The sequence below is a fragment of the Pseudomonas sp. AB39(2026) genome, assembly GCF_059831485.1.
Genome location: NZ_CP195212.1, coordinates 854,153 through 911,823 on the forward strand (window position 1 = coordinate 854,153; position 57,671 = coordinate 911,823).

The following is a 57,671-nucleotide window of genomic DNA, read 5'->3' on the forward strand; positions in this document are numbered from 1 at the left end:
GCTGTTCGACCATGTGGAGGCCATGGCGTATGCCCAGGCCCACGGCCTGGCGGCGGTAATGGTGGTGTTCTCCTTCGCGGTGCTGTGGCTGCTGTACCGCAAACGCACTGAACCTTTGGGAGGCTGCTGAATGAGCCCGCCCATCGAGCTGCGCGCCGGCCTGGTTCGGCCTGGGTTCAGCCTGGACGTGAACTTGAGCCTGCCAGGGGCAGGCGTCATCGCCATCAGTGGGCCGTCCGGCTCGGGGAAGACAACCCTGCTGCGCTGGCTGGCCGGCCTGGAACCGGCGGACACCGGGTTTATCCGGGTGAACGGTGCTACTTGGGAGGACACTGCAAGCCGCACCTGCACGCCTACGCACCGCCGCCCGATCGGTTATGTGTTTCAGGAACCCAGCCTGTTTCCCCACCTGACGGTGGCTGGCAACCTGGCCTATGGGTGGCGCCGCCTGTTGCCAAGGCAGCGCACCCTTAGCCAGGCAGCGCTGTGCCGTACGCTGGGTATCGACCACCTGCTAGCCCGGCGGCCGGACGGGTTGTCGGGGGGTGAGCGCCAACGGGTCGGCATTGCACGGGCGTTGCTGCGTGAACCCCGGCTGTTGCTAATGGATGAACCCTTGGCAGCGCTGGACACCGAGCGCAAGGCCGAAATACTGCCATACCTGGAGCGCTTGCGCGAAGACCTGGCCATTCCCGTGATCTACGTCAGCCATGCGGCAGAGGAAATCACCCGCCTCGCCGATCACCTGGTGTTGCTGGACCAAGGACGCGTGACCGCCAGCGGCCCGCTGAACGACCTGCTGACGCAACTGGACCTGCCTGTGGCCCGCGGCCTGGATGCCGGGGTGGTGATGGAGGGCCAGGTGACCGGGTACGACACGCAGTGGAAGCTGCTGCACCTGAGCGTTGGCAAAGGCGGCGTCACCCTTCGCGTTCCCCACCATGAACGCCCAGTGGGCAGCCGCCTGCGGGTGCGGGTGCTGGCACGGGATGTAAGCCTGAGCCTGGACGCCCACAGCCACAGCAGCATTCTTAACCGGTTGCCGGTGGTGGTAGGTGAACAAGCCGGCGGTGAAGGCCTGGTGGATACGATTGTAGCTTTGGACTGTAAGGGCATGCCCCTGCTGGCGCGGCTGTCGCGCTACTCGGTGGCCCACCTTGGGTTGCAGCCGGGCATGCACGTATGGGCACAGATCAAGGGTGTGGCGGTGTTGGGCTAATCCCTCTGCCAAGCCCTGTCTACCTGTCATTTCAACAGCTGTTGCCCCTACACGGGTTTCTTTAGGCTTGAGGTTCAACACGCATCGTATTGGTGCCATGTCAGCCTCTGAAGGAAGCGACCATGAGCAGACTGGAAATCAACCTTAGCCTGGACGACTTGGACGGTGATAAATCGCCTGAGGTCTTCATTAGTTTTGTGGATTACAAAGAGCGTGTGGCCACCACGCTATCTAACACGTCTTCGTGATGCCCTTGTTAGGCGGTTACGCTGCCAACCGGGCCGCTTTTACTAAGGTCGCTGGAAACGTTCTGCTTTTCTGCTAGGTTGTACGATGTCCGCTAACTTGGCGGACATCATAACAACAAGGAAAGCACTGAATGAATGCATCACGATTACTGATAGGTCTGGCGTGCTTGTACGCAGGGGCAGTGGCGGCTGCCGCACCTGAGCAGGAGGTGGCTGAGGCGGTAGACAAGCTCACCCAGGCGATGTGGCATAAGGATATTCCCCAGTTGCAAGCCTTGACGGCGGATAACCTTAGCTATGGCCACTCCAGCGGCAAGGTACAGGACAAAGCCGCGTTTATCGCCGACATCGAAACCGGGCGTAGTGGCTTCAACTGGCTCAAGATGGTCAACCAAACCGTCACCCTGTCCGGTGACACGGCGCTCGTACGCAACCACTTTTCCGCTGAAGCCGTAAATAGCGGCAAGGTGGTCCCTACGGAAATTGAAAACTTCCAGGTATGGCAAAACCAGCATGGCACATGGCTGTTGATCGGTCGCCAGGCGTTCCGGTTTTGAGTGTACCGGCAACAGCCGCAACGGTTTGCAGTTAACAGCCGGGGCGAACCATTGCCTGGGCCGGGCGCTCTGACCTAGCACTGCGGCATCTGCCGCCTTGCTGGAGCGCTTCCCATATGACTACTGCTACCCAGAGCCCGCCACACACCCTTCGGCGCGTCATCACCACCCCTTTGCTGTTACTGTTTATCTTGGGCGATGTACTGGGGGCCGGGGTATACGCCTTGGCGGGCACCATTGCCGGGCGTGTGGGCGGGGCGATCTGGGCGCCGCTGCTGATTGCCCTTTTTTTCGCCTTGCTCACGGCAGCCTCCTATGCCGAGTTGGTTACCAAATACCCTCGGGCGGGAGGCGCTGCGGTATTTGCAGAGCGAGCGTTTGGCAAGCCGTTGCTGTCCTTTCTGGTCGGGTTTTCCATGTTGGCCGCTGGGGTAACCAGTGCTGCCGGGCTGGCCAAGGCCTTTGCCGGTGATTACCTGGGCGTGTTCGTTCACTGGCCCTCCAGCTGGGCAGCGGCGGGCTTTCTGGTGATTGTGGCGCTGCTCAATGCCCAAGGCATCAAGGAGTCGCTGCGCGCCAACCTGGTGATGACCCTGGTGGAGTTGAGCGGCCTGGTGATGGTGGTAGCCGCCGCAGTCTGGTTCACAGTGGGCGGGCAGGCCGTGCCAGCCCGCTTGCTGGAAGTGGACGCCCAGGCACCTGCCGCTGCGATCCTGGGGGCCTCCCTGTTGGCCTTCTATTCGTTTGTAGGGTTCGAAACGTCTGCCAACCTGGCCGAAGAGGTGCAGGACGTACGGCGCGTGTACCCACGGGCGTTGTTCAGCGCTTTGTTGATTGCTGGGGCCATGTACCTGCTAGTAGGGGCTGGCGCCGCACTGGTACTGCCGGTAGACCAGCTCAAAGCGTCCAGCGCACCCCTAATGGATGTGATCAGCGCCTCTGGCCTAGGCATTCCTTCACACTGGTTTGCGGTCATTGCCCTGATCGCCGTGGCCAATGGCGCGCTGCTGACGATGATCATGGCCAGCCGACTGGCCTATGGCATGGCCCGCGAAGGCTTGTTGCCTGAGGTGCTCGGGCGCGTTCTGCCCAAACGGCGGACACCGGGTTGGGCCATCCTGGCGACCACCCTGGTCGCTATCGCCCTAACGTTTACTAGCACCCTGGAAATACTGGCCGAAACCGTGGTGCTGCTATTGCTGTTCGTGTTCCTGAGCACCAACGTGGCAGTACTGGTGCTCAAGCGGGACACGGTGGCCGAGGACCATTTCCGGGTGCATTGGGTATTTCCAGCCCTGGCCGTGGTGTCCTGTGTGCTGTTACTGGCTCAACAAGGGCCGGCGACCTGGCTGCGCGCCGGCGTGATGCTGGTGGTGGGCCTGGTATTGTACGGAGTGACGCGCCAGCGCCGCAGCTGAGGCTACTCTCAGGCTCAGATATCGACCCTGCCCCGCCCTGCCTTGATCGCGCTCCGCTTGGTCTTACCCTCCAGCCGCCGCACTTTCGAGGCTTTGGTGGGCCGGGTGGGCCGGCGGGCCTTTTGCACCACAACCGCCGCCAGAATCAGGTCGCGCAACCGCGCCAAGGCATCCTCGCGGTTCTGCTCCTGCGTGCGGTACTGCTGCGCCTTAATGATCACCACTCCGTCGCTGGTGATGCGGCTGTCCCTGAGCGCCATCAACCGCTCCTTATGAAAATCGGGCAGCGACGACGCCTGAATGTCAAAGCGCAAGTGGACGGCACTCGACACTTTGTTCACGTTTTGCCCGCCTGCACCCTGGGCCCGGATGGCCGTAAGCGTGATGTCGCTGTCGGGCAGTTGCACAGTGTTTGAAATGTCCAGCATGGGCGACCTTTGGCTTTCGTAAATACCCAGTACCTTGCCCCGGTTCAGGGGTCGCTACAAGCCTGTTGTCCCACCAGCTCTGCGTCCATGGGCTCAATCGCCCGTTTCGTAGCGACAGACGGTGCAACCGCTTGTCGGGGAAAATTCATGGGGTGAATAGGGATTTTCATGACCACCACCACGTGTGGGCCTTATGCCACCGGGGTTTCGCGTGAAGCAAATTCCAATATTTAAAGCGCAGTACCTTGATTTTTAAACCAATTAGCGCGCCAGTAAAGCAAAAAGCTCAAGCGACACGGTGCTTTCACTGCTATACCTCTAACGGATCCCAAATCAAAACGGGCAGTAGGTTCGGGCATCCCCCCTCTCGCAGCCAGGACACTCCGCCCCACGGTGAAGCAAAAGCAAGGAGCGCAATGGCCGTTTCGGACAACATCGTCGTCGCTGACAAATCCACCGCCCAGCTGTCCGCCCGTACCTGGGGAGACCTTGAACTGCAGCAACCAGGGGTGGTGCAAATGCCCGTAGCACCTGCCCAGGTGGCATCCGTCACACGCGTGGGGCAGAACGCGGTCGTTACCCTGAAAACCGGTGAACAGGTCACGGTCGGTAATTTCTTCCAGGCCACGGCCGAAGGCGTGCGCAGTGACATGGTGTTCCAGGGCGAGGATGGTGTGCTCTGGCAAGCCCAGTACAGCGCCGAGGCTTTCAATGGTTTCAGTTTTACTGAATTGTCGTCGGTGGACACCCTGCTGGCCGGCGCTGGCGTGGTCGGTAGCGCAACGCCGGAATGGGCTATCGCCGGCCTGGGTGCGCTAGGCGCTGGCGGCGCAGCGGCGGCCGCCAATGGTGGGCTTACCGGTGGTGGCGGTGGCGGCGGTGGTGCTGCCGCCCCTGCACCCGCCGATACCTCGGCGCCAGCGGCTCCTACCGGCCTAAGCCTGAGCAGCGACGGCCTGACTCTCACTGGTTTAGGCGAGGGCGGCGCCAGCGTGCGCGTATTCAGCGCTACAGGCAACCTGCTGGGCACGAGTACGGTAGGAGCCGACGGGCGCTTTGCCGTGGTGCTCAATACCGCCCAGCTCAATGGTGAAATTCTAGCCGTTGCGCAAACCGACGCGGCAGGTAACGTCTCCCCTTCAGCCAGCTTCACGGCCAGTGATATCACCCCTCCGGCCCTACCCGCCAACCTGGCCGTGGATGCCACAGCGGGTGTACTCAGTGGGACGGCCGAAGCTGGCGCGACCGTAAGGGTGAGAGACGCCAACGGCACGGTACTGGGCTCGGCCATTGCGGGAGCTGACGGCACCTTCAGCGTGACGCTTACCCCGGTCCCTGGTGCAGGCGTTACCCTGAGCGTCAATGCCACGGATGCTGCCGGCAACACCTCAGCCGATGCTACCGTAGGCCTTCCAGCGCTTCCGGACGGCCCTGACGTCACCGCACCTGCGGCAGCCACGGACGTTGCCATCAGTGGCGACGGCACTGTGCTCAGCGGCCGCGGAGAAGCCGGCGCCACGGCTACCCTGTATGACGCGGCGGGCAATGTGCTGATAACCGGCACCGTTGCCGCGGACGGGACCTTCGAGCTGCCCGTGGTCCCTGGCGTGATCAGTGGCCAGGTGCTCCAACTCACCCTCACCGACGCGGCAGGCAATGTGTCGCCCAACCTGCCTGTGCAGGCCCCGGACCTGAGCCAGCCTCCCGCCCCCACCGACCTGGTGATCAGCAGCGATGGCCTTACCCTGACCGGCGTTGCCCGTGGCGGTGTACGGATACTGGTGCGCAACAACTTGGGCCGGGTGATCGCGTCGGCCCGTGCCGGGCTGGACGGCACCTTTACTGCGGTGCTGGATACGGCCTATACCAATGGCGAAGCCTTTGACGTCACCGCCACAGCAGGCAACGGTAATAGCTCGATTCAGGCACTGGTGACCGCGCCTGACAGCACACCGCCCTTGGCCGTGACTGACCTAGTGGTCAGCAGCAACGGGCTTGCACTGTCTGGCCAAGGCGAAGCAGGCGCCACGGTGACGGTGGTCAATGCCACCAACGGCATACTGGCCACCGGCACCGTGGCCAGCAATGGCACCTTCGTCCTGGCCCTGACCCCGGCGGCCAGTGTGAACGCCCTGTTGACCGTGCGCCAGGCCGACGCGGCTGGCAACCTGTCTCCCGATGCCAGTGCGGTAGTGCCGGTCTCTGCACCGGCAGCTCCCACGGCCTTGGTCGTCAGCACCGATGGCATTACGGTTACAGGGACTGCGACGGCAGGCGCTACGGTGGACGTACGTGCCGGTGACGGGAGCTTGCTGGGATCAGCTACGGTTACCGCTGACGGCACCTTTAGCGTTGTGCTGGCCACGGCTCAGCAGAACGGCCAGTTGCTGGATATCACCGTGGTCGATGGCTCGACAGGCGTATCGGTGACCGCGCTGGTCACAGCGCCCGACCTCACCCCGCCGGGCGTTGCCACCGACGTGGCGATCAACCCCAATGGCGCCTTGCTCAGTGGCCGTGGGGAAGTGGGCGCCACGGTGACCGTGCGCGATGCGAGCGGCGCACTACTGGGGACTGCGACCGTAAACGCGGTGGGCAGCTTTGCCGTACCGCTCAACCCGGTGCAGCTCAATGGCCAGGGCCTGCAAGTCAGCCTCAGCGACGCCACCGGCAATGGCTCTGCCGCCGCAGCCATAACGGCGCCAGACCTTAACGGCCCACTGCTGCCCGAGGCCCTCACCCTGGACCTGAGCGGCACCGTGCTCAGCGGCCGTGGTGAGGTGGCGGCGACGGTCAGCGTGCGGGCCGCAGACGGTACGCTGCTGGGCACCGCTGTGGTGGGGGCCGATGGACGCTTCGAGGTCAACCTGCCAGCTGCGCAACTGAACGGCCAAGCCTTGCAGGTCAGCGCGGTAGACGCGGCAGGCAATGCTTCGGCTGCCGTGCCCTTCACCGCTGCAGACCTGCAACCACCGGCTCCGGTGACCAATGTACTGATCGACTCGCTGGGGCTGACCGTTACGGGCAACGGCGAGCCCGGCGCCACGGTACGTGTACTCGACGCCACCTCCACTACCATTGGGACCGCCACCGTGGGTGCCGATGGTACGTTCAGTGTGCCCTTGGCTACCCCTCAGTTGAGTGCTCAGAGCCTGTGGCTACTGGCCACGGACACCGCTGGCAACATCAGTACCGCCCTCACCGTGACAGCACCGGACCAGACACCCCCTGCCGACCTGGCCGACCTTACCCTGTCAGCCAACGGCCGGTTGCTGAGCGGCACCGGCGAGCCGGGTGCAACGGTGACGGCCGCCAATGGAGCCGGCGCAGTCGTGGGCACCGGCACCGTGGGCAGCAATGGCCGCTTCGAGCTCACGCTCACAACAGCTCAGGTGAATGGGGAAACCCTGCAAGTGGTGCAAGCAGACGCGGCGGGCAATACGTCCCAGCCTGGCGCTGTGCAGGCGCCAGACATTCTGGCCCCTGCAGCGCCTACCGCGCTCAGCTTCGCAGCGAACGGCAGCAGCCTGAGCGGCCAGAGCGAGGCCTTCGCCAACGTGCGCCTGCGCAGCCTGGACGGCACCGTGCTAAGCACCACCACCGCCGGCGCCGATGGCAGTTTTACCCTGGCTCTCTCCCAACCCCAGTTCAATGGCCAGGCCCTGCAAGTGGACGCAGAGGATGCTGCCGGTAATCGGTCAACGCTGCTAAGCCTGACAGCCCCGGATGGGACAGCGCCTGCACGCGTAGACGACCTGCAGCTCAGTGGCAACGGCGCGGTGCTGACCGGCACGGGTGAAGTGGGTGCCAACGTGACTGTCCGGGACAGCGCAGGGGCTGTACTGGGCACGGCCCAAGTGGACACCACCGGGCATTTCAGTGCCCCGCTCACCCCGCCTCAGTTGAACGGCCAGGCGCTGACCGTGGAACAGGCCGACGCCAGTGGCAATACCTCGGCAACACAGCCACTCACCGCAGCCGACCTTACGGCACCACTGGCCCCCACAGGCCTGACCGTGGACGTGACCGGGCAGGTCCTACGTGGCACGGCCGAAGCGGCCAGTTCACTGGAAATCCAGGACGCGAGCGGCACCGTGCTGGGCACGGCGACGGCGGCAGCCGATGGCACCTTCGTGTTCAACCTGCCTGCCCCGTTGCTCAATGGCCAGGCTTTGCAAGTGATCGCGACCGACCTGGCCGGCAACCGTTCACAGCCCAGTGGTACCACGGCACCGGACACCACACCGCCCGCAACCGTCAACACCCTGGCTATCAGCCCCGATGGCAGCACCTTGTCCGGCACGGCCGAAGCCGGTGCCACCGTCACAGTGTCCACCGCCGCTAACGCCGTGCTAGGCACGGCAACCGTAGGCCCGGATGGGGTGTTCAACCTGACCCTCGTACCCGCCGCCGTCAGCACCGATGTGCTAAGCGTGGTGGCCACCGACGTACTGGGCAACGCGTCCGCTCCTGCCACCCTCAATGGCCCCAACGGGACCGAAGTACCCACACCTGGCAACCTGGCGCTGACGGGGGACGGCTTTACCGTTACGGGCACCGGGGCGCCTGGCACTACCGTGTCGGTCGTCGACAACGCCGGCAGCAGCCTGGGGACGGCCCTTGTCGGCAGCGATGGGAGTTTCCGCGTGCTGATGCGCGCCGCCCAGCTCAATGGCCAGTTGTTGCATGTGAGCGCGACCGACGCCAGCGGCACTACCTCGGTGGCCACAACCCTCACCGCCGCCGATGTCGCGGCACCCGACGCACCTTCGGCCATCGCCAGTGCCAGTAGCGGCACGCTGGTGACCGGGCGCGGTGAAGTGGGCGCTACGGTGACAGTACGCGATGCGGCCAATACCATACTGGGCACGGCGCTGGTGGCCAGCAACGGCGCCTTTGCCGTCACGGTGGTGCCGGCCCAGCTCAACGGGCAAGTGCTGACCGTGGTGCAAACAGACGGGGCCGGTAACACATCCCAGGCCAGCACCTTGGTCACCCCCGACCTGCAAGGCCCTACGGCTCCCACGGGGCTGGCAGTCAATACCTTCGGCACGGTGGTCAGCGGGCTGGGCGAGGCCGGGGCCCTGGCCAGCGTGCGGGACGCTGCAGGCACAGTGCTGGCCTCCGGCACGGTGAACCAGAGCGGTGTGTTCCAGATCACCCTGCCCCTGGCCCAGAACACCGGTGCGGCGTTGAGCGTGGAACTTACCGACGCCAGCGGCAATACCTCACCCGCCGCCGCCGTGGGTACACCCGACAACACTGCCCCCACCGCTGTAAGCGGGCTGTCTATCGCAGCGGATGGTACGGCCTTGTCCGGTTTGGGCGAGCCCGGTGCGGTGGTGCGGGTGCAGACGGTCAACGGCACGCTGCTGGGCACTGGCACGGTCGATGCCAACGGCGGCTTCAACCTGAGCCTTACGCCACCCCCTATCAATGGCGAAACCTTGGACATCATTCAGACCGATGCCAGCGGCAACGCCTCGGTCGCGACCAACTTCGCCGCCCCTGACATCAGCCCACCCGCGGCCCTTAGTGGCGTGGTGCTCAATGCCGACGGCCTGACCCTGACCGGGCACGGTGAGCCCGGCGCTACCGTCTTTGTGCGCGATGTGAGCGGCACCGTACTGGGGTCGGGCCTGGTGGCCGCCACAGGCGCGTTCAGCCTTGCCTTAGGCAGCCCTCAGCTCAACGCCCAGGCGCTGACCGTGAACCAGGAAGACCCACCCGGTAACGAAGGGCCGGCTGTCAGCCTGATCGCGCCAGACACCACGCCACCCGACAGCCCAGTGGCCCTGGCGCTCACTCCCAACGGCCTGCAGCTCAGCGGCCTTGCCGAAGCCGGGGCGCAAGTCACCGTGTTCGATGGTCAAGGCACGGCCCTGGGCGTGGGCACAGCTGCTCCCAATGGCCTGTTCGCCATTGCACTGAGCGCGCCCCAGCTCAACGGGCAAACCTTGTCGGTCATTGCCGCCGACCGGGCGGGTAACCTATCGCCGGTGGCGACGCTGGTAGCCACTGACATTACGCCGCCCTTGCCTGTGAGCAGCCTGGCCGTGTCGGCCGACGGGCTTACGTTGACCGGGCTGGGTGAAGCCGGCTCGCAGGTCACGGCGACCGCCGCGGATGGCGCGGTGTTGGGCACCGGCACGGTGAATGCCGATGGCCGCTTCAGCCTGGCACTGGCCCCGGCGGTTGCAGGCGGTGACAACCTGGTGGTTGTCGCTACCGATGGGGTGGGGAACGCCGCACCGGCCGCTGTCGTGATTGCACCGGGGCAACTGGCACCTAGCATCGCCAGTAACCTCCTGCTTACCGCCGATGGCCTGAATGTCAACGGCACGGCCGACGCGGGCAGCCTGGTCAGGGTCTACAGCGCCACAGGCCAATTGCTGGGCACGGCACTGGCAGGCAGTGATGGCACCTTCAGCGCACCGCTCACCGCCGCTCAGCTGAACGGCGAGGCGTTATCGGTCATCGCCACGTCTACGGATGGCATCAACGCGGAGCCTGCGGCCCTGGTGGCGCCGGACGTGACACCGCCCGCACAGGTCACCACCTTCAACCTGGCCCGGGACGGCGTTAGCCTGATTGGCTTTGGTGAACCCGGCGCCACTGTGAGAGTACTGGCCCAAGGCGGGTTGACTCTGGGTACGGCCACCGTCAACAGCGACGGCACCTTCGCTTTGACCCTGGCGCCACCCCAAGTGGCCGGGCAAACCCTGTCACTGAGCCAGACCGACGGGGCCGGCAATGAGTCTGTGTCCACGGCCGTGCTGGCCCCAGACCTGACCGCCCCTGACGCCGCCAGCGGCCTGGCCTTGAGCGGCGATGGCCTGTTGCTGTCCGGCAGTGGGGAGGCCGGTGCTCAGGTGAGCGTCGTGGACGCTACCGGTGCGCAAATCGGCAGCGGTACCGTACGCCTGGACGGCACGTTCCAACTGACACTCACCTCGCCCCAAGCCAACGGCCAGCTGTTGTCCGTCACGCTGACCGATGCCGGTGGCAATGCCTCGCTGCCAGCGACCGTACTGGCCGCAGACACCACAGCCCCGGACGCTGTCACCGCCCTGAACATCGGCGCGGACGGCGCCAGCATCACCGGGCGCGGCGAGGCCGGTGCCAGGGTCATCGTCAGCGACGCCGATGGCATGGTGCTGGGCACTGCGGTGGTAGGCAGCACGGGCGCCTTCAGCCTGGTGTTGGGCACCCCCCTGCTTAATGCCCAGGTGCTAACCTTTACCCAGGCCGATGCCGTGGGCAATGTGTCTGCACCGGCCACTTTGACGGCCGTGGACCTTACCGCGCCGGACGTATTGGCCAATGTGGTGATCAATGCTGCCGGCGCCGTAGTCAGTGGCAATGGCGAAGCCGGCGCGACGGTGACCGTGCGCGACGCGGCAGGTACGCTGCTGGGCAGCACGGTAGTGCTGGCCAACGGCAGCTTCAGCGTGGGGCTTAACCCGCCTCAGGTGAATTTCGAACGGCTGACGGTGCAACAGGCGGACCCACCTGGGAACATCAGCCAGCCTGTGCAGATCGATGCGCCGGACTTGACCCCACCGGGCCTGGCCACCGGCCTGGTGCTCAATACCCTTGGTGACCTGCTGACTGGCGTCGGCGAACCCTCAGCGCGCGTGCGCGTCACCCTGGCCGACGGCACACTGCTGGGCGAAGGGGATGTGAGCAGCACTGGCCTGTTCTCAGTCACCCTGTCGACCCCTGCCTTGAATGGCGAAACGCTGCAGGTGCGCCTGGCTGATGGCCAAGGCAACCTGTCGCCCGTTGCCGCGCTCACTGCACCGGATATCACGCCCCCTGCCGCAGTGGCCGGCTTGGCTCTGGACGCGGCCGGGTCCGTGCTCAGCGGCACGGGTGAAGCAGGCACGTCGCTGGTGGTCACCAATGCCAATGGCGATACCCTGGCGCTGGGCACGGTAGCCCGCGATGGCACCTTTGCCCTGGCCCTGGTGACACCGCAGCTCAATGGGCAAGTGCTGACCGTGATCGCCCAGGATGCCACCGGCAACCCCTCTGTGGCGACCCGCCTGACCGCGCTTGACCTCACACCGCCCGCTGCCCCCGTTGTAACAACCTTGAGTGCGGACGGCCTGACCCTGGCCGGCACCGGTGAGGCCAACGCCGCGCTGGTGGTCACCTCGGCGAGCGGCACGGTGCTCGGCACCACCACTGTGAACGCAGACGGCACCTGGACGGCCGCCTTGAGTAACGCCCAGCTCAACGGACAAGTGCTCACAGTTGTGCAAACCGATGCCAGTGGCAATGCGTCCATTGGCCTGTTGTACCAGGCGGCGGATGTCACCGCCGCGCCCGTCAGCAACCTGGTGCTCAGCGCGGATGGCCTGGTGCTCACCGGCACCGCCGAAGCGGGCGCCTCGGTGAGCGTAACCGGCCCCACCGGCCTGGCTTTGGGCACCGCCGCAGCTGGCCCGGACGGGCAGTTCACCCTGGCGCTCAACAGCGCCCAGGTAAACGGCCAGACCCTTAGCGTGATTCAGGTCGACCTTGCCGGTAACACCTCATTGGCAGCCCCGGTCACCGCAGCGGACATCACAGGGCCCGCCCTGCCCATAGTGGTTCGGCTGGAAAACAGCGGCGCTCAGCTGATTGGGACCGCCGAAGCAGGGGGCCGGGTTGAGGTACGGGCGGCCGATGGCACACTGCTGGGCAGCGGCCCCGTGGACGCGAGCGGTGCCTTCAGCATCGCCTTGAACCCGGCCCAGGCCAATGGCGAGACCCTCAGCCTGGTGGCTCAGGATGCCACAGGTAACGCCTCGGCCTCCCTGGCTTACACGGTGGCTGACATCACAGCGCCAGGCGCCGTGACGGCTTTGGCCATCAGCAACGATTACACCCTCCTGGGCGGGCGCGGTGAGCCAGGGGCGCTGGTAACCGTGACCCGTGGCGGGCAGGTACTGGGCAGCGCCACGGTTGATGCCAGTGGTGCCTTTGTGGTGAGCTTGCCGGGCACCCTCGCTGCCAGCGATACCCTGAGCGTGACCCAAACTGACGCCGCAGGTAACCTGTCTGCGGCCGAAACGTTCTCCGTGCCTACCGTACCACCGCCTCCACCTCCTACCGCGCTGGCACTCACCGCTGATGGCCTGACCTTGACGGGTAATGCCACAGCCGGCAGCCAGGTGCGGGCCTACAGCAGCGCAGGGGCCGTGCTGGGCAGCACCACGGCAGCGTCCGATGGCAGCTTCAGCCTGACGTTGAACACCCCACAAACCAACGGCCAAGTCCTGGAGGTGACCGCCACCACCTCAGCCGGTGGCCAGTCTCTACCTACACCACTGACGGCGGCCGACACCTCCCCACCGGCGGCCTTAACCGATGTGGTGATCAACGGCACCGGCACGCTGGTAACCGCACGTGGCGAAGCCGGCGCAACGGTGACAGTGCGTGGTGCAGATAACACCGTGTTGGGCTCCGGGCTGGTGGATGCCACTGGTGTGGTGAGCGTAGTGCTAAGCCCGGCGCAGGCCAACGGCCAGGCCCTGACTGCTACCCAGGCCGATACAGCCCTTAATACCTCGCCAACGGTGGGCATCACTGCGCCGGATATCACGCCGCCCGCCGCCCCGGCATCACTGGCGCTTAACGGCACAGGGCAGGTGCTTACCGGTACGGGTGAGGCCGGGGCCACGGCCACTGTGCTCTCCAGCGGCGGTACTGTACTAGGGACCGCGCTGGTGGCAGGCAACGGCACGTTCAGCGTCACCCTCAGCGCCGTGCAGCTGAACGGCCAGGCCTTGGGCGTGACCCTTACGGATGCGGCTGGAAACGTGTCCGCCGCTACGCCACTGGGGGCTGTTGACACCACTCCACCGGCACCACTCATCAACCTGCTGTTGAGCAGCAGCGGCCAGCAGGTCACGGGCACCGGCGAAGCCGGGGCCACCGTGAGTGTGACCAGTGCCACAGGCGTTGTATTGGGCACAGCGGTCGTGGGCGCCACGGGTGCCTTTGTGGTCCAACTGAGCACCGCCCAACTCAACGGCCAGATACTGACCGTGCGCCAGGCAGACTCGGCGGGCAATAGCACCAGCGCTGCCCTCACCGCCTCGGATGTCACGCCGCCACTGGCGCCTGCTGCCCTGGCCGTGGCAGGAGATGGCAGTGCCGTGACCGGTAGCGGTGAGGCCGGCGCCACAGCCGGCGTCTACGGTGCCACAGGCACCTTGCTGGGCAGCGCGACGGTGGGCAGCAACGGGCTGTTCTCGGTCACACTCAACCCGCCCCAAGCCGACGGTCAGGCGCTGACCGTGCGCCTCACTGATGCCGCTGGCAACGTGTCCTCTCAAGTGGCGCTTACCGCGCCCGACATCACGCCACCGGGCGCGCCGGCTACCGGCGTGGTAGGCGCTGCCGGCACGGTGGTTACAGGCACCGGTGTGGCCGGTGCCCGTGTGTTCGTGCGCAACGCATTAGGCGTATTGCTGGGCAGCGCCACGGTCGCTGCCAATGGCACCTACTCCGTGGCGCTTACCCCCGCCCAGATAAACAGCCAGGCCCTGAGCATCACCCAGGCCGATGCGGCGGGTAACCTGTCTACGGCCATCACCGCCACCGCGCCGGACCTTACGCCACCGGCCGCGGCCGCCGCACTGGTGGTAGCGGCAGACGGCACCAGCGTGAGCGGTACGGGTGAGGCAGGTACCACCGTAACCTTGCGCAGTGCAGCAGGGGTAACCCTCGGCACGGCGACGGTAGCGGCCAATGGCACCTTTACCGTGACCTTGAGCAGTGCGCAGATCAATGGCGAAGTGCTGAGCGTGACCCTACGCGACAGCAACGGTAACTTGTCTGCCACCAGCACAGTGACTGCGCCGGATGTGGACGTGGACCGCCCGGTGGTCGCTACCGACAACCTCACCACGGCCACCGTCAACTTGGCGCAGGCCGTGACTACCCGCAGTTACGCGGACAGCTTCAGCACGGCGTTGGCTGGGTTCAACAAGGTCTATGCCTTTACCGTTGACGCCGGCACTACGGCCGACCCGTTGCTTACCCTGGCCACGGGCAGCGCCGTAGCCCTGTACAATGGAGCCACCTATACGCTGCAGGTGCAGGACGCTGCCGGCAACTGGGTGAGCCTGGGCACGGCCAATAGCGGCGCCTTGCTGAACGTGCAGGTGATTGCCGGGCAAGCGGTGCTGGTGGACATCGGCAAGTTGCTGAGCGGCAACTACCGTGTGGTCGTCGCCAGCGGAGGCATCGGTGTACTGTCCAATGTGGCCAGCACCCTTCAGCTGGACGTCACCGCACTGAACCAGTTCGTGGGAACAGCCGGCGCGGTGCTCAATGGCAACGTGGTGACGGACGTGGGCACCAACGGCAGCGCCGATGTGACCGGGCCGGACAACGGCGCCGTGGTGCAGGTGCTGCGCAATGGCGCGTTCGTGAGCGCGTTGACCGGCACCACCGTACAAGGCACTTACGGCACCCTGACCATTGACGGCCAGGGCAACTACCGCTACACCGCCAACGGCAGCGCCAACAGCGTCGGCAAGGTGGATGTGTTCACCTACCAGTTGGTGCACCCCAATGGCCTGAGCAGCACCGCCAACCTGTATGTGCGTATCGACAGCCCACAGGCCACAGAGGTGTGGAACAGCGGCAACCTGGCCGCGCCCGCCACCGTGGTGGATGCCACCTTCGATGTGGCCAGCACGGCCATCAGCCTTACCAACCGGGTGACTACCAACACGTCCGCATTGGGCACGGTAAACGTACTGTTGGGCGGCGGCAGTGGCGCCTTTGCCTTCAGCGTGGCGGCCAATACCGTCAGCGACCTGACCGTCTCGCTCACCTCCTCCAGCTTGCTGTCGCTGCTGGGGTCGCTCACGCTCGGGCTGTACAAGCTCAACACCGCCAATGGGCAATACGTGCTGGTACGTAGCTGGGGTGGCAGCGCGCTGGTCAGCCTGGGCGGCGGCGCCTACGGCGTGGTAGTGGACGACCAGACCCAGGGCACCTACCAGGTGCGGCTGTCCACGGGTGGGGTGGGCGTAGCGACCTCCATCAACGTGGGCTTGACCAACGTGGCCACCTATACCAACCAGTTTGTGGTGGGCAGTTACACACCGGTGGCAGGCAACCTGCTTACCGACACGGCCGGGGGTGGCGTGGATGTGCTGGGTTCCCCCTACACGCTCCTCAGCGTGCTGGCCGCTGGCAACTTTGTAGTGCCGGGCTACAACGGCACCTCTATCACGGGGACGTATGGCACCTTGTTGGTCAAGGCCGATGGCAGCTACACCTACACCCTGGCCCCTGGGCAGACGGACGCTGTGGTCGGCCGTCAGGACGTGTTCACCTACGAGCTGACACACCCCAACGGTACGGTCGATACCGCCACCCTCACTGTTAACCTCAACCCCGCCGGCGCGGCCATCAGTGCGGCGATGCTTATGGCCGATACCGTGACGGCACCGGTGGACGGTACCACCCTGCTGGTAAACAGCAGCCACGGCGACACGCTGCACGGCTCCAGTGGCAACGACACCCTGGACGGCTCACACGGTGGCGCGCTGACCCTGCTCGGCGGCGCTGGCAATGACACGTTGATCATCGTGGACCAACAGTTCAACGCTGTGGATGGCGGCCCCGGCACCGACACATTGATGTGGGCGGGCGGCGCGGCCAACATTGACTTGGGCAACCTGGCAGCACGGGTACACAACATCGAGGTGATCGACCTCAATACTACGGCGCCGGTAAACCTCACCCTCAGCTTGGCCGACCTGGTGAGCGTGGTGTCCAGCGACACTCAAACCCTGTTGATCAAGGGCACGGCACAAGACAGCGTGCACATTACCGGCCACTGGGGTGCCGAAGGCGCGCACCAGGCGGCGGGCATCGAGTACATCCAGTACACCCCTCAAGAGGACCCCAGCCATCACTTGTGGGTACAGAGCGGTATCCAGATCGTTTGACACGGACAGCGGCGCCAGTGCGCAACCACAGTAAGGGATAGCGGTGATTCGAGGGTTCGAGACAACGGTAAGCGGGCGGGCCGCCCTGGCATTGGCCCTATTCGGGATTCACTTGGTGGCGCAAGGGGCGCCAGAACACATTGACCCGCAGTGGCTGCGGGCCAGCCCTCACCCCAGTACTCAGGCACAGGCCCCGCGCCGTGCCGCACCGACTTTGCGTGCCGCGCTCCCCGAGCAAGGGTTCACCTTGGGGGAGGCCATACGCCAGGCCGTGGAATGGCACCCCAGCATTGCTCAGGCGGTGGGCGTGCTGTACCAGCAAGGGGAAGGCATCAACGCCGCTGAAGCGGGCTATTACCCGCAAGTCAGCGGTGGCCTCAAGGCGGGGGTGGACAGCGGCTACAACGGTGAGCGTGGCAGCCAGTCCCTCAGCCTGTCGCTCAAACAGATGCTGTACGACTTCGGCAAGGTGGACCATGCCGTGAGCGCTGCGAAGGCCAAAGCCGCCCAGGCCCAGGCACAGCTGCTGCTGACCATCGACCAAGTGGCCCGTGACACGGCCTTTGCCTACATCGAAAGCCAGCGTTACCGGGCCCTGATGGCCATTGCCGAGGCCCAGTTGCAAGGGCTGAGCAAGATCGTGGACCTGGCCCAGCAGCGCAGCGACATGGGCGCCAGTACCCGGTCGGACGTGGTGCAGGCTGAGTCCCGCGTAGACGGTGGCAGGGCCACCTTGCAGGAATACCGCGCCGCCTATGCCCGCTGGCAGGCAACCCTGGCCAACCTGCTGGGCCGTGCGACCACCCCAGAGGGTACGGACCAAGCGCCCCCCGAGCTGCGCCAGGCCTGCCAGGCCAGCGACACCGGCAGCGATGCCTTGCCCGCAGTGCTGTCGGCCTTTGCCCAGCGCGATCAGGCCCAGGCAGAACTCGCCCAGGCCCGGGCACAAGCCTTCCCGACCATTTCCCTGGAACCCTCGGTTAACCACTACCTGGACAACAGCTACAACGAAAACAACCCCTACCTGGACCGCACCCAGGCCGGCCTCTACCTGAACGTGGAGGTGCCCATCTACCAGGGTGGTGCCACCAGCGCCCGCAGCCGTGCCGCTGGCTATGCTCTCACGGCGGCGGACGCTGCCGAGGATGCCGCCCGGCTTCAGGCGCGGCAGGGGCTGGCCGAAGCGCGGGTGCAAACCCTAGGCCTGAACAACCGGCTAGAAGCCCTGCACCGGCGCCAGGGCAACATCACCGAGGCGCGCGAGCTGTACGGCCACCAGTACCTAGAGTTGGGCACACGGCCATTACTGGACCTGCTCAACGCCGAGCAGGAAATCCACCAAGCCAGCTTCGACCTCACCAATACCCAAGCGGACCTGCAGCGGCTGAACATCGACTGCCTGTACAACAGCGGCGCCCTGCGCCGGGTGTTTGCCCTTGAGGGCCGTAACCTGCAGGGCGTGGAGGTGCTGCCATGACTCAAACCACTCACGTGCCTGCCCCAACAGCCACGCCTGATTTCACCCCCTGGAGGGAGGCTGTTCTGGCGGTGGCGCGGCATTACCGGCTGGACGTTTCACCCGAAAGCATCCGCCTGGCCGCCACCCCCGGGAACGAGCCGGTCGAACAGGTGGTACGGCACATGGCCCGGCAGGCGGGCCTTACAGCGAAATTCAGCGGGGCCGACGCCAGGGTGCTCAGCCGCTGGCGCTTGCCCCTGGTGATCGAACTCAACGACGGCCAGGTGGGCGTGGCCCAAGGCCTGGGGGCCGAAGGTGAGCTGGGGATCGTATTCAGTGGTGACCAAGGCCTGCAAAGCCGCCTGCCGCTGGCAGACCTGACCGGCCAGGTGCGGCGCATCCTGGTACTGCGCCCTGCCCGGCCCTTGGCCGATGCCCGTACCGACGACTACATCGCCCCTTACGACGAACATTGGTTCCGGCGCATCGTGTTGCGGGACCTGCGGCCCTATGGCCATGTGATGCTGGCCTCGCTGGTGGCCAACGTTTTAGGCATGGCCGGGGTGCTGTTTTCCATGCAGGTGTACGACCGCGTGGTGCCCGCCGAGTCGCTGCCTACCCTGTACGTGCTGTTTGGCGGGGTACTGTTGGCCATGACCTTCGACTTTCTGATGCGGCTGATGCGCCTGCGCATCACGGACCTTTTGGGCAAGCGCGCGGACCTGCGCGTCTCGGACCTGGTGTACGGCCATGCCCTGCGCCTGCGTAACTCGGTTCGGCCTCGGTCTACGGGCTCGTTCATTTCACAACTGCGCGAGCTGGAGCAGATCCGCGACCTCATTACCTCCAGCACCGCCACAGCCCTGGCGGACGTGCCCTTCTTCTTTTTGTTCGCGGTGGTGTTCTACCTGATCGGCGGGGCGCTGGTGGCCATTCCCCTGTTTGCGCTGCTGGCCATGGTGATTCCCGGCGTGCTTTGCCAGCGCCGCCTGGCCCGGCTGGCCAATGCCAACCTGCGCGAGTCCTCCTTGCGCAACGCCATGCTGGTCGAAAGCATCCAAGGCCTGGACGACCTGAAGGGCCTGCAAGCCGAGCAACGCTTCCAGCAACAGTGGAACCGCTACAACGCCGCCTCTGCCCAGAGCAGCCTGCAACTGCGCACCCTCACCAATACCCTGGTGACCTGGACCCAGAACGTGCAAAACGCGGTCTATGCGGTAGTGATTGTGGTGGGCGCCCCCCTGGTGATCGGTGGCGACCTTACCACCGGCAGCTTGGTGGCCCTGTCCATGCTGGCCTCGCGCATGATGGCGCCCATGGCCCAGCTCACCAGCGTGCTCACCCGCTGGCAGCAGGCCAAGGTGGCGCTGCAGGGGCTGGACAAACTGATGCGCCTGCCCCTGGACCACCCCGACGGCAGCAGCCGCGTGCACCTGCCCACCATCCGGGGCGACTATGTGCTGGAACAAGCCACCTTCCGCTACAGCCAGGAAGCCCCGCCTGCCCTGACCGTCGCCAACCTGCGCATTCGCCCCGGCGAGCGCATCGCGGTGCTGGGCCGCAATGGCGCGGGCAAGTCCACTCTGCTGCAAGCCTTGGCCGGCAGCATGGACCTGGCCACCGGCAAGGTCACCCTGGATGGCATTGCGCTGAACCATATCGACCCGGCGGACCTGCGCCGGGACGTCGGCCTGCTGTTGCAACAGGCCCGGCTGTTCCACGGCACCTTACGGGACAACCTGACCCTGGGTGCGGGCCTGGCTAGTGATCAGGAACTGATCGCCGCCCTGGCCGCCACGGGCGCGTTGGACTTCGTGCGGCAACTGCCCAAAGGCCTGGACCACCTGCTGCACGAAGGCGGCCTTGGCCTCTCCGGCGGGCAGCGCCAAAGCCTGCTGCTGGCCCGCCTGCTGATACGCCAGCCGCAGGTACTGCTACTGGACGAACCTACGGCCGCGCTGGACGACGTGACCGAGCGGCTGTTGCTGGATGACCTGGGCAAGTGGAGCCGAGGCCGCACGCTGATCGTGGCCACCCACCGTGTGAGCGTGCTGCAACTGGTGGAACGGGTAATCGTAGTGGACAACGGCCGCATCGTGATCGACGACGCCCGGGATGCCGCTCTGGCCCGGTTGCGCCAGCCCGGAGGGCCACAGGCATGAAGCACCTACCCCATAGTGTGACCGACACGCCCTCCTACCTGGACGGGGCCGATGATACGCAGGTGGTACGGGCCAGCCGCGTGGTGTGGCTGACGGCCCTGGCACTGGCTGCCTTCATTGCCTGGGCGGCCACCTTCGAAGTGGTGGAAGTGTCCAACGGGACCGGCAAGGTGGTACCCAGCTCACGTGAGCAGTTGATCCAGTCTTTGGAGGGGGGCATTCTGGCCTCCCTTAACGTGGCCGAAGGCGATGTGGTCCAGCAAGGGGCTGTGCTGGCCCAGTTGGACCCGACCAAAACCGAATCCACGGTGGGTGAAAGCGAGGCCCGCTTTCGAGCGGCTACTGCCAGTGTTGCGCGGTTGCGAGCCGAAGCCAGTGACCAGCCCTTGAGTTTTCCCCCCGCACTGGAAAGCTCACCCGAGCTGATCCGCAGTGAAACCCAGCTCTATAACAGCCGACGCCGTGGGCTTGAGGCTACCTTGAAAGGCATCAACGCCTCCCTGGCGCTGGTGCGCAGCGAACTGGAGATCACCGAAAACCTGGCGCGCATTGGCGCCTCCAGCAAGGTAGAGGTGATTCGCCTCAACCGCCAACGCTCGGAACTGGAACTCAAGGCCGCCGAAGCCCGTTCCGAGTACGTGGTGCGGGCACGGGAAGAACTGGCCAAGGCCAGTGCCGAAGCCGACAGCACGGCCCAGGTGATCCGTGGCCGCGCTGACTCACTGTCACGGCTTACCCTGCGCTCCCCCGTTCGAGGCGTGGTCAAGGACATTGAAGTTACGACGCTGGGCGGTGTGGTGCCACCCAATGGGCAACTGATGCAGATCGTCCCCATGGACGACCGCCTCCTGATCGAAACCCGCATCGCCCCACGGGACATCGCCTTTATCCACCCCGGCCAGGCCGCCAAGGTAAAGATCACGGCCTATGACTACGCCATCTACGGCAGCCTGGACGGCACTGTGGTCAACATTTCCCCCGACACGATCCAGGATGAAGCCAAACCGGAAGTGTTCTATTACCGGGTGTATATCCGCACGGCTTCGGATGCGTTGCGGAACAAGGCCGGGACGAGCTTTCCCATCGTGCCAGGGATGATCGCGACCGTGGACATTCGCACCGGGGCGAAAACGGTGATGGCGTATTTGTTGAAACCGTTGAACAAGGCGGGGGAAGCGTTGCGGGAACGTTAGGGTTGTTTGAGATGAATGGCGGGAAGGTGTTCGGCCGAGTATGGCCGACACTAACGCTCTTCGACGTCGGTCATTTCCAGTGGGGTGCCGATCTATTCGGTGCGGAAGTAGTACAGCCGGTTTTCGGTATCACCTTCGGCCGTGTCGACATGGGCCAATGGTGCATAGCTGTCTGGCTCGTACAGGTACAGCCTGCTGTACCTTGGTTCCTCCTGATACTTTCCAGTTTGCCTTGCACATACGTCTGCACTTCAGTTAAGCAGTTCTCACCTTCGTAGGCCATCGTCATCGTCTGTAGCCGGCTGTGGCCGCTGGTTTTGTCGATCAGGTTGCCCCTGAGTTCGTAGGTGTAGCTCATCCCGCCACGCAGTTTGTTCATGGTGCGACTGAGTTCGCCGGCCGGGTCGCGGTGGTAGCGGCGGTGGAAGGGGTTGTAGGCATGCTCCCCGTAGCGAGCAGGTCAAATCTCCGAGGTGTGGCGCATTGCGAGGCCTTACGCTCTTTGCAGCGCAACGAAATCAGCTGGAGGGCCCGCCCCAGATGCCGCGTACTTCCCGATGCAGGCCGTCGCTCTTGAGACTAATTCGCTAAAAATCGTCCCAAGGTGCATATTTATATTCTTCGTCAATCAAAGTAAATTCGAGGCCTGTCATTTTCCTTTTCTCAAATTCGGAACGAAACACGTCTGTACATGCCATTTGCTTTGTTTCTTCACAGAAAAAAAGATGCTGATCTACTCCAGGGCGTATGGAGAAAAAATCTATTCGATCATATACAGGGACGTCATCTTTTATTTCCGAATCGGATCGCAATAGCCCACTATGCATCAACTCATATCTCGAAAATTTCCGATCTAGAATTGACAGTCTTTTAGTAGCCAGAAAAAAACTATAGCTCTTTTCTGGGCGTTCTTGCCCGTTGAGCTCCACAGTCACCGGAATAGTAAAAATACCACAGCCCAAATCATTGCATAAGCTTACAAAATCGCTTGATGCTAAAAACTGTTCAAAAATTACATCAACACTCAATCTATCAAGATAAGCTCTTATGTTATATGAGCTATAAAAGTCTTTCAATGAAGGAGTCTTTGAGACCCAATCTATTTCGGGAAGATCCGGAACCCATTCTGCGTCAAAAAATAACGGAAAGCTGTCACCATCACCTGAGCTATCGATCATATAAAACTGATTCATTTTAACCTACAATAGTCCACCGCTTAATTTTTCGTTCTCTAAAGCTTTATCATTCAGCCTGACTCTGCCCAATCTCGGATCGCTTCTATCACTAGAACGAGTTGGGAACTCGTCGTACTAGAAGGTTGCCAGTGCCTGCCACCCTACCCCAATAAATTACATTAGCGCAGCTTACATTCCAGTTGCAGATTTCTATTACAAGCTGCAGATGGATAGAGTAAGAAATTATATTAAAAATCCAATCTTGCGTCATAATTTACTTCTTCGATTTTTATAAATCTTATGCCTTTCAATCCCTTTTCTTCCACAGCTATTCTCTCTAAATTATTCGAAAAATCCAGTCACTCACAAATGTCATCATCTCCATCTATACAAACCCTACAGCTATCAAAACTTATATGCTCAAAAGCCATATAAAAACTCCAACCATCTGATTGTTGTGTAAAACTAAAACCACCTTCCACTTCCAAAAGCTCAACTTTTGAATACAATGTGCCAGAAATATTTCTTACTGAAAAATCTTTTATTCTCGAACTAGAAAGTATTATAACTATAGTATTATAGTCTTCACCCCACTTGCCCCATTTTTTCACTTCCAATGCAGGCTGCTGCCTAGTATGCAGAGCAACAGTGGTATTACCAAAAGGATCAAACGCAACCAGGCCAACCATTAGCACTTCATCCAGACCTTGTGGAAAAAGCTTGACTAGGAATTCTTTATTAAAAACAATATCAAGTAAATTCATTTTAACCCCCAGTTAAAGTTATAGTGGCCATGAGCATCTCTAACATTACCTGTCATAGGTTTATCAATTGGCCTTACATTGAAATGCGGATCTGCCCCTCTTAAAGGCACAGCTTTGGAGTGACCAGCACTATGCTCTTGAATAATAATTGTTTTGCCCCAGCATCACGCTTCGCCTGTCTAAAAGCGTCTCTTCTACTCACGGCCTCATAACTTGTTTTTTTGTTAGGCCCACAAGTCGACAACCCCAGCGGATCCATCCACCCCACCGGACTCGGCGCATACTGATACAAATTCTCCCCGCCCAACAACCCAATCGGGTCCTGGGTGGTAAACCGCCCTACCTCTGGGTCGTAGTACCGGATCGTATTGTAGTGCAGCCCCGTCTCGTCGTCGAAGTACTGCCCCTAGAAGCGCAGGTTCTGTTCCACCTCGTTTACGACCATGGCCTCGATAGCGCCCCAGGCTCGGTACTTGGCCTGCCACACGATCTGCCGTTCGGCGTCGGTCATTTCCAGCGGGGTGCCGATCTGGTCGGTGTGGAAGTAGTACACCTGGTTTTCGGTATGCCCTTCGGCGTGCCGACACGGGCCAGCGGCGCATAGCTGTCTAGCTTGCAGTCCCCGACTCACCGCCTATCAGCATTCACAAAACTTATCTTGATAGGGGCTAAAGCGAATCAAAACTTTCCCAAGGATCGTATTTATAGCTTTTGTCGATTTCAGAAAAACAAATCCCTTTTAAATTTTCCGCTGCTAGTTTAAATTCGAGGCTACAAAAAACCTCCAACGTTTCTTCGCATCTGAATAAATGACTATCTATTTCATTTGAAACCACTAAAAAATCAATTCTATCTATGTTGACTGAGCCGAGATAAATCTGATTTTCGATTTCTTCTCCTGTATCTATACTTTTAGAAATCTCGTATATTGATGAAGACTTATCGATTGCAGAAAAATGTTCTCCTACCAAAAATATAAAAAAGTCACCTTTCCTAACCATGTCGCCTGCTTGGACAATTAGCGGAATGGCTCTATATTTAATGCCTACCTTCTCACAAATATCTAAAAATTTCCGTGAGACACATATAGGCCCGCTTTGGCAAAAATCAAAGTCTAAAGAATTTATATTAAATTCAGGATCCGAGATTTTAAGCACGTACTCTTTTTTAATTTCAATCGCTGAAGGGTCGGGTTCAAACGGGCCCCATTCGAATTCATCCTGGTTGAAAAGACCTATTAGATTTTCCTGGTGTCCATTGCTACCTGAGTAGGATGACACCACGTAATATTTTTTTTCTATGTCGGTCATAGCAGAAGTCCGGTAACTGGATCTACAGAAAATTTATTATTTACAAGCCCTTCTCTAGCAAGATTTTGAATCTTTCCAATACCAAGAACTAGTTGCGTATCAGAAATTTTACCAAGATTGTAGAGATTATTTAGATTCGAAATCTTCGAATCAATTACCCCACTATACTGACTATGAGCTGACCAATGACCCGGCAAGTTTATAACCTTAGTCGCATTTTTATTGCCTGGTAGGAAAATCCCATTGGATGCACCATCTCCATCAAACCCCATAGATCGCAGTTTTGTAAACATTTTTGCATATTGCGGATTTTTCATGATTTGCTCGGGAATGAGGTGATGGTTTGCCATTCCATCACCCGTTTTGGCGCCCATATTTCTACCAAGCTTATCGGAACACCACCCCAGCGGATCCACCCACCCCACCGGGCTCGGCGCATACTGGTACAGGTTCTCCCCACCCAACAACCCAATCGGGTCCTGCGTGGTAAACCGCCCCACCTCCGGATCGTAGTACCGGAACGTATTGTAGTGCAGCCCCGTCTCGTCGTCGAAGTACTGGCCCTGGAAGCGCAGGTTCTGTTCCACCTCGTTCACGACCATGGCGTCGATAGCACCCCAGGCTCGGTACTTGGCCTGCCATACGATCTGCCCTTCGGCGTCGGTCATTTCCAGCGGGGTGCCGATCTGGTCGGTGTGGAAGTAGTACACCCGGTTTTCGGTATCACCTTCGGCCGTGTCGACACGGGCCAGCGGTGCATAGCTGTCCGGCTCGTACAGGTACAGCCTGCTGTGCCCTGGCCCCTCCTCACGCAGTAGCCTCAGGCCTTGCCAGAGGAAGTGTTTGTGTTCGGCGTGGCCGTCCTTTTCGACACTTTTAGCTATCCGGCGACCAAGGCTGTCGTAGCGGTAGGTGCCGGTACTTTCCAGTTTGCCTTGCACATAGGTCTGTACTTCAACGAGCCGGTTCTCACAGTCGTAGGCGAGCATCTGCAGATGGCTGTGGCCGCTGGTTTTCTCAATCAGGTTGCCCCAGGGGTCGTAGGTATACGTCTGGTCGCGCCAGGTGCTGAGGCGGTTGTCGCGTACATGGTCGAACTGGCGGGTGTTGAAGTTCAGGCGGTTGGCGGCCGGGTCGTAGCGGAATTCTTCGCTGTCGATTAATTGGCCAGTGCCGCTGCTGTGCAGTCGGCCGTTGGCTTCGTAGGTGTAGCTGATCTCCCCGCGCAGTTTGTCCACGGTGCGGCTGAGTTCACCGGCCGGGTCGTAGTGGTAGCGCCGGTGGATGGGGTTGTAGGCGTGTTCTACGTAAAGAAAAGGCTGCACCGCCGGGGTGTGGATTTTCGACAGCTTTTCGCTGGGCAGGGTTGTGGCGTACTGCCAGGCTTTGCGGCCTCTGGCGTCGTAGCCGAAACAGCTGGTGAGCCGGCCCTGGGTGCGGTGGATTTCCCGGTGCAGGTCGTCGCGCTCCAGGTCGCTGATGACCTGACCGTCGAGGTTCAACTGGTGCAGGTGGCCGCTGCCGTAGTACAGGTGGTTCAGGTGCTGGCCGGTGGGCAAGGTGAGCGTGGTGAGGTTGTCGAGGGGGTCGTACTCGTAGGTAAGCGTGCCCTGCCCGGTCGTTTCGCTGACCAGGCGACCGAGTATGTCGTAGGCGAACTCGATTGTTTCGTTACCAATACCCCGTTTTCTGCCCGTGTAGGTGGACTCGCGGTGTATCGAAAGCAGCCGGTCGCCTTTGTCGTAGTCGTACGTCTGTCGCCCGTCCTCGTTCACCTTGGCCAACAAGCGGCCAATGGTGTCGCGCTCGAAGGTGGTTACCCTTTCCGGCCGTTCGCCCCGTTCCCCAAAGCCGATCTCTTCCACCTGGGTCAGGTGGCCGCCTGCGTCGTAGGCAAAGCGCCGCGTGAGCTGGTCGATGCGCTGTTCCTCGATCAGGCGGTCGGCTGCGTCGTAGGCAAAGCGGTAGGTGGCGTTGTTCTCGTTGCTCAGGCCTATCAGCCGCTGGACCTTGTCGTAGGCATAGCTGACGGTATGGCCGCTGGCGTCCTGGCGGCGGGTGGGCAGGCCGCGGCTGTTGCGCTGCAGGCGCGTGGTCTGGCCCTTGCCGTCGGTGTGGGTCAGTACCTGGCCCAAGGCATTGTAGGTAAAGGATTCACTGCTGCCGTCCGGGTGCTGCAGGCTCAGTACCTCGCCCTCGGGCTTGCGCTCAAGGGTGGTGGTCTGTCCCAGGGCATCGGTGATGGCGACCAAATGGTGGCGGTCGTCGTAGCGGTAATAGGTGCTCTTGCCCGAGCAGTCCTGGAAGCGTTCCACTTGGGCCAGGGTGTTCCACCACAGGTATTTGCGCTTGAGGGTGGGGTCGATGATGGTGTGCGGTACGCCGTCGTCGCCGTTGAGGTACTCGGTCATCTGCCCCAGGGCGTCGGTCTCGTCCAGCAGGTTGCCCAGGGCGTCGTAGTGGGCCTTGACGGTACTGCCGTCGGGGTAGTCCACCTGGGTCACCAGCGTGGTGAGGTGGTGGTAGCGGTAGCGGGTGGTGCGGCCCAGGGGGTCGGTTTCGCTGACCAGGCGGGCGAACTCGTCGTACACGAAGCTGAGCCGGTTGCCATCTGGCAAGGCCAGGCCGGTCATGTTGCCGCTGTCGTCCAAGTCGATGGCGTAGCGGTCGCCGTTGTAGTCCTGGCTGGCGATCACCCGGTGCTCGCGGTTGTACTGCACCTGCAGTTCGCGGCCCAGCACGTCGGTGACCCAGGTGGTGCGTTTTTCCAGGTCGTAACGAAACTGGAAATGCTCGCCATCGCTGGTGCGGTGTTCCACCACGCGGGGCTGGTCGCCCAGGGTGTCCCAGCGGTACTCGCAGGCCAGGCCCAGGGCGTTGCTTTGGCGGGTCATCAGGCCATCGGTGTAGCTGAACTGGCGCACCGAATCGCCGTTGCGGTTGATCACCTCGGCCAGTTGGCCCTGGCTGTCGTAGCGGTAGCGCACCAGGGTTTCCACCGCCTGGTTGTTGACGATGCGCTTGACCGTGCTCAGCCGCCCGTTGAATTCGTCGTAGTGCAGGTGCACGCGCAGGCCGCCGGTGCTGCAGATGTCGGTCAGCGTGCCGTCCGGGGTGCGGGTGAAATGCAGGAAATGGCCCAGGGCGTTTTCGATGCGGTCCAGGGGTACGCGGGTGTTGTTGGCGGGCACTTCGCCGAAGTAGAAGAACACGTTGTCCAGGGTCTGCAGCAGGTAGTGGCCGCCCTGGGTGCACACCAGGTACACCTGCTCGTGGGGGTTGTAGATACGCTGGCCGGGGGCGATGTCCATGAACGGCACCGTGCGGCCCTGGTTGTCGGTGAGGTACACGAACTCGCCATAACGGCGCAGGGTCTGCTCCCACGGCAATATCCAGCCTTTGCCCAGCACGCTGTTCACGTCCAGGTTGCTGGCATAGAAGCGGGTCCATTCCAGGGGCATGAAGCCTGGCAGGCTGAAGTCCACTTCGTCGGGGATCAGCTTGCGCCCGGTGGTGGTGTCGACGGGGTGGCCAATCAGGCCCCCCACGGCGCGGCGGATCACGGGCTCGGCCACGTAGCGGCTGGCCACCTCGCCGCCGATAAAGCCTGCGGTGAACTTGAGGGCGCACGGCAGCATGGCTTTCATGCCCGCCTGGGTGCCCATCTTCAGTAACTGGGCAATACCGCCCGCGGCGCCGGCGATGGCCATCAGCACGCCGACAGTATCGCGCAGCCAGGAAGGCACCTCGTCGCTGACCGGCAGGTAGCGGTACTGCCCACCGCCGATAAAGACGTTGCCCGAGCCGGTGTTGATGACGGCGCCGCAGGCGAGCTTGTCGCCCTTGCGTGCCGCAGGCAGGCCATTGATAAAGACGTTGGTGGAGCCTTCGGCCACCTTGATCGGGCCGGGGTGCTTCTCGCAGGCACCGATGCTCTGGTCCACGTGGGCGGCCTTGCGGCCGTTGATGAACACGTTGGGTGAGCCGGTGATTAGGGTGCCGGAGGGAGAGAGAAAGCCGCTGCCAAAGGCTTCGCCGGCGTAGGTCAGCAAACTGCTCTCTACCCCAGCAGCCAGCCCGGCCAGGAGCCCTGCCGCAAACCCGCAACTGAGAACGGTGACCGCTACCGATACTGCGGCTACCAGCCCTATACCAAAGACGGCGCCCAGCACAAAGCCGCCCATTGCGCCGGAGTGGGCGATCTGGTCGCCAAGCCGTGCTGCCTCGAACATGGGCGTTACTCCTGTTCGGGGGTGGCGGAAGAGACGAGCAAGCGGCGCTGGAAGCTGGCCAGCCGACTGCCGTTCAAACCGGGAACGAACAGGCCGAAGGATAGGGTTTTGAAACGTTGTGACAGCCTGATTCGGCCGCCCTGCTGTGCGTATTCCATGTAAAAGAAACTCCTTGTATCGAACATCAGCCAAAGGCCGGGCAGGCCAGCAGGCTATCGATGAGGGTCACCTCTGTGTGAGGCTCAGTTGGCTCCAGCCAACTGGGCAGCCGCACACTAAACACCTGCCCCCAAATGCCTCAAACGAAGCGGCATAACTGGACGAGGGAACAGATGCCTTCTTGAAAAGGGCGTGAAGGCGGGGAAGGAAACACGCTTGAACGACGGGCTGTCAACCCAGGTGTTTTTCGAAGAATGGCTTACAAACGCGCCACAATGGCAGTACTGGATCCAGGGTAAACCCTGAAAGCCAGTGCTCATCAGGGTGCATAGCCGGGTGACGATATTTCCCACACCTCGTGGGTGCGCAAGATTTTTTTACAATTGGTTGCGTAGCGAGGGAAAGCGTAACGGCCTGAATGCCCGTTCACCACCTGCCTAAGGCCTACCTCAATTACGCGCCAACTGCGCCCCCCGCCCTTCCAGCAACTGCTGGTTCTGGAAGCGCGTCCACTCCCGCCGAATCTCGCTATACGGCATAAAGATGCTCACGCGAGGCTGGTTGGCTAGGTCTGGGCGGTTCAAGGCCTGCAGGTCACCCTGGGTGAGGTAAGCCACATTGATACCCACCGCGTCGCCATCGGCTGCAAACACCGGGCCGCCGGACATACCTTTGCCTGTAGGGGCATTGGTGGTGCCGTACATCACATTGTCGGTGGCGCTCAGGCGCACCATGGCTGGCAGCGCCTGGCCTTCACCCTTGATAGGCACATACAGCGAGTTATAGCCCACGGCTGTAAGAGTTTCCCCAGGTGTGTACTGGCGCCAGGCGGGCGCGTGATCGGCTCTGTGCCGGAAGAACTGCACATCACCCTGCCCTTGATGCACTGCGCCGGCCAGGTAAGGCACGTGTTTGACGGTCACGGCGTACTCATCGTTCCACTGCACGGCAGTGCCCATGAGCAGCAGTGGGATAGGCCCACCTGAATGCACCACAAAGGCTTGGTTGTAGACAGGGTCCTGCAGGAAGGCGGTAGGCATGCCGTTGCAACCGCTGAGCAGTACGCAGGCAAGGAGAAGAGATTTGAAGGGAAACATAGTGGCGAGTGGCTATATAGGAGTGATGGCCGCGAATATGTCAGTAAGCCATTACCTACACCAGTGCCGGTCATCTGGATCCATGCGCAGCAAATGTTTGCCCGCCAATTATCGATCCGCCTATTTATTTAGCACGCTTTATAAATCTCTGAAAACCCCATTGCAGAGCGGTTTAAACCCTATCTATAAGTCTAATAGAGGATCCAATAAAACTATGGATGGTTGAGATTTAATAGAAATCCGCCAAACGGTCGTAAGCCATGGCTTACACGTGGATTTTCCCCATGGAACATGTTTCACCTTAATTGCACGCTGTTAGCTGACAAACCCACGCGTTAACCGGCATGCTGGCACATCCGTAGCCCGCCCCTGCGCGGGGGTCTTTTTTCCTGCCTGTGTCCGCTCATGCAAAAACCCGTTCGGTTGTTCATTGCCTGCCTTGTATTGGTGCTGGTCGCGTGCCTGGCGTGGTGGTTCAGTAACCGTCAGCCATCCGCCCCCATCCAGATCATGCCCAGCCGGGTCCCGGTCAAGGTGATACGTGTTGAGCGCCAGGATGTGCCTGAGCTGTTGTCCGCCATCGGCACCGTTGCGCCGGTGCAAAGCGTGACCCTGCGTGCCCAGGTAGACGGCATCCTCACCCATGTGTGGGTCAAGGAAGGCCAGTTCGTGGAGAAGGGGCAGTTGCTGGCCAGCATTGATGACCGCGCCGTGCGGGCCAGCCTGGACCAGGCCCTGGCCATGGCGGGGCAGACGCGAGCACGGTTGAAAGCGGCAGCTTCAGACCTCAAGCGCTACATCAACCTGGCTGACGACCGCAGCATCACCCGCCAGCAGCTGGACCAGCAGCAGGCACTGTATGACCAATTGCAAGCTACACAGCTCGGGGATGAAGCCGCCGTGGCCGCCGCCCGCGTGCAGTTGTCCTATACCCAGATTCACTCGCCCTTGGCCGGGCGTGTGGGCATTCGCGCGGTGGACGAAGGCAACCTGCTTAGGGTCAGCGATGCCACCGGCTTGTTTACGGTCACCCGGCTGGACCCTATCACTGTGGAATTCGCCCTGCCCCAGGCCGAACTGCCGGTCCTTCACAGCTTGCTGAAAGCGCCAGAGCAAGCGCCGGTGACTGCCTATGCCGGGGGTGATCTCCAGGGTGGGGCGGCACTGGGTCAAGGGCAGCTCAGCTTGATCGACAACCAGGTGTCCAGCACTACCGGCACGGTCAAGGCCAAAGCCCAGTTTCCTAACCCCGACCAGGCCCTGTGGCCTGGCCAATTGGTGAACGTGCGGTTGCAGACACAGGTGCAGCGTGGGGCGCTGGTGGTGCCTAACGGTGTGGTACAGCGCAGCCTGGACGGAACCTACGTGTACCGGTTGCAGGGCACGGCGGTGGAAAGCGTGCCGGTGGCCGTGGTTTATGAAACGGCAGCCCTATCGGTGATTACCGGTGTGGCCGAGGGAGATACGCTGGTCAGCGATGGGCAATCCCGGCTAAGGCCCGGCACTCAGGTTGAAGTGCTGCAACCCAAACCGGCCGCAGGCATCGCGCCATGAACGGTATACGCTCCCCCTCCGCATGGTGCATCGACCACCCCATTGCCACCTTTCTGTTGACCTTTGCACTGGTACTGCTGGGCCTGATCGCCTTCCCTCGCCTGCCTGTGGCACCGCTGCCGGAAGCTGATTTTCCCACCATTCAGGTGATCGCCCAACTGCCGGGTGCCAGCCCGGAGACCATGGCGTCTTCCGTGGCCACGCCGCTGGAAGTCCAGTTCAGCGCCATTCCTGGCCTGAGCCAGATGACTTCCACCAGCGCTCTGGGGTCAACGAACCTGACGTTGATGTTCAGCCTGACCAAGAACATCGATGCAGCAGCCCAAGAAGTACAGGCCGCCATCAATACCGCTGCAGGGCGACTGCCCCAAGACCTGCCCAACCTGCCCACCTGGCGAAAAGTGAACCCAGCGGACAGCCCGGTGCTGATCCTGGGGATCAGCTCGTCGCTGCTGAGCACCCCTGAGCTGAGCGACAAGGTAGAAACCTTGCTGGCACGGCAACTGAGCCAGATCGAAGGCGTGGGCGTGGTGAACATCAGCGGCCAGCAACGCCCGGCCATTCGCGTACAGGCCCAGGCAGACCGCCTGGCGGCTGTGGGCATTACCCTGGGCGACCTGCGCGCCACCATCCAGGCCAGCAGCCTGAACCTGGCCAAAGGTGCGCTTTACGGGCAGAACCGCATTTCTACCCTGGCTGCCAACGACCAGTTATTTACCCCCGAAGACTACGGAGACCTGATTGTCGCCTATCGCCAAGGCGCCCCGGTACACATGCGGGATGTGGCCACGGTCGTGTCGGGCGCTGAAAATGACTACGTGCAGGCATGGTCCGAAGACCAGCCGGGTGTGAACCTGGCGATCACGCGCCAGCCCGGTGCCAACATCGTGGACACAGTCGACCGCGTGCAGGCGGCCCTGCCGGCGCTGGAGGCCTTGCTGCCCGCCTCTATCGACGTAAAAGTACTCAACGATCGTACTGAAACCATTCGGGCCTCCCTGCATGAGGTGGAACTGACGCTGGCCATTGCCGTGCTGCTGGTCATCGCGGTGATGGCGCTGTTCCTACGCCAGCTGTCCGCCACCCTGATCGTGTGCGCTGTGCTAGGCGTGTCGCTGATCGCCAGCTTCGGGTGGATGTACCTCCTAGGGTTCAGCCTGAACAACCTCACCCTGGTGGCCATCGTGATTGCGGTGGGGTTTGTGGTAGACGATGCCATTGTGGTGGTGGAAAACATCCACCGTTACCTGGAACAGGGCCTCGGGCGGCGAGAGGCGGCTATCCGTGGCAGCGGCGAAATCGGCTTTACGGTGGTGTCCATCAGCTTCTCGTTGATCGCCGCGTTTATCCCGCTGCTGTTCATGGGGGGTGTGGTGGGCCGGTTGTTCAAGGAATTCGCCCTTACCGCGACGTCCACTATTCTGCTGTCGGTACTGGTCTCGCTGACCCTGGCGCCGACGTTGGCGGCGCTGTACATGAACGCCCCGGAGCACAAGCCCCACGCCAAGGCCACCTTGTCGGACCGCATGGTGGCGGCGTATGACCGCTTGCTTACCCGGGCGCTGAACCACCAGCGCCTTATGCTGGGCGTGTTCATGGTGTCGCTGGGGCTGGCCGTGGCCGGTTATGTGTTCATTCCCAAAGGCTTCTTCCCGGTGCAGGACACCGGCTTTGTGGGGGGGACCACCGAGGCGGCGGCAGACACGTCCTATGCGGCCATGGTGCAGAAACACCTGGCCCTGGCCAGGATTGTGGCGGCCGACCCGGCCGTTCGCACCTTCTCCCACTTCGTGGGCGCCTCGGGCAGTAACCAGACGGTGGCCAGCGGGCGTTTCTGGATTTCCCTCAAGCCACGGCAAGACCGTGACGTGGACGTGAGCGGTTTCATCGATCGGCTGCGGCCGAAACTGGCCCAGGTGCCTGGGATTGTGATGTACCTCCGGGCTGGGCAGGACATCAACCTTAGCTCCGGCCCCAGCCGTGCCCAGTACCAGTACGTGCTCAAAAGCAACGATGGCGATGCCCTAACCCTTTGGGCCCAACGTTTGACCGACGCCTTGCGCAAGAATGGCAGCTTCCGCGACGTGTCCAACGACCTGCAGTTGGGGGGAAGCACGACCCCCATCGAGATCGACCGGGCCGCCGCCGCGCGCTTCGGCCTCAGCGCCAGCGATGTGGACCAGGCCTTGTACGACGCCTTTGGCCAGCGCCAAGTGAGCGAATTCCAGACCCAGACCAACCAGTACAAGGTGATACTGGAGCTGGACGCTGCCCAGCGCGGCCAGGCTGACAGCCTGAACTACTTCTACCTGCGCTCGCCGTTGACCGACGAGATGATTCCGCTGGCCGCACTGGCCCACGTGGGAACGGCCCGCAGCGGGCCGATTTCCATTGCCCATGACGGCATGTTCCCTGCCGCCAACCTGTCCTTTAACCTGGCCCGGGGCGTAGCGCTTGGGGATGCTGTGGCCCAGTTGGAGAACATCCAGCGGGACCTGGCCATGCCCACCAGCATCACGGGCACGTTCCAGGGGGCTGCCCAGGCGTTCCAAAGCTCCCTGGCCAGCCAGCCTTGGCTCATTCTGGCAGCGCTGGTGGCGGTGTATATCATCCTGGGTGTGCTGTACGAGAGCCTGGTGCACCCACTGACCATCATTTCCACATTGCCGTCTGCAGGGTTGGGCGCGCTCATGCTGCTCTGGGCCACCGGGCAAAGCTTCTCGATCATGGCGTTGATCGGGCTGGTGCTGCTGATCGGGATCGTGAAGAAGAACGGTATCCTGCTGATCGATTTTGCCCTCAATGCGCAGCGCAACGAAGGACTGTCTCCCCGCGAGGCCATCCATCAGGCGTGCCTGGTACGGTTGCGCCCCATCGTGATGACCACCCTCGCCGCACTGCTCGGCGCTGTGCCATTAATGCTGGGCTATGGGGCGGGGGCTGAGTTGCGCCAGCCATTGGGTATTGCCGTGGTGGGCGGGCTGTTATTGAGCCAGGTTCTGACCCTGTTCACGACCCCGATTGTTTACCTGCAACTGGAGCGGGTGTTCCGTAGAAAAGGTAATAGCAAAGGCAGTGTGAGCCTGAAAGCTTCGTAAGTTCCCGGGCAAGCCCGGTCCCACAGGTGTGGACTGCCCCCAAGAAGCGAATGGACTGCACTGCAAAGGTTGGATAGGGCGTCTAACTTCCTGGGGGCAGTCCAGGGAAATGGGGTTACAGGTTCACGTGGCCATTGATGCAGGTGGTGACCTCGCCGCCCAGCCAGATACCTTCAACGCAGCGCTGCACATGCACCCGGCCGGCGCAGCCTAATACCGTGCCTTGGCTGACGATGTACTGCTCATGCGCCAGCCCTTCCCGGTAGAACCACTGCGCAATACCGGCATTCAGGCTGCCGGTTACAGGGTCTTCAGGCATGCCTTCGCCGGGGATAAACGCTCGCACTTCGAATTGAGCCTCCGCACCATCGACTTCCGGGTCCCATGGGCCAATGACCCCGAGCACCAAACCTTCAAGAGCGCTGTAATCGGGCTTCAAACCCAGCACTGTCTGGCGGTCTCGCAACCGCAAGGCCAGCCAGCCGGGCCCGTTGTCGACCCATTGGGCGGCAACCACCTCGTCGGTACGCAGCCCTAACCCACGGCAGGCCTGTTCAAGCTCCGCCGTGCTAGGCGGGCCTGTACGCACTAACGGCGGGCACAGAAAGGCCAGTTGGCTGCCCTGCCGGCGCACCTTGACCAAACCAACGCCGCACTCTTGAACAATGTGGTCGCCTACCGGTTGCCCACCAGCCTCCAGCCACGCATGGCAGGTGCCCAATGTAGGGTGCCCGGCAAAGGGTAATTCCCGTACGGCGGTAAAGATGCGCACCCGGTAATCCGCACCGGGCACGGTGGGTGGCACTACAAAGGTGGTTTCACTCAGGTTTGTCCAGCGCGCAAAGGCCTGCATCTGAGCATCGCTCAGCCCGTCGGCCTCCACCACCACGGCCAGCGGGTTACCCAGCAGCGGCTGGGCGGTGAAGACGTCCACCTGTTTGAAGGGGCGTGAACGAACCGTCATAAGGGCACCTGTGAGTAATGGCCAGGGCTTCCATGTTAGCCCAGAAGAGTTGGTCTAGACTGGTTTATGACTCCTTCTCATACGGATGCTTTGCATGTGCCAGCACTTCCCGCGCCACGCCCTGATGTGCCTGATCCCTCCCTACCTGCTGGACCAGATCGCTCGCCACGGCAGTAAGGAGCAACGCGAGGCCGCCCTGCGCACCCGCGCCAAGGACACCACCTTCCGCTCCCTGCGCATGGCGGCCCAGCCCACCCGCCCACGCGCTCAGCCCGCCACCACGTTGGTGGGCCTACGCCGGTCCATCTACACCGCCAACGGCAGTGAAACCCTGCCCGGCACCCTGGTGCGTGGCGAAGGCCAACCGGCCAGTGGAGACGTGGCCGTGGACGAGGCCTACGACGGCCTGGGCGCTACCTTCAACTTCTTCTCTGAGGTGTTCGATCGCAATTCCATCGACGACGCCGGCCTGGCCCTGGACGCCACCGTGCACTTTGGCCAGGCCTATAACAACGCCTTCTGGAACTCGGCACAGATGGTGTTCGGCGATGGCGACGGCACCCTCTTCAACCGCTTTACCATTGCCCTGGACGTGATCGGCCACGAACTGGCCCATGGGGTCACCGAAGACGAAGCCAAGCTGATGTACTTCAACCAGTCCGGTGCGCTGAACGAAAGCCTGTCCGATGTATTCGGCTCACTGATCAAGCAGTACGCCCTCAAGCAATCCGCCGAAGACGCCAGCTGGCTGATTGGCGAAGGGCTGTTTACCAAAAAGGTCAAAGGCGTGGCCTTGCGCTCCATGAAAGCCCCAGGCACGGCCTTCGATGACAAGGTACTGGGCAAGGACCCACAGCCGGCCCATATGGACGACTTCGTGCACACCTTCGATGACAACGGCGGCGTGCACATCAACTCGGGCATTCCCAACCATGCCTTCTATCAGGTGGCTACCCGTATTGGCGGAAATGCCTGGGAAAAGGCCGGGCGCATCTGGTATGACACGCTGCGCGACCCGCGCCTGCGCCCCAACACCGGCTTCCTGCGCTTTGCCCGTATCAGCTTCGAGGTGGCAGGCCGTTTGTACGGCACCGACAAGGGCAAAGGCCCTCAGCAAGCGGTGAAAGAAGGCTGGGCGGCGGTAGGGATCGACGTATGATTCAACCCTGACTTTCCTGGAGCACCAGCCATGCGTATCTCGTACCGCGAAACCGGCGGAATGGCATTTTTCCCCGGCCTGAACAAGCCCCGCACCGTGGAGGTGGAGGCGCTGCCTGCGGCAGACCAGCAGGAACTGCGGCAACTGGTAGAGGCTTCGCGGTTCTTTGCCCTGCCCCAAAGCCGCGAGCCCGCCAGCAGCCCACGGGGTGCCCAGCATTACACCCTCACGGTCAGCGAGGGTGAGCGCGAGCACACCGTGTGCCTGCCCGCCCCGGTCCAAGCCGGGCCGCTACAGGGGCTGGTGCAGTGCGTGCGGCGGCACGTGGGCGAGTAACCCGCTACCCCGCGCGGTCAGGCCTGGGCCTGGGCCAGCCCGTTGAGGGTATCGGCGATGCTCTTGGTACGCTGCGCGGTGCCTTCGGTGGCTCGGTTCGAGCCTTCGAGGGTGTCGAGCATGCTTCTCAAGGTATCCACCGCGCTGGACTGGTCCTCGATCTGCTGGGCCACCCGTTGTATTTCCTCGGACAGTTGATCGATGTCCACCCCGATCTCGGCGGCGTTCTTGCGGGTGATGCCCGCCAGCTTGCGCACTTCGTCCGCCACCACCGCAAACCCCCGTCCCATGTCCCCTGCCCTGGCGGCCTCAATGGCGGCGTTAAGCGCCAGCAAGTTGGTCTGGCCGGCGATCTGTTGAATCACCTGGACGATGGACTGGATGCGCAGGCTGGACCCTGCCAGGGCCCGGGCGCCCTGCACTGCCTCACCGGCTTGTGCGGCTAGGTTTTCAACGGTAACGCCCGCGTCCCCTGCCACCGCGCTTTGCTGTTCGATGGTGCCTGCCAGGTCATCCATGGAGCGGTGCAGCTCACCTGAATAATGCCGGATCTGTGTGGCCATGGAGGCTTGCAGCTCGCTGGCCTGGGCCAGCACGAGGCCCAGGTCATCCAGCCCGCTGAACACCGGCACAATGGCTTCGTCCAGCCCGCGGGTGTCCAGGGCGCTGGCAAAATCGTTGGCCTTGAAGGCCATGATCTGCTTGACCACCACATGATTCAGGCCGCTCAGCTTCTTGATCTGCCGACGCAGGAAGAACGCTTTGAATTCACCATAGTGGGCAATGAAGTTGTCCACGTATTCGTCCGTGAAGCTGGCGCCCTTACCCCCCTTGAAGAAGAAAATAGCGGTCAGGGTTTGGTTGAGGTTCAAGCCTAGAATTTCCCCAAACGTGGAGAACCCCGCCAAAGGCACGTCTCCAAACACACCCGCCATACCCGGCAGGTCCTTGCCATTGTTCAGGCGCCGCAGGATGCAGTCGTTGAGTAGCCCCGCTACCGGCTGGCCGCCCTTGCCTTGCAGAAAACGCTCGTAATCCGTGCGCGTGGCCTCACGCAGGGGCGTGCGCTTGACCATCACCAATTCTTCGCCAGGCGCCACATCGCAGAACAGTTTGATGATCTGGTGTTGATAGTCGATCTGGGCAATGGACCGTACGAACAGCTCATCCCCCACCCGGATAGCGAACGAGTAATCGGCCAGCTTCTGCTCAAGGGTGGCATGGTTGCATTGGAATGCGTCGCACAGCGCTTGCACCATGCTCTTGATGTTGCCTTTGCTGTCGATCACCTGGTCGATGGTGCGGTCTTCTACCGAGGCGGTGAGCACGCTGAACGTGAGGCCGGCGGGCTGGAAGTTCTGGCTTTTGAACACGCCAAAACGCACCTGTGGCGCGGTTTTAAGGAACACGATCTGGGCGTGGTTCTGGTAGCTGCGCTGGCCATCGTGGATGAAGGTGTGCTTGAAGTCCCCTTTGCCCCCGGCAGAGCCACCCACGAACAAGCAGGGAAAGCGGCCAGACTCGTACAAGGCTTCCATGAAGAAGGATTCGGACGCCGACAGCCCGTCGAACAGCACATAAGCCAGGGTGTCCCGGTGGTCGAGCGGGGTACGTATCGAGGTTCGGTTGATGTTGGCCACCAGCTTGGCAATGCGCTCGCGCATGCCCAGCCGTTTACCGCCATTGCGGATGTCTTCACATTCCAGCGGCACCATCACCACTTCAGCCGACGCAATCACGGACGCGTCGAACAGTTGCAGCACCAGCCGGTCCCAGCGTTCGCCGGTGGCGCAGTACAGCTGGCCGGGGCCTCCGCACAGCTCGCCGGAGGTGGTACACAAGCTGATCGCAGCCTGGGGGTAGCGCGCCCGAACCTGAGCGGCGATGTGGTCGATGTCCAGGTGAGGTGAGACAAAGCCCGTGACCAGCACGGGCGCAATGCGCGTGGCCGCTAATGCACCCCTCAGTTCGTTGGCGGTACAGGTGAGGCTGGTCACGCCATGTGCCTGGGCACGTCCCTTGGCAAAAAAATTGAATGGGTTCATGGCTTGGCTCGATCCAATAAAGGTCATAGCGCCCTAAAATGGCGCATGTTCTTTCGGGTATCGGCCAAGCCCGCCATAGCTAAAGCGGTGCGGCAATCTGACTCGGTATCCCTGGCTATTGCACCTGATCAGGGGTGACCACCACCCAGTTCTTGTCCGCCGTTACCGGCAGGCCCTCGGCTTCCTGCGCCTTAGCATTGTGCTGGATCATCCCGTCGAGCTCCTCCATGTACTTGGTTTTGCGGTTGACCCACAAGTGGATGCCGCCTTTGCTTACGTCCACGCTGTGGAACAGCATGTAGCCGTCGCTGGTAGGCGTGTCACCGGCCACCAGCACGGGCTTTTTCCATTGGTCGATGTAGGTGAGGATCGCCGCTTGCTTGCCCGCCATCCAGGTAGCAGGCGTCCAGAGGTAGGGCGTGAGTTCCAGGTTGAGGTTGGCCTCGGGGGCATAGGCGCCTGCAGTGATCTGCTTGCGGGCCGTGGTCAGCTCACCGGTGGTACGGTTCTTGAGCAGCGTGGTCACGCCAATCACGTTTTCAGGCTTCACGTTGTACCCATATTTAGGGTCTGCCGCGATCATACGTACCAGCTCTTCAGAGGCTGCGCTGATCACGTACACCGCAATGCCATTTTCCATCAGCTTGTTGTACAGCTCCACCTGGCCGGCGAACACTTTGGGCGGTTGCACGTCCATGGCGGTGACCTTGCCGCCGTCCAGGTACGTGGCCGGAATAGGCTTGCCGTAGGCCATCAGCTCGTCCACATAGCCTTTGAGTTCCTTGAGCGTGAACCCGGCAAACACCTGGGCCACCCAGGGGTAGCACACCATGTCGTCCACTTCGCACAGCCGGTAGTAGTAGCTGAACAGGCTTTCCTTGTGGTCCGCCGTGTCTTTGAAAGGCATCAGCTTAAGGGAGGGGTCGAGCGTTTCCCGGGTAAGCACGCCTTTCATTTCCAGAAACGGCAGCAATGACTCTTCAAGGTCGTAGCGGTAACTGGTGTTGTCCATGTCAAACACGGCGTAATTGCCTTTGTTGGCATTGGCGGCAATCATCGCGTCCAGTTGCTTGGCCGCTTCGGGTGGCCAGTGTTTGAGTTCGGTGGCGGCCAAGGTTGGTAGGGAAAGGGCAAGGCAACAGGCTGCGGCGATCAGCTTCATAGGTAGGGTTCCTGGCGTGGTCCGGGGACGCTATCAGAGCGGTGTGACAGGCCCATGCCAGGTGCGACGGCGGCTATCGTGTTTGCGGCAACCCGCACGGAAAAAACGTAACCAACTGACGCAGCCTTGCCGAGCTGAGAAAGTTTATAAAAGATAAATTATAATTCTAAAATCACCGCAGATATGCAGCAACTCATACAATGGATTCCGAACGCACGCCCATAAGAATCAAAAAAGCATACAAGGTTGCTTGAAAAATATTGAAAAAGACTCGTTTTTACAATACGGTACATCTCGCTATCACCCGTAGAAACTAGCAAACCCTCATATTAGCTTCCATCGCACTTGCCAAGGATCGCAAAAAATGTCACACCCCTCTTTTTTCGATATCACAATAAAAAATATGCGCCGCCTTCTTAGGCATTGGACACCTGTAACAGTATCTGGAGCCTTCATAGGTCTCGCGCTTAGCTTCATAGGCCTCTTCAATTACACGACAAGTATTGGGCGAATTGATTTATTCATGGCAGCGACCGAAGCGCGCCCAGCTCTAGCCATATGGCTTTTCAGCATCCTGCTTTTGCTTTTCCTTTATCTTTCTTTTTTTGTAGGTTCAAGCATGCTGTACGGGATCACCGTGTCAATGTTTGACAAGGTGCCCGATAGGTATCCTGTTATTGCCCGGTGGCTTCTTATTCCCACAACGTCAGGCTTTGGCCTTCTTCTTTTGTCGGTTTTCTACAAGCCAGAATGGCTATCTGAGGGTTGGGCCGTTATTGGGGGCTGCTTGGTCGTGGTGATTCTCTCGGCACTACTTTACGCCTTCAAAAGCGTCCGTAAAATCATTAAAGACAACACTTCCAACTCATCTGCTACTGAGCAAGGGATATTCCTTTTATTCTTATTGATATTGACCATGGGCATTGTATTGGTAAGTACGTTCCCAACATTTTTTATACTCAAGACCTACATAGGCGAGGATAATCCGGAAGCCCTGAATTTTCTGGCCTGCCTTTCCATGATCACGTTCTTCTTTACATTAGCGCCAACATTTATTTTCTATCAAGCCAAAGGTTCAACATACAAGCGAATTTTTTATGCGCTCACCACCGTTCTGACCTTGTATATCCTGTTTCTAATAATCTCGCCCGGAACATTTTCTAGCAGTGTTTATACTGCCGCAGGCCAACTTGGCATTAGGGAAAGCCATTTAAATCGCTTCACATTGAATGACGGTACTCTGCTGAGCGATCTAGATAGCCTGCAGTGGCGTACGCACCTTAATAAAAAAGGTAGCCCCGAAGTTGTTGGTTGGCCCTTGTTTTCATTTGGAGACACGCTACTCTTGTGCCCTGCTTCCCTGATGAGCCAATCCATTCATGTTCTGCGCCGCTATACGCTTTTTTGCATTCATACCCAGCACAGCAAAGTTCAGCGTAAACCCCGACGTGCTTACGCTGAGTTCCCGGTCCACCCAGTTACCTGGCAAAGTGTAGGCGCGCGGTATCTGAAAGTGTCACATGTCAACACACCTCTACCTCCAGCCCTTGTGTGTAATGCTGCAGGTGCCCCAACGCCGTGCCTGCGTCGGTAAACAGGTGGCACCGCCTGCCACTCACGCCTATCGCCAACGTCTGGCCTGCCGTCACGGGCAGGTGCCCTTCGCCTTTCACCGTGAATTCCTGGCCATCGGTAGTCACGGCGTGGGTGAAGGTTTCGCCGCCCAGGTGTTCCACTACCACCGCCGTGGCCGCGATACGGGCATCGCCTTGGCCGTTGGCGTACAAATGCTCAGGGCGCAGGCCCAGCATAAGGGAGTCGCCTGGCTGCACGTGCTCACCTCGCACCGGCACCAGCAAGGGCTCCCCGCCTGGTAGGCTCACCTGCACCCCATGGGCTCCCACTGCCAGCACTGGCACCGTGAGAAAGCGCATCTGTGGGGAGCCGATAAACCCGGCCACAAAGCGGTTGCAAGGGTGGTGGTACAGCTCTAGGGGCGAGCCCACCTGCTCGATTCCGCCTCTGTTGAGCACCACAATCTTGTCGGCCAGGGTCATGGCCTCCACCTGGTCATGGGTCACGTAGATCATGGTGGCCTGCAACTGGGCATGCAGCTTGGCGATTTCGATGCGCATCTGCACGCGCAGGGAAGCGTCCAGGTTCGAGAGCGGCTCGTCCAGCAGAAATACCTGGGGCTCGTGGACGATGGCCCGCCCGATCGCCACCCGCTGGCGCTGCCCCCCGGACAGGGCCTTGGGCTTGCGCTGCAACAGAGGCTCCAATTGAAGAATGCGTGCCGCCTCGCGCACTTTTTCATCGATACGGGGCGTGGCCACTTTCTGCATTTTCAAGCCGAAGGCAATGTTGTCGTACACCGTCATGTGGGGGTACAGCGCGTACGACTGAAACACCATGGCCACGCCGCGATCGGCAGGTTCCAGCACCGTCACGTCACGGGCGCCAATGTGAATGCTGCCGCCGGTGATGGTCTCCAGCCCGGCGATGCACCGCAGCAGCGTGGACTTGCCACACCCGGAAGGCCCCACGAATACCACGAACTCACGGCTGGCGATGCTCAGGTGGATGTCGTGCAGCACATTGATGTCGCCGTAGGCCTTTTCCACGCCCTGCAAGCTGAGCTCGGTCATGGTCGGTCTCCTCTCGTTATTGTTTTAAGCAGTCAGTGGGCTTGCCTTGACAGCACCATTTTTTTCTCTACGATCATTTGTAATTCCAAAAATACAAATGTCAAGGAGCGGGCATGAAAGCGGCGTACATACATGGGATACGAGACATTCGTGTGGGTGAGCGGCCGCAGCCCGTGCCTGGCCCTGGCGAGATTCTGCTGAGGGTCAGCGCCGTGGGCATTTGCGGCAGTGACCTGCACTACTACAAGGAAGCGGCCATTGGCCACGCGCGTATCACTCAGCCTTTTATCTGCGGCCATGAATTCGCGGGCTACATTGTGGACGATCACCCCCAATACGGGCTCAAGGCCGGGCAACTGGTGGCAGTGGACCCGGCCAAGCCGTGTGGCCAGTGCGAGTGGTGCCACCGGGGCCACGTAAACCTGTGCCCCCATGTGCAGTTCCTCGGCTCCCCGCCCAACCTGCACGGGGCCATGACTGAATACATTGTGGTATCGCCCACCCAGGTATTCCCCGTGCCGGAGCACTTCACCAGTGTGCAGGCCGCCATGCTCGAACCCCTGGGCGTGGCCATCCATGCCATGGACCTGGCCAAGACCAAGCGGGTGCTGGAAACCGTGGCGATCATCGGCTGTGGCCCTATCGGCCTGTGCCTGCTGCAGCTGGCGCGCATGAGCTGCAAGGACGTGATCTACGCCATTGACCCCATCGCCTACCGCACCGGCAAGGCCACAGAGCTGGGGGCCACCCAGGTAGCGGCTCACCACAGCGCCATTGCCGAGTGGACCAACGGCCGTGGCGTAGACCTTGTGCTTGAGGCCACCAATTCGCCGGAGGGCTTCCAGATCGCGGCAGAAAGCGCCCGCATCGGTGGCAGGGTGGTGCTGGTGGGCATTCCCGATGGCGACCAGTACACCCCGCTCAGTGCCTCTACCCTGCGGCGCAAAGGGCTGGACGTGCGGATGTCCCGGCGTATGGGCCATGTGTACGACCGTGCGATCAAGCTGGTGGCCGAAGGCCGGGTAGACGTGGACTGCCTGGTTACCCACCGCTTTGAACTGGACCGCGCCGCAGACGCCTTCGAGTACCCCGCATCGTTTATCGATGGGGCGCTGAAAACCATCATCCTGCCCACAGCCTAGGCCGCTGCGGACAGGCCTGTTTCACGTCACCACAACAACAAGAGGTTTTGAGATGAACAAACCCGTTTGCCGCGCCCTGGCCCTGAGCATCGCCCTGGCCAGCGCTGGCGCCCACGCCTGGACACTGGAAGAGGCCGCCAAGCCCTACAAGGGCACCACCATCAAGGCCATTTTCCTGGACCGCCCTGGCTATGCTGCGGCGATCAAGCTGCTGCCCCAGTTTGAGAAGGCCACAGGCATCAAGGTGCAGTACGAGACTGTGCCCTACGAAAACAGCCGCGAGCGCGAGGTATTGAGTTTCACCTCGGGCGACGAACTGGACGTGGTGCTCACTGATGTGGTGTGGATCGGCGAGTTCGCCGGCAATGGCTGGCTGGAGCCCATCAAGACGTTCACGGGCAACCCGGCACTGGCCGACCCTGCCCTGAACCTGGATGGTTTCTTCCCCATCCTGCTCAAATCTTTTGGGGGCTGGGGCGATGACACCTATGGCCTGCCGTTCGATAACTACTCCGGCTTGCTGTTCTACAACAAATGCATGCTAAAGGACGCTGGCTTCGACGCACCGCCCGCCACCTGGGATGACCTGCTCCACACCTATGCACCCAAACTGACCCATGCCGACAAGGGCCAGTACGCCTATGCGCTGCAGTCCCGCCGGGGTGAAACCCAGTCGGCCGATAGCTTCATGCGCATGCTCTGGCCCTTCGGCGGCTCTCTGCTAGACGCCAACTTCAAATCTAACCTCAACTCGAAGGAATCCCAGGCCGGCCTGCAATTCCGCCAAGACCTGATGAAGTTTATGCCACCGGGCATCGTGGACTACGACCATAACGAATCGGTTAACGCCTTGGCCCAAGGCAAGGTGGCTATGATTACCGAATGGTCGGCGTTCTACGGCACCCTGGCTGACCCTGGTAAATCCAAGATCACCGAATGCCTGGCCGTAGCCACCGAACCCAAAGGGCCCGCCGGGCTCAAGCCGGCGCTGGGCGGTTTCTCCCTGGGCGTGAACGCCAACAGCTCAGACGAGAAAAAGGCCGCAGCCTGGCTGTTCATTCAATGGGTGACCTCCGACGCCATGGCCAAGCCCTACCTGGAAGCAGGGGGCGTGAGCGGGCGCAGTGCCGTTTACAAAGAGGCGGACGTGCAGAAGCGCTACCCCTTCGTACAACCCATGGTGACCTCATGGGAAGGCGGCGTGCCGGACTACCGCCCACGCTTCCCGGAGTGGCCAGCCGTGAGCGAGGTGATCGGTGAGTACGGCACCAACATGATGCTGGGCAAGCAAAGCGTGAGCGAAGGCGCCAAGGCCATCGGTACACGTGTAGAGGATATTCTTGGCAAAGCCGGTTACTACAAGGGCGACAAGCCCCTGCGTAAATAATCCCAGGGGCGCTGCGCGAGATCACGGCGTGGCGCCCTGGCTTACGGCAATCGCTCAAGGAGGCAGGCATGCCTGGCACACCCCTCAAGCATCTAGGCCCTGCCCTGTGGAACAACACACGGGCCGCATTTGCGTATCTCGCACCCGCTACTGTGGCATTGGCACTGATCGGGATCTTTCCCACCATGTTCGCGCTGGTGAATTCATTCCGGCAATACAACCTGGCGCGGCCCAAAGACCCCACGCCTTTCATTGGCGTGGACAATTACCTGAGCGTGCTTCAAGACGCGTCGTTCTGGGCAGCACTGGGCCGTACGTTCGGGTTTCTGCTCACAGTGGTGCCGGTGCAACTGGCCTTGGGGCTGATCATTGCCTTGCTGTTGCATAAACCGGGGCTTAGTGGCTTCAAGCTTTTGGCCCGCATGAGCCTGGTGGTGCCACTGGCCACGGCACCGGCGGTGGCTGGCCTGATTGGGCGGCTGATCTTCAACCGTGACTTCGGTGTGGCTAACGCGTTGCTGGGCATGGCAGGCGCCGGGCCGGTGGAGTGGCTGGGGGAGCCCCTCAACGCGTTCCTGGCCGTGGCCCTGATGGACGTGTGGCAATGGACCCCGTTCTGCGCTCTGGTGTTGCTGGCCGGGCTGAGCATGGTCCCTACGGAAGTGGAAGAAGCCGCGCGCCTGGAAACCCGCAGCCGCTGGCAGGTGCTGCGCCATGTGCAACTGCCGTTCCTGCTGCCCAGCGTGACAGTGATCCTGATACTGCGTACCGCAGACGTGCTGAAGATGTTCGACACCGTGTTCACCATGACCCGAGGCGGGCCGGGCGCCGCCACTGAGCTGGTCAGCGTATATATCCAGCGGGTGGGCTTTCGGGTGTTCGACCAGGGGGTGGCCTCTGCCCAGGCCATTCTGTTGCTGATCCTCACCATCGTGCTGGCGCGGCTGTACATCCGATTCGTATACCGGGAGGTGTGACATGAGTACCCTTCCCTACGCTTCGCAGGTGGTGGCCCGGCCTCGCCGACACCTCCATGCCTGGCACCTGGTCGGCCTGCTGGCCATTGTGCTGTTCGCCGTGTTTCCGTTCTATTGGATGGTAGCCACCAGCATCAAGACCCAGGCCGAAGCCCTTGCCTCACCCCCGGTGTGGCTGTTCACGCCCCACCTGGACAATTACACCAAGGTGCTGTTCGAGCGGGACGTGCTGGCCAGCCTGGGCAACTCGCTGATCGTCGCGCTTAGCACCACGGCGCTGGCGGTGGGCCTTGGCACCCCGGCGGCCTACGCCTTGGCCCGGTTCGAGTTTCGCGGCAAGCAGGACCTGTGGTTCTGGTTCATCACCAACCGCATGCTCAGCCCCATTGTGGTGGCGTTGCCGGTGTACCTGATGGCCCGCACGCTGAACCTCATCGATACCCACCTGGTGCTGATCCTGGTGTACCTCACCTTCAACCTGCCCATTGTGGTGTGGATCTGCACGGATCAGTTCCGGGGCGTGCCCAAGGACCTGGACGAAGCTGCACGGCTGTCGGGGGCGTCGCGCTGGGCCATTTTCTGGCGCATTGCGTTGCCCTTGGCCATGCCAGGGGTGGCGGTGTCGGCCATTTTCTCGTTTATCTTCTCTTGGAACGAGCTGCTATACGCGCTGGTACTGACCCGCACAGCCGCCCGCACTGCGCCCGTCAGCGCCACCAGTTTCATGAGTGGCTACGACCTGCCCTGGGGCGAGATCACCGCCACGGGCACCCTGATCGTGTTCCCGGTAGTCATTTTTGCGTTGATGGTGTCCCGGCATCTGGTACAAGGGCTGACCATGGGCGCCGTGAAGTAGCGCGCCCGGCTTGAACGGCTTTGAAGGAACGCACTGTGCACACTCGCTACCCTGGCACTGCAGACACCGACACGGTTGACGCAGATGAACAACTCACCGTCCGTATTGCCTGGTACTACTACGTCACCCAGATGACCCAGCAGCAGATCGCCGATCACTTTGGCATCACCCGTGCGCGGGTTAACAAGGCACTGGCGATAAGCCGGGAAAACGGCATTGTCCAGATCCGCATCCACTCCCCCCTGGCCAATTGCGTGGCCCTGGAGCACCGCCTTCAGGCGCGTTACAGGCTGCGGCGCGTGGTGGTGGTGCCCACGCCCGAAGACCCCCACATGATCTTTCGCGTGCTGGGTGTGGGTGCGGCCCCACGCATTCAGGAGCACCTGGCTGAAGACAGTGTGGTGGCCGTGGGCTGGGGGCGCACCCTGCGCGAAGCCGTGCGCGAAGTGCAGGGCCGTGCCTGGCCAGGCCTGACGGTGCTGTCACTGCTGGGGGGGTTGCACTATGGCTCGGCCAACAACACGGTGGAAATCGCGTCCAGCCTGGCAGGCCTGTTCGGCGGCGCCTATTACTACCTGGCCGCGCCAGTGTTCGCCCCTTCGGAGCACTACCGGGAAATGATTCTGGCGGAGGCGTCTGTGCAGGATGTGCTGGGCAAAGCCAGGCAGGCAGACCTGGCGCTGCTGACCGTGGGCGACCTTACCGAACGCTCGCTGATGCTGGAGCGAGGGCTGGTAAGCGCACAGGACAGCCATACCTTGCAGGCGGCCGGCGCCGTAGGTGACCTGCTGGGCCGCTGGCTGGACGCCGACGGCAATGAAGTGGACCACCCGCTCAACCGGCGAGCGGTCTCTATCGACCTGGAAGACCTGCGCCGTATCAAACAGGTGATGCTGGTATCCGGTGGCCCCCATAAAGGCGCCATCATCAAGGCCGTGCTGAACCGTGGGCTGGTGCACGAACTGGTGATCGACGAAGCGGCGGCCAAGCAGTTGCTTGGGGAATAAGTACGACCGCAGGTTCCCGGTCTCCGCCTTTGGCTACGCCCGGTCCCACATCATTGGACTGCCCCCCTGTGGGAGTAGGGGGCCGGCCTTCCGGCGCTAGCCTGCGAACAAGGCTGAGTATTCACCGGCGCAACGCACCAAGCCGCCCATACAGGCCCTTTACGCTGGGGTATAGCTCGCGGTACACCCCCAGCAACTCGGCGTGGAATGCCCGTTCTTCCGGCTGAGGCCGCACGGTTTCACCTTCCTGGGTCATGGCCGCAGCCGCCTCGGGGAAACTGCTGAACCACCCTGCGCCCACCGCCGCCGCAATGCCCGCACCCAGGCTGGAGGCTTCCTGGGTGGCGGCCCGCACCACAGGCCGGTCGCATACATTGGCGATGATCTGGCACCACAGGGCGCTGGCCGCCCCGCCACCAATGGCCACGAACCGGTCTACCGGCTCACCGGTCGCCTGCTCAACGGCCGCTGTGGCCACCGCCTGCTCCAAGGCGATGCCTTCGAGCAGTGCCCGGTATAGCTCACCTTGGCCATGCTCAGGCCCCAGCCCCAGCAGGCAACCGCGCGCCTGCGCATCCCAGTAGGGGTTCATTACGCCGTTCCAGTAAGGCAACAGCAGCAAACCCCGGCTGCCGGGAGGCACAGCCTGGGCCTGGGCCTCCAGGGCGGGCAGGCAGGTGGCCGGGTCCAGCCCGAAGAACTGCCGCACCAGGGTGTTGACCAGCAAGGTGCCGGCGCGCAGCGAGGTTTCCAGCACGTACCCGCCACCGTCGATGGCACACATCGTTCGAAACGCCAGGCTGGTGACGGGCGCCTGGGCATACACCCCCGCCACCACCGCCGTACCCAGGTTTAAGTAGGCCATGCCAGGCCGTACCATGCCTGCGCCCAGGCCGCCCGCCTGGCCATCGCCGCCCCCAGCGACCACCGGTGTGCCTTCTGCAACGCCAGTGGCCAGGCTTGCCTGCCGGTGCACGTGGCCCAGCACCGTACCCGGTGGTGCGGCGGTGGCGAAGGCCGACGCCGGGACGCTGCGTGGCAACGCGGCCAGCACCTCCTCGGCCCATCGATGGCCATGGATATCAAACGCACCGAACGGGTCGGCGCTGGCCCAGCTGGTGGCAAACTCGCCGGTCAGCTGGCGCACCAGCCAGGCATGGGGGTCGTATACGTGGGCGATGCGTTCGAACAGCGTCGGTTCGGCCCGGGCCATCCAGGCCAGGCTATAAATGGCAGGTGACCAGTCGTAGGGCTTGCCGGTCAGCTCATGCAACCGCTCACGGCCCACCCGCTGTGCTACCGCTGCCACTTCATGCTGTCGCCGCTCATCCAGCCAGAGCAGCGCGGGGCGCAGCAACCGGTCGCTGGCATCGGTCACGGCCAGGGTTTCCCGCTGGTTCACGACAGCGATGGCCGCCACCTGGTAATCGCCGAGCTGTGCGGTCAGAGCCTGCAAAGCGTGTTGCGCCGCCTGCCACCACCCCTGCGGAGCTTGCTCATAGGCACCGGGCGCGGGTTGCTGAAGGTCCAATGGTGCCCTGGCCTGTGCGACCAGTGTGCCGCCCTGCGACCAAGCAATGGCCTTGCAGGTAGTGGTGCTAAGGTCAATCCCGATAACCACGCTGTGCATAGAGAGGCCGCCGTTGCGCTTGTTTGTTGTTGTGCACAAAGCGTAGCCCACGCACAGCGAACCGGTGGCTGAACACGCGTTCATACAGTGGGTCTCCTGCGCGCCCCTGAGGAACCCTGGCATGCCTACCACCTACCCCACCACGCCTGACGGCCGCTACTTTGTGGTCAGGGGGCGCCTGTGGCGCTGCACTAACCCGGCCTTGCCCGAAGCGGAGCGAGCACAACAGGTCAAGGCGCTGATGGACGCGCGCAGGGCGGTAAAAGCCGCCAAGGCCGCTGAAGACGCCGCCGCTTTGAAAGCCGCCCGCGCCCACGTGGATGCCGCCAAAGTGCAGCTGGGCGAGCGCGGGCCGGTGTGGTGGCAGGACGGGGAACCGGATTTGAACCGCCGCCTGGTGGCTAACACACCGTATGCCCAGTGGTACGCCGCCTTGCCGTCCTAGCGGCGCGGGTTGCGCGTGTAGGCAAGCCAGTGTTTCCTGCCGTGCTGTATCGCAGTGACACAATTTTGAAATATCTGGAAACAACCTAGGCTGAGCGAGGGTCAATGCCGTATCCCCCAAAAGACATTTCCCATGAAGCCAGTTGCCCCCTCCGACCGTCTAGAACCGCTCACTCACTTGCGCAACCTGAAGATGGCCCGTTCGGCCCATGCTTACGTACGGGGCAGTACGGTGCAGTTCTATGAATGGCTGCACAGCCAGCCAGGCCGTCGGCTGCCCAGTGGGCCTCCTGTATGGATCTGTGGCGACTGCCACGCCGGCAACTTAGGCCCTACCGGTAGCCTGAAGGGCAAGATCGATATTCACATCCGGGACCTGGATCAAACAGTCATTGGCAACCCCGCCCATGACCTGGTGCGCCTCGGCTTGTCACTGGCCACCGCCGCGCGAGGCTCCGACCTGCCGGGCGTAGCCACCGCCCGCATGCTCGAAGAGATGACCCGAGGGTATGAACAGGCGTTCGACACCGATGAACATGAGGAGCTAGAGCGGCCACCGCAGGTCAAGGCCGGCATGCGCAGCGCGGTACAGCGCACCTGGCGGCACCTGGCCAAAGAGCGCATTGACAGCGTGCGGCCCACCATTCCACTGGGCAAGCATTTCTGGCCACTGGCCAAGGAGGAGAAAAAAGCGCTGAAAACCCTGTGTGCCGGCCCTGAGATTCATAACCTGGTCACCTCGCTCAAAGGGCGCTCCCAGACCGACCCAGTGGTGTTGCTGGATGCGGCCTACTGGGTCAAAGGCTGCAGTTCCCTGGGCCTGCACCGGTATGCGGTACTGCTGGGGGTGGGACCGTCTGACGACCAGGACTATTGCCTTATCGATATCAAGGAGGCCGTCGGTGCTGCAGCGCCCCGGGTTCCGCGCGCACGGATGCCCAGGGACAATGCCCAGCGCGTGGTGGAAGGCGCCAGGCACCTGTCGCCCAGCCTGGGCAACCGTATGATTTCCACGCGCATGCTGGGCCGGGGGTTCTTTATCCGCGAGCTGCTGCCTCAGGACATGAAGCTGGAGCTGGACCAACTGACCCAGACAGAAGCCATGAGTGCGGCCGCTTACCTAGCCCGCGTGGTGGGGGCGGCCCACGCCCAGCAAATGGACATGACCACCCGCATGGAGTGGGTCAAGGCTCTGCAGCAAAGCCGTTCGCGGGTGCTGGATGCCCCTTCGTGGCTGTGGTCGAGCGTTGTGCAACTGGTGGGCAGCCATGAGCGGGGCTATTTGGAGCATTGCCGGCGGTATGCGTTGGAGCAGAGCCGCCTGGGGCATTAAGGACTAATGCCCGGCATTGGAAGGTTGCGCAGGTAGCTGTCGGTGATTCGCTTAATGGCCCCTTCCCTGCGCATGTGCTCCACAGCCTTGGTCAAGCCTGCCACCAGAGCCTTGTCGCACTGCCTGGAGCACGCCAGGTACATGTCTGAACGCATCAGCACGGGACTTTCCTGCAGGGGTTGATCCGACACCTCGCGCCAGATGTACCGCGTTTCAGCGATGCCATTGAACCAGGCATCGACTCGCCCAAGCATGAGCATTCGCGCGGGGTTTTCGCCTATTTTCAAAGGGTAAATCTGGTCATCGCGAAAGCCTTCGTCATGCAGTCTTCTCTCCTGCACGCTGCCCATACCCACGGCAATACGAGCGTAGGCGGCCTTGGCTTGCGCGAAGGTCTCCACGCGCTTGTTAAGGCTGAAGAATGCCCGGTCCATGGTAAGCACCGGAGTGATCCAGGTGTACCGGGCCTCACGTTCCGGCGTACGGGACAGCGGGATGATGAGCAGGTTTTCGCCCGTCATTACAACCCGCTGCGCCCGTGGCCAGGGAGGTGTCAACAGGCGAAGGTCGTACCCCGCCCGTTTGGCCGCTACGGCGGTCACCTCGCCCAGGATGCCACGCAGCTGGTTCTGCTCAAGCATGGCCAGGGGCGGGGCGTCTGTGAGATACAAGTCTAGGGTGGGGGGTGCGGCCATGCAAGTAGCCGTAAAAAACGTACTGGCCCACAGCAGGCGACGCACACGTGCAACACATAGATCCATGGCACTGGCTCAAGGAAAATCCGCGTTATTCAAGCACAGCTTGCACAGCGCAGCGATGCTTGCATGGGATGCAGGCTCAGGATTCAGACGGCAGGCCTTGCCAATGCGCCGACGGAATTCCAGGGGCCTCAACGGATCCATACCTTGAACCCTGCAACGGAGCCGACTCGATGACAACACACTATAAAGTGGGAGACAGCGTGACATGGCGCTCACAGGCTGGGGAGACCCATGGCAAAGTGACCAAGGTGCATGTAAACGATGTGGAATTTATGGGCAAGCACCGGCCGGCGTCCAAGGACGAGCCCCAATATGAGGTGAAAAGTGACAAGACCGGGCACAGTGCCCTGCACCATGGTGATGCGTTGAGCAGGCGCTGAGCGGCCTGGGACCGGCTAGTTCAAATGTCGACCTGAATCGAGGCCTGCACCATGCGGGGGGCGCCTAGGTTCGCGCTCGCAGTGCCGCTACCGGAATAGCCATTCAGCCCACCGGGCACAATGTTGGTCCAGTACCGCTCATTACCTAGGTTGGTCACGTTCAGGCGGTACACGGTAGCGCGCTGCATCAACCGGGTCGTGTAGCTGGCGCCTATGTCAAAGGTCCGATAGCCGTTAACCCAGTGGTCATTGCTGTTGTCCGACCCACGACGCCCCACATAGCGGGCCGTCGCATTGAGCGCTACACCGGGCAGCTGTGGCACTTGGTATTCGGTCAGCAGGCTGGCGGTATACTTGGCCAGGCCCACTACCTGAGTGTTTTCGGTAGCGGCAGCGCCGGTGTCCAGCAGCCGAGGGTCCAGCCAGGTTACACCTCCATACAGCCGAGTGTTCTCGGTTGCCTTGCCGTCCACCATGAACTCAATCCCACGGTTGCGTTGCTCACCGTTCACCCCATAGTGCGTGCCTTCGGTATACGCGTAAGGCCGCTTGATCTGAAAGGCTGCCAGGGACAGGTTCATCCCTGCCAGCGCCCATTTGCCTCCTGCTTCCCACATGCGGCTACGGTACGGCGACAGCACCGTGTTGGCGTTGTCGGTCCCGGCTGGGGCCGTATCGCCTTGCTGAAGGCTGTCGGCATAGGTCAGGTACAGCGTAAGGTCATCCACCGGTTTGTACATCAGGCTGGCCGCAGTGCTCAGGCCGCTGTAGTCCGAAGTACTGGTGCGCTGGCCTGTTTTCCCGTAGTTACGCGCGCTGAGCCGGCTCTCGCTGGCGGTCAGCATCATGCTCCAATGGGGTGAAAACGTTAGGGTGTCACCCAGGGTCAGGGCGCCCTGGCGGGACACGGCCGAGCGGTAGCGGTCGGTGAAGTCAGGGTAGTCAGGCTCGCCGAATCGAGTTGGGTGGTTCAGGCTGGCAAGGCCCAGGTCCTGCTTACTGCCATTGACCGGGTTGTAGTTGTTCCAGTCGAAGCCACTGACGCCCACAGTGAGGTCATGGCGTACCGGCCCTGTAAACAGGCTGCCATTAAGGTTGGCCAGGTAGCTGTTGATCGTGAAGCGGCTGGCGGTAGTGGTAGACACGGTAGACCGGTAATCGCCTACGCCGTCGATCAGCGTATTGGTCACGCCTGTGGATTCGCGGTCAGCAATTTGCCGCAACCAGCCAACGTCCAGCTTCCAATTGCCGTCGAAGTCGTGCTTCAGGTGCAGGCTGCCGGTCTGGGTAACGTTGTCATTACCCGCGTACGTTTGGCCCAAGTGGCTGCGGGTGGGGTTCAAGGCGCGAGGGTAGGCCTGGCCGACGGCGAGCGCAAAGGTGCCCGGCATGCCTTTAGCGAGGTAGTTGTACTGGGTGAGGTTGGTCTCCAGTACCGTGCTGTCGCTCAGTTGCACATCGGTGGCCAGGCTGACCAATTGTCGATGCAAGCGGCTACCAGGGTTATAGCCCTGGCCCTGCTCGTCCAGCAGGTTCAGCCGGTACTTCACGCGGCCGGCCGGGTCGAATGGCCCGCTCAGGTCGGCGCTTTTAAGCCAGGTCAGCCCGGTACCAACGCCCAGCGTGAGGCGGTTTCGAGTGCTATCCGTGGGGCGCCTGGAGATGAAATTGAAGGTGCCGGCGGGGTTGGCCGGGCCGTACAGCGAGCCTGCCAGGCCATTGAGTACCTGGAGGCTATCGAACTGCTCGGCCGGGTAGTCCGTGGTGGAGACGATATTGAGGCCATCCAGGCGACTGTTCTGCACCACACTGCCTTGCAGGCCGCGTGTCTGTGGGCGGGTGCCGTCGCCCTGCACCGAGGGAATCAATCGGTAGACGTCTTTGACGCTTTTGAATTGCTGGCTATCTATCAAGTCCCGAGGTACCACGTTCAGCGCATAAGGGGTGTCTTGCACGTCACGTTCACCCAGGGGGCCAAGTACAGCGGACTTGTACCGTGCGACGAAGTGGTCGATCTCGGCCGGGCGCAAGGGTTGGCCACTCACCTGGACAGGCGCCAGCTCGACCTCTTGAGGCTGTTCGGCATAAGCATGGGTGATGCAGAGCGCCATCAACAGCGGCGTGGAAGGCAAAGCAAAAAACGATTTCATAGACGACAGGTAACTCGACCAGCTAGGGTGAAAAAGGGCTGTATAGAAACCTACATACCGGACGCTGTCCACGCTCATCGTTTTGATGACGCTGTCCGGTCGCGGTATGCTGTTGACCTTCAAGGTCTTCAGGTTGTGGTCGACGGCCCTTTTTCTACTGCTCTATCTGCCGGCCTTTCCATGACCTTACGCCCCGCTCTGCTTCCCCTCGCGTTGTTGTTTCTTCCCGCATTTACCCTGGCCGACGGCATGTTGATGCCAGGCTGGGCGTCCATTGCTGACCAGGCCCTGGCCGATATCCGTACCGCCACGCTGCAGATGCACCCTGGCGATGGCGGCACGCCCGACGACGCCCGGCCGGAGGACACGGCCTGGCCTGCCATCGAGGCCTACCTATCGGCCCGAGGCGGTTCGGCCGAGCCCCATGCCGATGCCTTGGCTGCCAACGTGTGGCGGCAGCACATGGGCGGCAGCGCGGGCAAGGAAAACGGTGCCGATACCGTGGCACGGGCCTTCACCATAGGCAATGCTACCTCGCAACTGGCCCATGCCATCGCCGGTGGCCCGCCGGGGGCAGCCGCCTACGGCGCATGGTGGGCCTACCAGCAGCCCAATACCACGCCCACCCAGGCGCTGCGCGTCGGGTTGCTGGCCGCTGCTGGTTTGTGGGATGCACAACGCCCGGCCGACGCCCCTGGCCAACTGATGCAGAGCGCTACATTGGCGGCAGCGCTGGGCGGGTTGGCCATGGCCGCTGCCGGCGGTGATGAGCAGGCGCTTCGCTCGGTGTTCTTCGACACCGGTTCGGCCGTGCTGCTGCGGGACACTAACGGCACCACGTGCCTGTCTGCCACCTTCAAGTGCCAACGGCCATTGGCCTCGGCGGCGATCGTGCAAGGCGCACAGCTCAAAGGGTGGACGGTCGCCAAACTGGACCCTGTGCAGGCTTATGACGGGATTATGCCGCCCGGCACCGGGTCCCCCGTGACGGCGGTGCCTCGGCCCGTGGGGTCGTTGCCTCTGAACGATGGTTGGACCCTGGGCTGGCACCTTACGAACCCCGTGCAGCCTGGCGTGCTTTACCCGAAGGTAGTGATGACCCAGAACACGGCCGACGTACCTGCGCCCGTGGTGGCTCCCGCCGCAGCGCCCACGCCAGTAGCCGCCCCCTTGCACGCCAAAGGGGCCGGTGTCCGGTGCGAAAAGCACGGGGATGTGCGCAGGGTATGGGTGATCGGGGGCGATTCGCCCCGCTCGGTGTGCCGTACGATGTACCAGGTGGACAAGACCACCTCGGTGCTCTGGAACGCTCGGCAGAAGCCGCAGGTGTGCCAGGAGAAGGCCCAGGCCCAGGTAGCGCGCGAGCAAGCCAAGGGGTTTGCCTGCACAAGGGCAGACTGAGGGGGTTTAAGGCCTGGGAGCCCGATCAGGCCCCCAGGGTAGTGCGGCTTACACCAGCGCGCTGCGGCGCTTGAGTTCGCTATTCAGAATCGCGTCGTTTTCCGAGTAGTCGACCGGGCAGTCGATCACATGCACACCCGGCTCGCTGAGGCAGCGCTCCAGCAGTGGCAGGAAGCTTTCCGCGCTTTCCACGCGGTGGCCTTTGGCGCCGTAGCTTTGCGCGTACATCACAAAGTCCGGGTTGCCATAGTCCAGGCCGTAGTCGGTGAAGCCCATGTTCGACTGCTTCCAGCGGATCATGCCGTAACCGTCGTCCCGCAGGATGATCACGGTGATGTGCATCTTCAGGCGGACGGCTGTTTCCAGTTCCTGACTGTTCATCATGAAGCCGCCATCGCCACACACCGCTACCACGGGGCGATCCGGGTACACGAGGTGCGAGGCCATGGCCGACGGCAGGCCGGCGCCCATGGTCGCCAGGGCGTTGTCCAGCAGCACGGTGTTGGGCTTGTGGGCCTTGTAGTTACGGGCAAACCAGAGCTTATAGATGCCGTTATCCAGCGCCACGATGCCGTCGGAAGGCAGCGCCCGGCGCACATCGGCTACCAGCCGCTGCGGGTAGACCGGGAAGCGGTTATCGTCGGCGCCCTCGGCGATCTGGGTTTCGTTGGCTTCACGGATGGTCATGAACCGGTCGAAATCCCAGTGAGCCTGGGGTTCCAGCGCCTCGCTGATCTGCCACACGGTGTTGGCGATGTCGCCCACCACTTCAACCTGCGGGAAATACACAGGGTCCACTTCGGCGGAGCGGAAGTTGATATGAATAACTTCCGTACCGCCACGGACCATAAAGA

General features: G+C 61.9%; 39 protein-coding genes and 2 pseudogenes (2 of these 41 running past the window's edge). 23 read left to right on the plus strand and 18 right to left on the minus strand.

The window, feature by feature from the left end; all coding sequences use genetic code 11:
• The 5 genes from modB to ACSAMW_RS03750 form a co-directional block, all read left to right on the plus strand.
• Nucleotides 1–130: the 3' end of a molybdate ABC transporter permease subunit gene (modB, locus tag ACSAMW_RS03730; RefSeq protein ID WP_500593967.1), read on the plus strand. 551 nt of this gene lie to the left of the window's left edge; the window shows 130 of its 681 coding nt (coding positions 552–681); its start codon lies off the left edge, out of view; its stop codon occupies nucleotides 128–130.
• A complete protein-coding gene (modC, locus tag ACSAMW_RS03735) occupies nucleotides 131–1,219 on the plus strand; it encodes a molybdenum ABC transporter ATP-binding protein (protein WP_500592727.1) in 1,089 nt (362 codons plus the stop codon).
• Between the two features lie 122 nt (nucleotides 1,220–1,341).
• On the plus strand, nucleotides 1,342–1,467 hold the full coding sequence (locus ACSAMW_RS03740; RefSeq protein WP_500592728.1) for a hypothetical protein: 126 nt from the start codon (nucleotides 1,342–1,344) through the stop codon (nucleotides 1,465–1,467).
• A gap of 131 nt (nucleotides 1,468–1,598) precedes the next feature.
• On the plus strand, nucleotides 1,599–2,024 hold the full coding sequence (locus tag ACSAMW_RS03745; protein ID WP_500592729.1) for a nuclear transport factor 2 family protein: 426 nt from the start codon (nucleotides 1,599–1,601) through the stop codon (nucleotides 2,022–2,024).
• A gap of 116 nt (nucleotides 2,025–2,140) precedes the next feature.
• Nucleotides 2,141–3,442 (plus strand): APC family permease, encoded by a 1,302-nt coding sequence (locus ACSAMW_RS03750; protein WP_500592730.1) that lies wholly within the window; start codon nucleotides 2,141–2,143, stop codon nucleotides 3,440–3,442.
• Nucleotides 3,443–3,456: 14 nt separating this feature from the next.
• Here the strand turns inward: ACSAMW_RS03750 and arfB are convergent, their stop codons facing one another.
• Nucleotides 3,457–3,870, minus strand: a complete 414-nt coding sequence (gene arfB, locus ACSAMW_RS03755) for an alternative ribosome rescue aminoacyl-tRNA hydrolase ArfB (protein WP_500592731.1) — start codon at nucleotides 3,868–3,870, stop codon at nucleotides 3,457–3,459.
• Between the two features lie 416 nt (nucleotides 3,871–4,286).
• Between arfB and ACSAMW_RS03760 the strand changes: the two genes are divergently transcribed.
• From ACSAMW_RS03760 to ACSAMW_RS03775, 4 genes are read left to right on the plus strand one after another with little or no spacing between them, the layout of a single operon-like run.
• Nucleotides 4,287–16,832, plus strand: coding sequence for a BapA/Bap/LapF family large adhesin (locus tag ACSAMW_RS03760; protein WP_500592732.1), 12,546 nt, complete (start codon nucleotides 4,287–4,289; stop codon nucleotides 16,830–16,832).
• Between the two features lie 43 nt (nucleotides 16,833–16,875).
• A complete protein-coding gene (locus ACSAMW_RS03765) occupies nucleotides 16,876–18,309 on the plus strand; it encodes a TolC family outer membrane protein (RefSeq protein ID WP_500592733.1) in 1,434 nt (477 codons plus the stop codon).
• Nucleotides 18,306–20,453, plus strand: coding sequence for a type I secretion system permease/ATPase (locus tag ACSAMW_RS03770; RefSeq protein WP_500592734.1), 2,148 nt, complete (start codon nucleotides 18,306–18,308; stop codon nucleotides 20,451–20,453). Before ACSAMW_RS03765 ends, ACSAMW_RS03770 begins: the two co-directional genes overlap by 4 nt.
• Nucleotides 20,450–21,646 (plus strand): HlyD family type I secretion periplasmic adaptor subunit, encoded by a 1,197-nt coding sequence (locus ACSAMW_RS03775; protein WP_500592735.1) that lies wholly within the window; start codon nucleotides 20,450–20,452, stop codon nucleotides 21,644–21,646. Before ACSAMW_RS03770 ends, ACSAMW_RS03775 begins: the two co-directional genes overlap by 4 nt.
• Before the next feature lie 587 nt (nucleotides 21,647–22,233).
• On the opposite strand, the gene ACSAMW_RS03780 is transcribed toward ACSAMW_RS03775, so the two are convergent.
• From ACSAMW_RS03780 to ACSAMW_RS03815, 8 genes and pseudogenes are all read right to left on the minus strand, one after another.
• Nucleotides 22,234–22,824 carry a hypothetical protein gene (locus tag ACSAMW_RS03780; protein ID WP_500592736.1) on the minus strand — a complete coding sequence of 197 codons (591 nt, stop codon included), beginning with the start codon at nucleotides 22,822–22,824 and terminating at the stop codon, nucleotides 22,234–22,236.
• Nucleotides 22,825–23,180: 356 nt separating this feature from the next.
• Nucleotides 23,181–23,585 carry a hypothetical protein gene (locus ACSAMW_RS03785; protein WP_500592737.1) on the minus strand — a complete coding sequence of 135 codons (405 nt, stop codon included), beginning with the start codon at nucleotides 23,583–23,585 and terminating at the stop codon, nucleotides 23,181–23,183.
• Nucleotides 23,582–23,695, minus strand: a complete 114-nt coding sequence (locus ACSAMW_RS03790; protein WP_500592738.1) for an HNH/endonuclease VII fold putative polymorphic toxin — start codon at nucleotides 23,693–23,695, stop codon at nucleotides 23,582–23,584. Before ACSAMW_RS03790 ends, ACSAMW_RS03785 begins: the two co-directional genes overlap by 4 nt.
• Before the next feature lie 128 nt (nucleotides 23,696–23,823).
• Nucleotides 23,824–24,191: pseudogene (locus tag ACSAMW_RS03795) on the minus strand (RHS repeat-associated core domain-containing protein); the annotation flags it as partial.
• Nucleotides 24,192–24,253: 62 nt separating this feature from the next.
• A complete protein-coding gene (locus ACSAMW_RS03800; RefSeq protein WP_500592739.1) occupies nucleotides 24,254–24,895 on the minus strand; it encodes an imm11 family protein in 642 nt (213 codons plus the stop codon).
• On the minus strand, nucleotides 24,892–29,127 hold the full coding sequence (locus tag ACSAMW_RS03805) for an RHS repeat-associated core domain-containing protein (RefSeq protein ID WP_500592740.1): 4,236 nt from the start codon (nucleotides 29,125–29,127) through the stop codon (nucleotides 24,892–24,894). Before ACSAMW_RS03805 ends, ACSAMW_RS03800 begins: the two co-directional genes overlap by 4 nt.
• Before the next feature lie 5 nt (nucleotides 29,128–29,132).
• A complete protein-coding gene (locus tag ACSAMW_RS03810) occupies nucleotides 29,133–29,285 on the minus strand; it encodes a hypothetical protein (RefSeq protein ID WP_500592741.1) in 153 nt (50 codons plus the stop codon).
• A gap of 450 nt (nucleotides 29,286–29,735) precedes the next feature.
• Entirely contained in the window at nucleotides 29,736–30,326 is a 591-nt protein-coding gene (locus ACSAMW_RS03815; protein WP_500592742.1) for a S1 family serine peptidase, read from the minus strand.
• A gap of 462 nt (nucleotides 30,327–30,788) precedes the next feature.
• Here ACSAMW_RS03815 and ACSAMW_RS03820 point away from each other — a divergent pair, with 462 nt between their 5' ends.
• Together ACSAMW_RS03820 and ACSAMW_RS03825 are read left to right on the plus strand one after the other, a co-directional pair.
• Nucleotides 30,789–31,937: an efflux RND transporter periplasmic adaptor subunit gene (locus tag ACSAMW_RS03820; RefSeq protein WP_500592743.1), complete on the plus strand. Its 1,149-nt coding sequence runs from the start codon at nucleotides 30,789–30,791 to the stop codon at nucleotides 31,935–31,937.
• A complete protein-coding gene (locus ACSAMW_RS03825) occupies nucleotides 31,934–35,035 on the plus strand; it encodes a multidrug efflux RND transporter permease subunit (protein WP_500592744.1) in 3,102 nt (1,033 codons plus the stop codon). The genes ACSAMW_RS03820 and ACSAMW_RS03825 overlap by 4 nt, the downstream gene beginning before the upstream one ends.
• 115 nt (nucleotides 35,036–35,150) lie before the next feature.
• Here the strand turns inward: ACSAMW_RS03825 and ACSAMW_RS03830 are convergent, their stop codons facing one another.
• Nucleotides 35,151–35,999: a PhzF family phenazine biosynthesis protein gene (locus ACSAMW_RS03830; protein ID WP_500592745.1), complete on the minus strand. Its 849-nt coding sequence runs from the start codon at nucleotides 35,997–35,999 to the stop codon at nucleotides 35,151–35,153.
• A 94-nt stretch (nucleotides 36,000–36,093) separates the two neighbouring features.
• Here ACSAMW_RS03830 and ACSAMW_RS03835 point away from each other — a divergent pair, with 94 nt between their 5' ends.
• The gene (locus ACSAMW_RS03835) at nucleotides 36,094–37,158 is read left to right on the plus strand and encodes a M4 family metallopeptidase (protein ID WP_500592746.1); all 1,065 of its coding nucleotides are present in this window, start codon (nucleotides 36,094–36,096) and stop codon (nucleotides 37,156–37,158) included.
• 30 nt (nucleotides 37,159–37,188) lie between these two features.
• Nucleotides 37,189–37,494 carry a protealysin inhibitor emfourin gene (locus ACSAMW_RS03840; protein WP_500592747.1) on the plus strand — a complete coding sequence of 102 codons (306 nt, stop codon included), beginning with the start codon at nucleotides 37,189–37,191 and terminating at the stop codon, nucleotides 37,492–37,494.
• 17 nt (nucleotides 37,495–37,511) lie between these two features.
• Here the strand turns inward: ACSAMW_RS03840 and ACSAMW_RS03845 are convergent, their stop codons facing one another.
• The 3 genes and pseudogenes from ACSAMW_RS03845 to ACSAMW_RS03855 all read right to left on the minus strand — a co-directional run bounded on the left by ACSAMW_RS03845 (nucleotide 37,512) and on the right by ACSAMW_RS03855 (nucleotide 40,701).
• Entirely contained in the window at nucleotides 37,512–38,429 is a 918-nt protein-coding gene (locus ACSAMW_RS03845) for a methyl-accepting chemotaxis protein (RefSeq protein WP_500593968.1), read from the minus strand.
• A gap of 3 nt (nucleotides 38,430–38,432) precedes the next feature.
• Nucleotides 38,433–39,566 (minus strand): annotated as a pseudogene (locus ACSAMW_RS03850) (FIST signal transduction protein); the annotation flags it as partial.
• 88 nt (nucleotides 39,567–39,654) lie between these two features.
• Nucleotides 39,655–40,701 (minus strand): HAD family hydrolase, encoded by a 1,047-nt coding sequence (locus ACSAMW_RS03855; RefSeq protein ID WP_500592748.1) that lies wholly within the window; start codon nucleotides 40,699–40,701, stop codon nucleotides 39,655–39,657.
• Nucleotides 40,702–41,065: 364 nt separating this feature from the next.
• On the opposite strand from ACSAMW_RS03855, the gene ACSAMW_RS03860 reads away from it, so the two are divergent.
• Nucleotides 41,066–42,295: a hypothetical protein gene (locus ACSAMW_RS03860; RefSeq protein ID WP_500592749.1), complete on the plus strand. Its 1,230-nt coding sequence runs from the start codon at nucleotides 41,066–41,068 to the stop codon at nucleotides 42,293–42,295.
• Here ACSAMW_RS03860 and ACSAMW_RS03865 read toward each other — a convergent pair.
• The gene (locus ACSAMW_RS03865) at nucleotides 42,225–43,349 is read right to left on the minus strand and encodes an ABC transporter ATP-binding protein (RefSeq protein WP_500592750.1); all 1,125 of its coding nucleotides are present in this window, start codon (nucleotides 43,347–43,349) and stop codon (nucleotides 42,225–42,227) included. The genes ACSAMW_RS03860 and ACSAMW_RS03865 overlap by 71 nt on opposite strands.
• A gap of 113 nt (nucleotides 43,350–43,462) precedes the next feature.
• On the opposite strand from ACSAMW_RS03865, the gene ACSAMW_RS03870 reads away from it, so the two are divergent.
• The 5 genes from ACSAMW_RS03870 (at nucleotide 43,463) to ACSAMW_RS03890 (ending at nucleotide 48,718) form a co-directional block, all read left to right on the plus strand.
• Nucleotides 43,463–44,491 carry a zinc-dependent alcohol dehydrogenase gene (locus tag ACSAMW_RS03870; protein ID WP_500592751.1) on the plus strand — a complete coding sequence of 343 codons (1,029 nt, stop codon included), beginning with the start codon at nucleotides 43,463–43,465 and terminating at the stop codon, nucleotides 44,489–44,491.
• A 52-nt stretch (nucleotides 44,492–44,543) separates the two neighbouring features.
• The gene (locus ACSAMW_RS03875; RefSeq protein ID WP_500592752.1) at nucleotides 44,544–45,878 is read left to right on the plus strand and encodes an ABC transporter substrate-binding protein; all 1,335 of its coding nucleotides are present in this window, start codon (nucleotides 44,544–44,546) and stop codon (nucleotides 45,876–45,878) included.
• A gap of 68 nt (nucleotides 45,879–45,946) precedes the next feature.
• A complete protein-coding gene (locus ACSAMW_RS03880; RefSeq protein WP_500592753.1) occupies nucleotides 45,947–46,855 on the plus strand; it encodes a carbohydrate ABC transporter permease in 909 nt (302 codons plus the stop codon).
• Between the two features lies 1 nt (nucleotide 46,856).
• The gene (locus tag ACSAMW_RS03885) at nucleotides 46,857–47,711 is read left to right on the plus strand and encodes a carbohydrate ABC transporter permease (protein WP_500592754.1); all 855 of its coding nucleotides are present in this window, start codon (nucleotides 46,857–46,859) and stop codon (nucleotides 47,709–47,711) included.
• Nucleotides 47,712–47,746: 35 nt separating this feature from the next.
• Nucleotides 47,747–48,718: a sugar-binding transcriptional regulator gene (locus tag ACSAMW_RS03890; RefSeq protein ID WP_500592755.1), complete on the plus strand. Its 972-nt coding sequence runs from the start codon at nucleotides 47,747–47,749 to the stop codon at nucleotides 48,716–48,718.
• Nucleotides 48,719–48,839: 121 nt separating this feature from the next.
• On the opposite strand, the gene ACSAMW_RS03895 is transcribed toward ACSAMW_RS03890, so the two are convergent.
• The gene (locus ACSAMW_RS03895) at nucleotides 48,840–50,432 is read right to left on the minus strand and encodes a xylulokinase (RefSeq protein WP_500592756.1); all 1,593 of its coding nucleotides are present in this window, start codon (nucleotides 50,430–50,432) and stop codon (nucleotides 48,840–48,842) included.
• 37 nt (nucleotides 50,433–50,469) lie between these two features.
• Here ACSAMW_RS03895 and ACSAMW_RS03900 point away from each other — a divergent pair, with 37 nt between their 5' ends.
• Together ACSAMW_RS03900 and ACSAMW_RS03905 are read left to right on the plus strand one after the other, a co-directional pair.
• Entirely contained in the window at nucleotides 50,470–50,793 is a 324-nt protein-coding gene (locus ACSAMW_RS03900; protein ID WP_168084549.1) for a hypothetical protein, read from the plus strand.
• A 132-nt stretch (nucleotides 50,794–50,925) separates the two neighbouring features.
• Nucleotides 50,926–52,125, plus strand: a complete 1,200-nt coding sequence (locus tag ACSAMW_RS03905) for a DUF2252 domain-containing protein (RefSeq protein WP_500592757.1) — start codon at nucleotides 50,926–50,928, stop codon at nucleotides 52,123–52,125.
• Here the strand turns inward: ACSAMW_RS03905 and ACSAMW_RS03910 are convergent.
• The gene (locus ACSAMW_RS03910) at nucleotides 52,122–52,820 is read right to left on the minus strand and encodes a substrate-binding periplasmic protein (protein ID WP_500592758.1); all 699 of its coding nucleotides are present in this window, start codon (nucleotides 52,818–52,820) and stop codon (nucleotides 52,122–52,124) included. The genes ACSAMW_RS03905 and ACSAMW_RS03910 overlap by 4 nt on opposite strands.
• A gap of 236 nt (nucleotides 52,821–53,056) precedes the next feature.
• Here ACSAMW_RS03910 and ACSAMW_RS03915 point away from each other — a divergent pair, with 236 nt between their 5' ends.
• Entirely contained in the window at nucleotides 53,057–53,266 is a 210-nt protein-coding gene (locus ACSAMW_RS03915) for a hypervirulence associated TUDOR domain-containing protein (protein WP_168084546.1), read from the plus strand.
• 20 nt (nucleotides 53,267–53,286) lie between these two features.
• On the opposite strand, the gene ACSAMW_RS03920 is transcribed toward ACSAMW_RS03915, so the two are convergent.
• Nucleotides 53,287–55,416 (minus strand): TonB-dependent receptor, encoded by a 2,130-nt coding sequence (locus tag ACSAMW_RS03920; RefSeq protein WP_500592759.1) that lies wholly within the window; start codon nucleotides 55,414–55,416, stop codon nucleotides 53,287–53,289.
• 180 nt (nucleotides 55,417–55,596) lie between these two features.
• Between ACSAMW_RS03920 and ACSAMW_RS03925 the strand changes: the two genes are divergently transcribed.
• Nucleotides 55,597–56,817, plus strand: a complete 1,221-nt coding sequence (locus ACSAMW_RS03925; protein ID WP_500592760.1) for a hypothetical protein — start codon at nucleotides 55,597–55,599, stop codon at nucleotides 56,815–56,817.
• A 48-nt stretch (nucleotides 56,818–56,865) separates the two neighbouring features.
• On the opposite strand, the gene ACSAMW_RS03930 is transcribed toward ACSAMW_RS03925, so the two are convergent.
• Nucleotides 56,866–57,671 carry the final stretch of an acetolactate synthase large subunit gene (locus ACSAMW_RS03930; RefSeq protein WP_500592761.1) on the minus strand. It continues 838 nt past the right edge of the window, so the window shows 806 of its 1,644 coding nt (coding positions 839–1,644); its start codon lies off the right edge, out of view — the gene reads right to left on this strand; it ends in the stop codon at nucleotides 56,866–56,868.

Excerpts from the sequence above, each read along its gene's own strand:
- ACSAMW_RS03825 (WP_500592744.1), top strand. The coding sequence starts at position 31,934 with ATGAACGGTATACGCTCCCCCTCCGCATGGTGCATCGACCACCCCATT.
- ACSAMW_RS03815 (WP_500592742.1), bottom strand. The coding sequence starts at position 30,326 with ATGCCTACCGCCTTCCTGCAGGACCCTGTCTACAACCAAGCCTTTGTG.
- arfB (WP_500592731.1), bottom strand. The coding sequence starts at position 3,870 with ATGCTGGACATTTCAAACACTGTGCAACTGCCCGACAGCGACATCACG.
- ACSAMW_RS03810 (WP_500592741.1), bottom strand. The coding sequence starts at position 29,285 with ATGGAATACGCACAGCAGGGCGGCCGAATCAGGCTGTCACAACGTTTC.
- ACSAMW_RS03820 (WP_500592743.1), top strand. The coding sequence starts at position 30,789 with ATGCAAAAACCCGTTCGGTTGTTCATTGCCTGCCTTGTATTGGTGCTG.
- modC (WP_500592727.1), top strand. The coding sequence starts at position 131 with ATGAGCCCGCCCATCGAGCTGCGCGCCGGCCTGGTTCGGCCTGGGTTC.
- ACSAMW_RS03745 (WP_500592729.1), top strand. The coding sequence starts at position 1,599 with ATGAATGCATCACGATTACTGATAGGTCTGGCGTGCTTGTACGCAGGG.
- ACSAMW_RS03740 (WP_500592728.1), top strand. The coding sequence starts at position 1,342 with ATGAGCAGACTGGAAATCAACCTTAGCCTGGACGACTTGGACGGTGAT.
- ACSAMW_RS03835 (WP_500592746.1), top strand. The coding sequence starts at position 36,094 with ATGTGCCAGCACTTCCCGCGCCACGCCCTGATGTGCCTGATCCCTCCC.
- ACSAMW_RS03750 (WP_500592730.1), top strand. The coding sequence starts at position 2,141 with ATGACTACTGCTACCCAGAGCCCGCCACACACCCTTCGGCGCGTCATC.
- ACSAMW_RS03880 (WP_500592753.1), top strand. The coding sequence starts at position 45,947 with ATGCCTGGCACACCCCTCAAGCATCTAGGCCCTGCCCTGTGGAACAAC.
- ACSAMW_RS03905 (WP_500592757.1), top strand. The coding sequence starts at position 50,926 with ATGAAGCCAGTTGCCCCCTCCGACCGTCTAGAACCGCTCACTCACTTG.
- ACSAMW_RS03925 (WP_500592760.1), top strand. The coding sequence starts at position 55,597 with ATGACCTTACGCCCCGCTCTGCTTCCCCTCGCGTTGTTGTTTCTTCCC.
- ACSAMW_RS03780 (WP_500592736.1), bottom strand. The coding sequence starts at position 22,824 with ATGATCGATAGCTCAGGTGATGGTGACAGCTTTCCGTTATTTTTTGAC.
- ACSAMW_RS03775 (WP_500592735.1), top strand. The coding sequence starts at position 20,450 with ATGAAGCACCTACCCCATAGTGTGACCGACACGCCCTCCTACCTGGAC.
- ACSAMW_RS03805 (WP_500592740.1), bottom strand. The coding sequence starts at position 29,127 with ATGTTCGAGGCAGCACGGCTTGGCGACCAGATCGCCCACTCCGGCGCA.
- ACSAMW_RS03855 (WP_500592748.1), bottom strand. The coding sequence starts at position 40,701 with ATGAAGCTGATCGCCGCAGCCTGTTGCCTTGCCCTTTCCCTACCAACC.
- ACSAMW_RS03785 (WP_500592737.1), bottom strand. The coding sequence starts at position 23,585 with ATGAATTTACTTGATATTGTTTTTAATAAAGAATTCCTAGTCAAGCTT.
- ACSAMW_RS03875 (WP_500592752.1), top strand. The coding sequence starts at position 44,544 with ATGAACAAACCCGTTTGCCGCGCCCTGGCCCTGAGCATCGCCCTGGCC.
- ACSAMW_RS03860 (WP_500592749.1), top strand. The coding sequence starts at position 41,066 with ATGTCACACCCCTCTTTTTTCGATATCACAATAAAAAATATGCGCCGC.
- ACSAMW_RS03760 (WP_500592732.1), top strand. The coding sequence starts at position 4,287 with ATGGCCGTTTCGGACAACATCGTCGTCGCTGACAAATCCACCGCCCAG.
- ACSAMW_RS03830 (WP_500592745.1), bottom strand. The coding sequence starts at position 35,999 with ATGACGGTTCGTTCACGCCCCTTCAAACAGGTGGACGTCTTCACCGCC.
- ACSAMW_RS03865 (WP_500592750.1), bottom strand. The coding sequence starts at position 43,349 with ATGACCGAGCTCAGCTTGCAGGGCGTGGAAAAGGCCTACGGCGACATC.
- ACSAMW_RS03840 (WP_500592747.1), top strand. The coding sequence starts at position 37,189 with ATGCGTATCTCGTACCGCGAAACCGGCGGAATGGCATTTTTCCCCGGC.
- ACSAMW_RS03915 (WP_168084546.1), top strand. The coding sequence starts at position 53,057 with ATGACAACACACTATAAAGTGGGAGACAGCGTGACATGGCGCTCACAG.
- ACSAMW_RS03845 (WP_500593968.1), bottom strand. The coding sequence starts at position 38,429 with ATGGCGGGTGTGTTTGGAGACGTGCCTTTGGCGGGGTTCTCCACGTTT.
- ACSAMW_RS03870 (WP_500592751.1), top strand. The coding sequence starts at position 43,463 with ATGAAAGCGGCGTACATACATGGGATACGAGACATTCGTGTGGGTGAG.
- ACSAMW_RS03800 (WP_500592739.1), bottom strand. The coding sequence starts at position 24,895 with ATGACCGACATAGAAAAAAAATATTACGTGGTGTCATCCTACTCAGGT.
- ACSAMW_RS03910 (WP_500592758.1), bottom strand. The coding sequence starts at position 52,820 with ATGGCCGCACCCCCCACCCTAGACTTGTATCTCACAGACGCCCCGCCC.
- ACSAMW_RS03895 (WP_500592756.1), bottom strand. The coding sequence starts at position 50,432 with ATGAACGCGTGTTCAGCCACCGGTTCGCTGTGCGTGGGCTACGCTTTG.
- ACSAMW_RS03920 (WP_500592759.1), bottom strand. The coding sequence starts at position 55,416 with ATGAAATCGTTTTTTGCTTTGCCTTCCACGCCGCTGTTGATGGCGCTC.
- ACSAMW_RS03770 (WP_500592734.1), top strand. The coding sequence starts at position 18,306 with ATGACTCAAACCACTCACGTGCCTGCCCCAACAGCCACGCCTGATTTC.
- ACSAMW_RS03900 (WP_168084549.1), top strand. The coding sequence starts at position 50,470 with ATGCCTACCACCTACCCCACCACGCCTGACGGCCGCTACTTTGTGGTC.
- ACSAMW_RS03885 (WP_500592754.1), top strand. The coding sequence starts at position 46,857 with ATGAGTACCCTTCCCTACGCTTCGCAGGTGGTGGCCCGGCCTCGCCGA.